We start from the raw sequence: 57,047 nt of genomic DNA, 5'->3' as shown, positions 1-57,047 counted from the left end.
CACGCCCCAGCCGTACTGCACGGTGAGGATCTGCGGCACCGCGTACATCGCGGCGAACAGCCCGGCGTAGCCGCCCACGCCGATTATCGCGGAGACCAGGAAGGTCCGGTCGGTGGCCAGTTCACGCGAGAGGAACCCGTCGGGCCGCTTGCCGATGTGCATCACGAGGCCCGCCACCGACAGCACGAGGAGCACCGCCAGCGCGACGACCAGCGGGGTGTCGAGGTCGAGGGAAGAGGCCTGGATGAGCAGGAGCAGCGAGGTCGCGCTGGTGCCCAGCAGGACGCCGCCCAGCACGTCGACTGCCTTGCCGTAGCCCGGGCGGGTGGCCGCGAGCTCCAGGCAGAAGGGGATCAGCAGCAGCGAGAGCGCCGGCAGCACCAGGGTGAGCCGCCAGTGCATCCAGTCCGTCACCATGCCGCCCATGAGGGTGGCGGTGGAGGAGAAGAGCGCCATGGACGCCCCGAAGATCCCCAGGATCTTCGTACGGTGTTCGGGCGCCGCCGCCGACGCGAGCGTGAGAGCGCTGGAGGTGATGGCGCCGGAGCCCGCCGCTTGGACGAACCGGCCGGCGACTAACGTGCCGAAGTTCGGGGCGACCAGGCACAGCACCGCGCCGACGGCCAGGAACATCGCTCCCGTGAGGAGGGTGTTGCGCACGCCCCACTTCTCGGAGAGCCGCCCGAAGAACGCGGTGCCCACGCCGAGCGCGAGGGCGTGCGCCGTCAGCACCCAGCCGGCGACGGCCGGACGGACCTCCATCGACATGGCGACATCGGGCAGCGCCACGCCCGCGGCCGTCACTCCGAAGATCACGGGACCGAAGAGAGCTCCGAGCCTGAGCCCGGTCAAACCCGCACCGGGTGCGCTTCGCGGCGGGGCCTGCACCGCGCTGTTGGTCGTCATCGAGAGTCTTCCCTTCCAGGATTCGTAAGGTGTGCCGAGTCGGCGACGTCGGGTGGTCGAGGGCTCTTCGCACACGGCGAGATGTCGTGGGTGAACCGGAAGAGGTTCTCCGGGTCGTACCGGGCCTTGGTCTCGGCCCAGCCGCGCGCAGTCGGTGGGCGCGCAGCGCCGCTCCGCCGGCCGGGCGGTCCCCGGTCCGGCGAGGAAGTCGAAATGGCTGCGGCCCGTTCCCCGTGCGCCATGCCGTCCACGAGGTGCTCCGGGTTTCCGCCGGGCGGCCCGAGCGCGGTCGGGCGGTACGCGGCGTCCCGGTGGCCGACCCCGCCCGGCGCCGCGGCCAGTCGGCCGAGCGCGCGGCCCCTGCGCCGGAGACTCGACCACGGTGTCCGTGCGGTCACTGCCGGGGCCTTCGAGGCGGAGCAGGTCGTCGGCCGCGTCCGGGCCCGGCTCGCGCGGCATGACGGAGCGTTCGTCGTACGGGACGGGGACCGCCAGGTCGTGTGACGCGCGAGGGGCCGCGGCCGGTCGCCTGGACCGCCGTCGGCAGTCCGGTCTCGGCCGCGAGGGCGACGGCCTTGCGCGCCTGCGTCGCGTCCCGTGCGCCGAGGGCCGTCGCGGGCCGGTGCCGCGAGACCCGGTCGGACCCGGCGGCATCGGCCGCGTATCCGTCGTCCCCGGGTACCGGCGCCGGACCGGAAAGGCGGCCGGCAAGCCTTTGCACGGTTGCCGGTCTGTCCATGCGTCAGCCCTCCCAAGCGGAGCCAGTCGGTTCGCTGATCACACTTCCAGCGCCGGCTCGGAGGGCCCATCCCCCTATTGAGGGGAGGTGGGCGTCAGCGGTGCGGACCCCTGGTTTCCGGCCGCCGGGGTCCGCACGCGCCGCAGGCGGACTACGCCGGCATGTCGCCCAGGACGCGGAGCATCTCGACCAGTTGGCTCATCCGCTGCTCGCCCAGCAGGTCCTGCACCCGCGCGTGCAGTTGCGCGGCCTCCTCGACCGCCTCGGCCAGACGCCGGCGGCCGGTTTCGGTGAGGGCGACGATGCGGCGCCTGCGGTTCGCCGGGTCCATCTCCTTGGTCACCAGACCGCGCGCCTCCAGGCGGTCCAGCAGGACGGTGAGTGTGGAGCGGTCGACTGCCGCCAGGGCGCCCAGCGCGGACTGGTCCAGGCTGCCGTGGTCGTCCAGGGCGAGCAGCACCGCGAACTGAGGACCCGTCAGGTCAGGCAGGCGCTGCTGCCACAGCGTCGTCCACGCCTGCCCGGCCCGGCGCAGCTGATGCGGCAGCGCCTCTTCCAGTTGCGGTCGTGGTCGGGGGCTTGTGTTCGTCATGACGACCAGTATATTCAGTACAAGGATATTCCGTACACGGAAGATTGCGGGAGGCAGGATGCGGCTGATCGTGGGAATGACCGGCGCCACCGGAGCGGTGCTGGGCGTGCGGCTGCTCACCGAGTTGCGCAAGAACGCGCAGGTCGAGACGCACTTGGTGCTCAGCCGCTGGGCGCGCGTCACGGTGGAGCTGGAGACCGGCCTGAGCGCCCGCGAGGTGGCCGCGCTGGCCGACGTCGCCTACTCGCCCGACGATCAGGGGGCGGCGATCTCCTCCGGCTCGTTCCCCGTCGACGGCATGGTGATCGTCCCGTGCAGCATGAAGACGCTGGCCGGCATCCGGGCCGGGTACGCCGAGGGGCTGATGGGCCGCGCCGCCGACGTGACGCTCAAGGAGCGGCGCCGCATGGTGCTGGTGCCGCGGGAGACCCCGCTCAGCGAGATCCATCTGGCGAACATGCTGGAGCTCTCCCGCATGGGCGTCTCGATCGTGCCTCCCATGCCCGCCTTCTACAACCGGCCGGAGTCGGTCGACGACATCGTCGACCACATCGTCGTACGAGTCCTCGACCAGTTCGGGCTCGAGGTCGCCGGCGCCCGGCGCTGGGACGGCTTTCCGCGGCCGCCGCAGCGGCGGGCGGCCCTCGCGGCCGACGTCCCCGCGTTACGCCACAACGGAGCGAAGCAGAGGAGCACCCGTCCATGACCAGCCCCACGACCGACCCCGCGACCAGGCCGGCTATCCGGTTCGGCGAGCTGCGCGGCTACCTCGACGCGCTGGAGGCCCTCGGCGACCTCCGCCGCGTCACGCGGCCGGTGAGCGCGGACCTGGAGGCCGCAGCGATCAGCCGTCTCTCCTGCGAACGGCAGTCGCCCGCCCCGCTGTTCGAGAATGTGGAGGGCGTCGCGCCGGGCTTCCGGCTGCTCGGGGCGCCCGCCGCGCTCAGCGCCGCCCCCGGCAAGCCGCTGGCCCGGGTCGCCCTGTCCGTCGGACTGCCCGCCGAGACCACCGCGGCCGAACTGGTCGACCACCTGGCCCGCACCCGCGACGCGCAGCCCGTGCCCCCTCGGCCGGTCGCGCGCGAGGACGCGCCCTGCAAGCAGAACGTGCTGCTGGGCGACGACGCCACCCTCGACCGCTTCCCGGTGCCCCGCGTCCACGAGTTCGACGGCGGCCCCTACGCCAACACCTGGGGGATCATCGTCGCCAGGACGCCGGACGGCCGGTGGACCAACTGGTCCATCGCCCGCATCATGCTGATCGACGGCAGGCACATGACCGGCCTGGTGATACCGGCGCAGCACATCGGCATGATCTGGCAGGAGTGGGTGAAGATCGGCGAGCCGATGCCGTACGCGCTCGTGCAGGGCGGCGACCCGGCCATCCCCTTCGTCGGGGGCGTTCCGCTGCCTCCGGGGGTCGACGAGGCCGGCTACATCGGGGCGCTGCACGGCGAGCCGGTCGACGTCGTGCGGTGCGAGACGGTGGACCTGGAGGTGCCCGCGGGCGCGGAGATCGTCGTCGAGGGGCACCTGTCCGTCGGCCGCGACGCGCGGGAGGGGCCGTTCGGCGAGTTCGCCGGATACGGCTCCACCGAGACGTCGATGCAGCCGGTGTACACGGTCGAGGCCATCACCCATCGCGACGATCCGATCTGGCCGCTGGTGGCCGAGGGCCGGCCGGTGGACGAGTTCCACACCGTGACGGGCGTCGGCCAGGCGGCCGAGGTCCTGGCGGAGCTGCGCGCCGCCGGACTTCCGGTCACCACCGCCTGGTCGCCGCTGCGCGCGGCCTCGCACTGGATGGTGGTCACCGTCCCGCCCGACTGGCGGGAGCAGCTGCCCGACGTCGACTCGGCCGAGCTCACGCACCGGATCGGCAAGGTGCTCTCCGAGTCCCACTCGGGTCGTGCCACGGCCGCCACCTTCGTCCTGGACGACGACATCGACCCGGCCGACGACACCGACCTGCTCTGGGCGCTGGCCACCCGGATCCACCCCCTGGACCGGGCGGACGCGTGGTACGGCTTCGTCCACCCGCTGCTGAACTGCTACACGCACGACGAGCGCGCCGCCCAGTCCGGCCCGATCGTCTTCCACGACGGGCTGCTGCCCGCCCCGGGCGAGGGCCGGCTCCCGCACAGTTCCTTCGCCCAGGCGTATCCGGAGCGGATCCGGCGCCGGGTTCTCGAGCACTGGGACGACTGACGCTCCACGCGGACGGGGCGGACCCCGGCGCGCGCGCCAACGGACAACGGCCCGCCGCCCGGACCGACGCGGTCTTGGCGAAGGGCCCTGCGAATCTGGATGGAGCACGTGAACACTGAGCAGCAGCACGAAGGGCTCGTGGCCCTCTTCCGCGGCACGGCAGCCCGGCCCGAGGACGGCGTCCGATGAGGACCGCCCTGGTCATAGGAGCCGGGCTGATCGGCACGTCCGTGGCCCTGACGCTCGCCGGGTGCGGCGTCACCGTCTATCTGGCCGACCACGACCCGGACCAGGCCCGGACGGCGGTGGCCCTCGGCGCCGGCAGCGACGAGCCGCCGCCCGGCCGCGTCGACCTCGCGCTCGTGGCCGTGCCGCCCGCGCACACCGCCTCCGTGCTGGCCGAGGCCATGCGCGCGGGTGTGGCGCGCGGGTATGTCGACGTCGCCAGCGTCAAGGGCGGGCCCCGGCGCGAGCTGGAGGATCTGGGCCTCGACCTCTGCTCGTACATCGGCATGCATCCGATGGCGGGCAAGGAGAGTTCGGGCCCGCTCGCGGCGAGCGCCGATCTCTTCGAGGGCCGGCCCTGGGTGCTCACCCCGATGCCGGACACCGACACCGAGGTGCTGAACCTCGCCCTCGAACTGGTCGCGCTCTGCCGCGCCGTGCCCGTGATCATGGACGCCGCCGCCCACGACCGGGCCGTCGCCCTTGTCTCGCACACCCCCCAGCTCATCTCCTCGATGGTCGCCGCACGGCTGGAGTCCGCGGACGAGACGGTGGTGCGCCTGTGCGGCCAGGGCATCCGCGACGTCACCCGGATCGCCGCCTCCGACCCCCTGATGTGGATCGAGATCCTCTCCGCCAACCCGGGCCCCGTCGCCGAGGTGCTTGCGGGGGTGGCGGCCGACCTGGAGGAGACAGTCGAATCGCTGCGAGCCCTGCAGTCCGCCGACGAGGCCAAGCGGCGCGGCGGCGCGGCGGGCATCGAGGACGTCCTGCGCCGGGGCAACGCGGGCCGGGTGCGGGTGCCGGGCAAGCACGGCGAGGCGCCCGCCTCCTATGAGACGGTGGCCGTCCTCATCAGCGACCAACCGGGCGAGCTGGCGCGGATCTTCGCGGACGCCGGACGGGCGGGGGTCAACATCGAGGACGTGCGCATCGACCACGCGACCGGCCAGCAGGCGGGCCTGGTACAGCTCATGGTGGCCCCCGCGGCGGCTCCCGCCCTGAGCACGGCCCTCAGCGAACGCGGCTGGTCGATCCGCCGCTGACGGGGCGGACGGGGCGGAGGCGGCGGACGGCGCCGCCGCCGCGCGGGCGTGCGGGAGCCCGCGGCCACCCTCAGCTGGGCCATGAAAGTGGCCCCTGACCAGCACATTTGGCTGATCATGGGCCTTGAGCGGCAGACGAGTCGGGCTGTACGCCGGGTTCTGTCGCTCGGTCGCCTCGCGGCGGCCGAGGAGACGGCCATCCATCTAGGACCGGCGTTGCCGCCGGTCTCGTGCGGTCTACCCGCGGACTCGGGCGGGCAGCCCTCGAACGTCCGCGCAGGGCCCCCTGTTACAGCGGCCCCTCTTGACCTTGCTCCAAGTGGGGTTTACCTAGCCGCCTGGGTCACCCCAGGCGCTGGTGGTCTCTTACACCACCGTTTCACCCTTACCGAGGCCCGTACGAGTACGGTCCCCGGCGGTCTGTTCTCTGTGGCACTGTCCCGCGGGTCACCCCGGGTGGGCGTTACCCACCACCTTGCCCTGTGGAGCCCGGACGTTCCTCGGGGAGATCCAGAAGATCTCCACGCGGCCGTCCGCCCGGCTCGTCTGCCGTGGCGACCATGCTACCTGGCGTGGGCGGACACGAACGCCCTGGAACCGGTCGCCCAGGCCGCCGCCAGGTCCGCCCCCGGCGGGAAGCGGCCGTTCAGTTCGAGGATCGCCATGCCGTGGGCGAAGGCCCAGGCCGCGCGGGCCGCGTCCGGGTCGCCGCCGACGACGCGGAAGAGAGGGGCCGCGGCCCGTTCCTCGACGCCCTCCGGCAGGGCCGCGCGGTCGAGCGGGCGGTCGGTGGCCAGGCGGTAGAGGTGGGGGTGTGCCAGCGCGTGGGCGCGGTAGGCGGCGGCGAGGGCGGCGAAGGAGCCGGGGGCCTCGGCCTCGGCCGCCTCCAGCACGTCGGCGGTCTCGCTCAGGGCCTGGGCGATCAGGGCGGTCTCGACGGAGGACTTGTCGGGGAAGTGCTTGTAGAGGGACGGGGCCTTGATGCCGACCCGCTCGGCGAGCCGGCGCATGGTGAGGGCGTCGGGGCCCTCCTCTTCGAGCAGTTCGCGGGCCGCGGCGATGATCTGCTGCGCACGGGTGGGGTCGACCACGCTGGAAGCCTTCCTTGGAGCGGAGTCCCTAGCCGAAGGAGCCGAAGGCGCGATCGTACGAGATGCGGGCCGGCGGGGTTGCAGCGCGGGCCGGCACACGGCTGACGATGCCGGCCGTCAGGGTCCGGCCCGTCGGAGTCTCCTTGACCTTGCCGCAGCGTCAGGGTTTCTACTGAGGCCATGAGGATCGGAGAGATCGCCGCACTCGCCGGCGTCACCCCCCGCACCGTCCGCCACTACCACCACCTCGGCCTGCTGCCCGAGCCCGAACGACTGCCCAACGGCTACCGCGACTACGGCCTCCAGCACGCCGTCGCCCTCGCCCGCGTCCGCCGGCTGACCGAGCTCGGGCTGGGCCTCGCCGAGGTGCGCGACGTGCTCGCCGACGACGCCGGGCGCGAGCTGGCCGAGGTGCTGGCCGAGCTCGACGACGACCTGGCACGGCAGCAGGCCGCCATCGCCGAGCGGCGCGCCCGGCTCGGCGAGCTCATCGAGCAGGCGCGCCAGGGGCGGCTGCCGGCCGAGGGACCCGTCTCGCCCGAGCTCGCCGGGCTCCTCGGGGCGCTCACCCCGAGCGACTCCCCGATGGCCGCCAAGGACCGGTCCCATCTGGCGCTGCTGGACACCGTGGTGGAGCCCGAGGACCGGGCGAAGCTCTTCTCGGCGCTCCAGCCGCTGGCCGAGGACCCCGAGTTCTCCCGTCGCGTACAGGGGCTGTACGAGCGCCTCGACGACCTCGCCGACGCGGATCCCGAGGACCCTCGGGTCGAGCCGCTGGGCGACGCCCTCGCCGCGTGCATGCCGCAGGAGCTGCTGGAGCTGATGGGCGACGGGGCGCAGGGGGCGGACAGCGCGTTCGGCGAGGCGTTCCTCGCCGACTTCGAGCCCGCGCAGGCGGCGGTGGTCCGCCGGATGCTCCAGTCCCTCACGGCGCGTGCGAGGGGGCTGAAGTGACGCGGACGCTGAACGTCGCCCGTCGGCTCCTCGTGCACGAGCTGCGCGCCGCGCACAGCCTCGCGCTATGGATGCTGCGGCGTCGCCACGGAGTGGGGGCGGGCGCGCTCGCGGTCGCGTACACCGGGCCGCAGACCGCGATGATGTGGGGCTTCGTCTTCGTGTCGGTCATCGAGACCATAGCGCTCGCGGTGCTGATCCCCTGGCCGCTGGCGCACGCGATCACCCTGGTCGTCGACGTCTATGGCGTGCTGCTTCTCGTCGCGATGCAGGCGGCCTGTGTGACGCGGCCTCATGTGGTCGGCGCGGACGGCTCGCTGCGGATTCGCTATGGCGCGCTGTTCGATCTGCGGATACGGCCCGAGGACATCGTGCACGCGCGCGTGGACCGCCGTTTCCCCGACGGGAGGCTCATACAGGCGCGCGAGGACGGCTCGCTGGATCTGATCGTCGCGGGGCAGACGACGGTGGCCGTGGAGCTGGCCGGGCCGGTGACGTACGTACGGCCGCTGGGCAGGACCGGCAGCGCGCACACGATCCGCTTCCACGCCGACGACCCCAAGGCACTGGTCGCCGCCCTCGCCCAGGCGCGCCTCGCACGGGAGCGGGAGTGGCAGGAGCGGGACGAGCCGGTCGCGTAGGGCCGGTCCTCGAAGTCGCGCCCTCCTCACGACCGCCCCCTCACGCGGGAGCGAACAGCACCCTCCCCCGCGCCGGGTCGGCCTGCGTGAGCCGGACCCTCAGCCGCTCCCCCAGCGGCAGTCGGCCGTCCTCGCTCTCGATCCTGGCCACGACCGCCGGCTCCTCCAGCTGGACCGTGCCGACCGTCGGCTCGTTCTCCTTCACGTCCACCACGACGGCGTCGAAGACCTCCCCGACCCGCTCCCTGAGCAGCGCCGCCTCGACGACGTCGACGCACCCGCGCTCCACCGCGTTGGCCCGGCGGGACCCCTCCGCCATCTCCTTGGGCAGCGCCTCCAGCGCGGCCGAGACCCACTCGGGCGGCTCCCGCCCGGCGACCGCGGCCACGCACAGCTCCCCCGCGTACCGGTCGACGAGCCGCCGCAGCGGCGCCGTGCAGTGCGTGTACTCGTCCGCCACCGCGCCGTGCACCGCCGGCGAGGGGATCTCCCCGCCGGCGAAGACGGTGTACCCGGCGCCCCGCAGCAGCGTCGTGCACTCCTGGAGGAACGCGGCATGGCGGGCGTCGCGCGGGTCGAGGGAGCGGACGACCTCCGCGTACGAGACGTGGTGCGGCCACTCGATCCGCAGCGCCTTCGCCGACCGCCGCAGCCGCGCCACGGCCCCGTCCGGCGCGGTGGGCAGGGTGCGCAGGACGCCGACTCCGGCCGCGATCATGATGTCGGCCGCGGACATGCCGGTGAGCAGGGAGATCTGGGCGTTCCAGCCGTCGGCGGGGAGCGGGGCGCGGTACTCCAGGAAGTACGCGCCGTCCCGCTGGACGATCTCCTGCTCGGGGACGTTGAGCGAGATCCCGCCGCGCTCGATCTCGCGCTGCTCGCGCAGCACCCCGATGACCTTGAGCAGCGCCACCGGCTCCTCCGCGGCGCCCGCGTCGATCTGGCGCTGCACTCCTTCGTAGTCCAGCTTGGCCCGGCTGCGCACCAGCGCCCTGCGTACGTCGACGTCGACCGTGCGGCCCTCCGCGTCCAGGTCGATACGCCACAGCAGCGCGGGCGCGGTCTGGTCGGGCAGCAGGCTGGCCGCGCCCTCGGAGAGCACCGGCGGATGCAGCGGAACCCTCTCGTCCGGGAAGTAGAGCGTCTGCACCCGCCGGTGCGCCTCGACGTCGAGCGCACCGCCGGGGGCGACGAAGGCGGCCACGTCGGCGATGGCGTAGTGCACCCGGAAGCCGCTGCCCCTGCGGGCGAGGTGCATCGCCTGGTCGAGGTCGACGGAGGTCGGCGGGTCGAGGGTGAAGAACGGGATGTCCGTGGCGTCGTGGTCGGGCAGCCGAGGGGCCCGCGCGGCGGACTCCGCCTCCGCGAGGACGGCGGGCGGGAAGGCGCCCGGGACGTCGAGCGTCGTACGCAGCTCACGCAGGGCGGCCCGCAGCGGCGCCTCGGCGGCGCCGGTCACATGGATATGGCGGCGTGGCATGGACCGAGCGTATGGCGGGGGCGTGGCCTTGGCACCCCGTACGCTGGCGCGGGGGCCGCACCCCCCGCGCCGTACGTTACGAAGGAGAACCGCCGTGCTCGTGCTGTTGCCGCCCTCCGAAGGAAAGGCCTCTTCGGGGCGCGGGGCGCCGCTGAAGCCGGAGTCGCTGTCGCTGCCGGGGCTCGCGGACGCCCGCGCCGCGGTGCTGGAGGAGCTGGTCGAGCTGTGCGCGGCCGACGAGCAGAAGGCGCAGGAGGTGCTCGGGCTGAGCGACGGCCTGCGCGGCGAGATCGCGAAGAACCTCGAGCTGCGGACCGCGGGCGCGCGGCCGGCCGGGGAGGTCTACACGGGCGTGCTGTACGACGCGCTGGGCCTCGCGACGCTGGAGGCGGACGCCCGGCGGCGGGCGCGGCAGTCGCTGCTGGTCTTCTCCGGGCTGTGGGGCGCGGTGCGGGTGAGCGACCGGATCCCCTCCTACCGCTGCTCGATGGGCGTGAGGCTGCCGGGGCTCGGGGCGCTGGGGACGCACTGGCGGGGCCCGATGGCGTCGGTCATGCCGGAGGCGGCGGGCGACGGTCTGGTGCTGGACCTGCGCTCGGCGGCGTACGCGGCGGCGTGGAAGCCGAAGGGCGAGGTGGCCGGGCGCACGGCGACGGTACGGGTGCTGCACGCTCCGACCCGGAAGGTCGTCAGCCACTTCAACAAGGCGACGAAGGGCCGTCTGGTGCGGGACCTGCTGACGACGGGCGCCAAGCCGGCGGGCCCCGCGGAGCTGGTGGAGACGCTGCGCGAGCTGGGGTACACGGTGGAGGCACAGGCTCCGGAGAAGGCGGGGAAGCCGTGGTCGCTGGATGTGCTGGTGACGCAGATCCACTAGGCGACCCGCAAGACCGCTCCACTGGGCCATCCGCAAGAGCGCTCCACTGGCGATCCGCCAGACCGCTCCATTGGGCGACCCGTAGGACCACTCCCGTTGCACCCTCTGCAACGTTCGTTGCGGCGGCTAAACCCCTTGGGCAGGATGGCCGTATGACCTCCATGCCCTCTGTCCTGGATCTCGCGCCCGTCGTCCCCGTGGTCGTCGTCGAGGACGCCGCGAACGCCGTGCCGCTCGCTCGGGCCCTGGTCGCGGGCGGGCTCCCGGTCATCGAGGTGACGCTGCGGACGCCGAGCGCTCTCGAGGCCATCCAGGCGATCGCCGACGAGGTGCCGGACGCCGTGGTCGGCGCCGGCACGGTGCTCTCGGCGGAGAGCGTTGACGAGTCCGTGGCGGCCGGTGCGCGGTTCCTGGTGAGCCCCGGGTGGACGGACGGGCTGCTGGAGGCCATGAAGGCCGCGGGCGTGCCCTTCCTGCCCGGGGTGTCGACGACGTCGGAGGTCGTGGCGCTGCTGGAGCGCGGGGTGCGCGAGATGAAGTTCTTCCCGGCGGAGGCGGCCGGCGGCACGGTGTACCTCCAGTCCCTCGCGGGGCCGCTGCCCCAGGCGAGGTTCTGCCCGACCGGCGGCATCTCGCTCGCCTCCGCGCCCTCCTATCTCGCGCTGCGGAACGTCGGCTGCGTGGGCGGGACGTGGATGCTGCCGGCGGACGCGGTCGCGGCCAAGGACTGGGCGCGCGTGGAGCGGCTGGCGGATCAGGCGGCGCGGCTCAGGCCCCGCCTGTGACCGCCGGGCCTGTGACCTCCGCGCCTGCGACCTTCCCGCCGCCCACGGACTCCGGCTCGGCGCACTGCTCGCCGTCGCCAGAGCCGTAGCCCTAGCCCTAGCCCTAGCCGTCGGCGTCCGCGTCGGCGGCCGGGTCCGCGTCGGTGTGGAACTCCAGGTCCACGTAGTCCCTCAACGGCCGGTAGCCCAGGCGCTGGTACAGGGCGTTGCTGGTGGGGTTGGCCAAGTCCGTGAAGAGCAGCACCTGTTCGGCGCCGGCGTCCAGGGCGTCGCGGCTGACGGCGGCGGTGACCGCGCCCGCGTATCCGCGTCCGCGCAGCTCGTACGGGGTGTAGACGGGCGAGACCCTCGACTGCCCGGCGATCAGTGGCGAACGGGAGGCCAGGGAGACCGGCCGCCCGTCCGTCTCCCAGAGGAAGAGGCAGCCGTCGTCGACGCGGCGTACGGCGTTGTCGGTCTGGTCGGCGCCTCGGGTGTCGCCGACGTCCGCGGCGAACGCCTTCAGCCAGTCGGCCGCGAGAGGCACGTCGTCCCGCGTGGCCCGGCGGGCGGCGCCGCCAGGGGCGGGGTGCGGGGGCGCCAGCGTGCCGAGGCGGAAGAGCCGCAGCCGCGTCTCGACGCGCCACCGGCCCTGGCCCGCCCAAGCGTCGGCGAAGGCCTGGCACACGCCGTCCTCCCCCTTCACCCCGGAGACGGGCGGTCCGGCGGTACGCAGCTCGCCCGCCAGCTCGCGGGCGAGGTCCGGGTGCATGGGCCCCAGGAGAGGAGCCTGCGGAGGCGTCTGGAGGAACACGCCCTCGACGGGCCCGCCTTCCCGCTCCTGCCACCACCCGAATCTGGCCGGCGCCTCGCCCCCGTAGGCGTACGGCCCGTGCTTGCGCAGGGTCTCGGCGATGGTGAGCAGGGCGGTGCAGCGGGCGGGGTCGCGCGTGAGGTGCGGGCGGGCGGTCGCGAGGAAGGACGCGAGGTCTGCGGTGAGGTGCCAGGGCATGGGCGATGGTCCAACGGGCGGGGCGGGCGGCGCACCTCGTTTTCGGGCCGTGCGCGCCCCCCGCCCTCCTCCGACTGGCTACGGATCTACGGATCTACGGACTAGCCCCGCAGATACGAGGTGTCGTTCAGCAGTCGCAGCGACGCGTTGCCGTCGCCGTAGTACGCCACCACCGACAGCGACGCGGCCGACAGCTCCATCCGGAACAAGGACTCCGGCGGCGCGCCCAGCGCCAGGCGGACCAGGGTCTTGACCGGGGTGACGTGGGTGACCAGGAGGACCGTGCGGCCCGCGTAGCGGGCGAGCAGCTTGTCCCGGGTCGCCGCGACGCGGCGGGCGACCGTCGCGAAGCTCTCCCCGCCGCCCGACGGGGCGACCTTCGGAGAGTCGAGCCAGGCCGTCAGGTCGTCGGGGTAGCGCTCGCGGACCTCCCCGAAGGTCAGGCCCTCCCATGCGCCGAAGTCCGCCTCGCGCAGGCCTTCCTCAATGCGGACGTCCAGGTTCAGACGGGCCGCCACGGCCTCCGCCGTCTCGCGGCAGCGCTTGAGCGGCGAGCTGACGATCTCCTCGATCGTGCCGCGCGCCGCCAGGGACGCGGCGACCGCCTCCGCCTGACGGCGGCCGATCGCCGACAGCTCGGGGTCGGTTCCGCCGCTGCCGGAGAATCGCTTCTCCGGGGTCAGCGCCGTCTCGCCGTGCCGCAGCAGCACGAATGTGGCCGGCGGGCCCATGTCGGCGGACGCGCCCCACCCCGCTGACGACGTCTCGGAGGACATCACCGGCTGGGCGTCGGACGACTCCTCGGGCCCGGTCGTACGGCCGCCGCCCGCCAGCGCCGCACGGGCCTTCGCCGCGCCCGCGGCCGCGTCGCCGACCACCCGCGCCGCCTCGGCGTCGCGCGCGTCGAGGTCGGCCGTGGAGCGCGAGGGCTCCCACTGCCTGCCCTTCTTGCCCGCGTCCATCGCCTCGTTGGCCAGCCGGTCCGCGTGCTTGTTCTTCTCGCGCGGGATCCACTCGTACGTCACCTGGGCGGGCGGGAAGACCCGGGCGGCCTCGGCCGCCAGCGGCTTCATGTCCGGGTGCTTGATCTTCCAGCGGCCCGACATCTGCTCGACGACGAGCTTGGAGTCCATCCGGACCCGGACCGACGCCTCGGGGTCGAGCGCCTTCGCGGCCTTCAGGCCGGCGATCAGGCCCTTGTACTCGGCGACGTTGTTGGTCGCCACGCCGATGTACTCGGCCGCCTCCGCGAGCGTCTCCCCCGTCCGGGCGTCCGACACGGCCGCGCCGTACCCCGCCGGACCCGGGTTCCCCCGGGAGCCGCCGTCGGCCTCGACGACGAACTCCCGCATTACAGACCCGACTCGGAGGTGCGGACCAGAATGCGGCGGCAGTTCTCGCAGCGCAGCACCGTGTCCGGGGAGGCCGCCTTGACCTCGTTGACCTCGGTGATGTTGAGCTCCAGCTGGCAGCCCTCGCAGCGCCGCTGGAAGAGACGGGCGGCGCCCACCCCGCCCTGCTGGACGCGCAGCTTCTCGTACAGCTTGAGCAGGTCCGCGGGGACGGAGCCGGCCACGACCTCGCGCTCCTTGGCCGCCGAAGCCGCATCGGCGTCGAGGGCCTCCTGCGCCGTGTCCCGGCGCGCGGTCGCGTCGTCGACCTTGGCCTGGACGGAGGAGACGCGGTCGGTCAGCTCGGCGACACGTTCCTGCGCGGACTCACGGCGCTCCATGACCTCCAGGACGACGTCCTCGAGGTCGCCCTGGCGCTTGGCGAGGGAGGTGATCTCCTTCTGGAGGTTCTCCAGGTCCTTCGGGGAGGAGACCGCCCCGGAGTCCAGCCGCTGCTGGTCGCGGACGGCGCGCTGGCGCACCTGGTCGACGTCCTGCTCCGCCTTGGTCTGCTCGCGGGCGGTGTCGCTCTCCTCCGTCTGCGCGGCAACCAGCAGGTCGCGCAGCTGCGTGAGGTCCTTCGAGAGCGACTCGATCTCGGCGTGCTCGGGCAGCGACTTCCGCTTGTGGGCGAGCTGCGACAGGCGTACGTCCAGGGCCTGGACGTCGAGAAGTCGGATCTGGTCGGCGGGCGCGGCGTTCAGTTGGGGGCTCCATTGGAAGAGTGGTGGGATGACCAGGGGTCGGTGACCGTCTTCGAGACATGGACCCGCAGGCCCCAGCCATGGCGGTCGGAGATCTCGTCGAGCTGGGTCGCCGCCAGCTCGCACCAGGGCCACTCGGTGGCCCAGTGCGCGGCGTCGACCAGGCCGAGCGGCGACTGCTGCGCGGCCTCCGACGCGGGGTGGTGGCGCAGGTCGGCGGTGAGGAAGGCGTCCACGCCGGACGCTCGCACGGCGTCGAAGAGGCTGTCGCCCGAGCCGCCGCTGACGGCGACCGTGCGCACGAGCGCGTCGAGGTCGCCGGCGACCCGGACGCCCTGCGCGGTGGCGGGCAGCCGCTTGGCGGCGCGCGCCGCGAACTCGCGCAGCGTCTCGGGGCGGTCGAGCTCGCAGACGCGGCCCAGTCCGTTCTCGGGCACGAGCGGGCCGACGACCCTCAGGTCGAGCGCGCCCGCGAGGGCGTCCGAGACGCCTGGGTCGGCGGTGTCGGCGTTGGTGTGCGCGACGTGCAGCGCGATGTCGTTCTTGATCAGGGTGTGCACGACCCGGCCCTTGAAGTGGCCGGCGGCGACCGTCGTCGTACCGCGCAGATAGAGCGGATGGTGGGTGACGATCAGGTCCGCGCCCAGCTCGACCGCCTCGTCGACGATCTGCTGGACGGGGTCGACGGCGAACAGGACACGGCCGACCTCGGCGCCGGGGTCTCCGCAGACCGTGCCGACGGCGTCCCACTCCTCGGCCCGCTCGGGGGGCCACAGGGCGTCGAGCGCGGCGATGACTTCAGACAGACGGGGCACGGAGCAAAGGCTACCTGGCCTCCGCGCCCCTGCGTCCTGGCCCGGTGGCCCGACTGTCTCCCGATGCCTTCCGACCCCGCCGGACCCGGTGGGAGCCGGGGGACCCGGGGACCCAGGGGGACCCCCGGGGGGACGCTCCCGCCCGCCGCTCGACGGGGTTCACGACCGGGTTCGCGACTGGGTTCGCGACCGGGTTCCTGGCGCTCAGGCTCAGCGGGAACGGGCCGGGCGCCGCGTCCGTGCGTGTGGCCGCGATCTTGGGCACCGCACCGGCGACTCCTTGCCGCCCTGCGCGACAACCTTCTGATCCACATAACTTAGGGGCGCCTCACCGCAGGCTCCGCCTCCCCGTCGAGCACAACCGCCTCCTCCCTCTCAGGCGAACCGCCGGTTGGCCACCCTTATGTGTGAAGACGCGGTTCACGTGTTGTTCGGCAGGAAGTGCGAACCTAGCTTCGTCGCCGGAGGTGACGAGCCGATGACAGTCTGTGCCATCGAAGCCGCCGCGGAAGACAGGGCGGAGGACGACGTCGTGGGAAGTTCGGGATTCACGATCTCCGCGGACGGCGCCTATGCGGCGCGGCTGGCGGGGGACGGTGAGGCTCTGTTCCCGGAACGGTGGACGCTGGACGGGCCGGAGCCCTACGCCGTGCCGCTGCCGCTCGGGCAGCCGGAGGAGCGGGACGCCGAGGTGCTGCCGTTCGTCGACGGGCGGGTGCTGATCCGGCGGCGGGTGGCGGGGCGGCACGCCTTCTCGCTGCTCTATCCGACCGGGCCGCAGACGGGCGAACTGTCGCTCGGCGGGATCGAGTCGGCCGAGCTGACGATGCTTCCGCCGTCGCCGGACGGGGTGAGCGCGTACGCCCTGACGCCCGGCCACGCGTCCACGGGCGTCTGGCTGGTGGCGGGCGGATCGTTCGGCCCCGAGCACGTCGCCGAGGTGCCGGGGCGGTGCTCGGGCGGGGTCTGGCTGGACGGCACGGGACGGATGCTCTCGCTGGACCAGCAGCTGGACGGCGGCCCGGTGAAGGCGGTGGCGGTCGATCTGGAGCGGGGCGGGGAGGTCTCGCCGCTGCTCCAGATCACCGAGGACAGCGACGACCGGCTGCTGCTCGCGGACCTCGACAGCGGTCTGCTGCTCGTACGGTCGAACGCGCCCGGCCACGACCGGCTCGGCTGGGGCGTGCTGGGCAGCCTGCTGCCCGTCCGCTTCCCCGACTGCCTGCGGCTCGCGGACTGCGCGGTGACGCCGTTCGCCGTGCAGCCCGGCCAGGTGCTGATGCCGGAGAACTGCGCGGTGGCGCTGCGGATCGACGGGGCCGCGGGAAGCTGGCTGGGCGTCTGGCGGCCCTCCGGCCGGAGGCTGCATCAGCTGCCCGCGCCCGAGGGCTGGTTGGCGGGAGCGGGGCTGTGGAGCAGGGAGGGCGTGCTGCGCCTGCCGTACGCGACGAGCGCGGCGCCGTGCGGGGTGGCGCTGGTCGACGGGCCGGAGGACGTGTGCGCGCCGAATGTGATCACGCAGCCGTCACAAGTCGCTTGCAAGCCGGTTCCCTTGCAGCAGGCCCCGCTCACTGGGCGTACAAGCCCTGGTTAAATGCGTCGGGCAGCGAAAACGATCACGACAGGATGAACTTCTCTCATGTCTGAAGCCCTCACCGACACGACTCAGACGCGCCCGCAGGAGGCGGCCGCGGAAGGGACGGAAGCAAGCGGCGCGGGGAAACACCGGGGGACCGCGGCGTCGGAGGACACTGCGGCGCCCGTGCACGGCCGCCACCGCCGCCCCGGGGACGACGGCGGGGCCTGACCCGCGGGCCGCCTCGACCGGTCGCCCCGATCGCCGAACGAGCGACCCATGCCCGTCCGGCGATCGACGACATGGGGGGGCGTAGGGGCCGGGGGCCCCGTGGGCGGTACGGGCGGCGGGCCCCGCAGGCGGTACTGGCGACGCGTCCAGCTGGCCGTACCGGCGAGAACCCCCGCCGTACAGGCGACGAGCCGCAGGCCAAACCGGCCACGCACACCCAGCCGTACAGGCGTCACACCCGAAGGCCCCTACCGGCGAGAACCCCCGCCGTACAGGCGACCAGCCGCAGGCCAAACCGGCCACGCATCACCAGCCGTACAGGCATCGCACCCCGTGCCCGTCAGGCGTCGCATCCCGCAGGCCGAGCAGGCGACGCACCCCAGCGCAGCCACCCTCAGCCACCCCCAGCCCGCCGCCCCGCCCCTCCCCCACCCCGCGTGCGCTACCCCCGCTTCAGTCCCAGCACCTCCGCCGCCGCGAACGTCTCGTTCGGCGGTCTGGTCGCGAAGTGCCCGGAGAGCAGGCCGTCCAGCTCCTCGTAGCTGAAGGCCTCCTTCGCGGTGTCGAACTTCGCGGCCACCCTCGGCCGGTCCACGATCGCCACCATCCCGCCGTGCACCACCATCAGCTGCCCGTTGATCCGCCCCGCCGCCGGCGAGGCCAGGTAGCCGACCAGCGGCGAGACGTGCTCCGGGGCGAGCGCGTCGAGCTCGCCGGCCGCGGGCTCCGCGAAGCCCGCGAAGACGTCCTCGGTCATACGGGTCCGAGCCCGCGGGCAGATCGCGTTCGCCGTGACGCCGTACTTCGCCATCGCCAGCGCCGTGGACGTGGTGAGGCCCACGATGCCGCCCTTGGCCGCCGCGTAGTTCGGCTGGCCGGCCGAGCCAGCCAGGAACGCCTCCGACGAGGTGTTGACGATGCGTCCGTAGACCGGCCCGCCCGTCGCCTTGGAGCGTTCGCGCCAGTGGACGGAGGCGAAGTGGGTGGTGTTGAAGTGGCCCTTGAGGTGGACCCGGATCACCGAGTCCCACTCGCTCTCGCTCATCGAGAAGACCATCCGGTCGCGCAGGATGCCCGCGTTGTTGACCAGGATGTCGAGCTTTCCGTACGTGCCGACCGCCAGGTCCACCAAGGCGCGGGCCGCCGCGAAGTCCGAGACGTCGCCGAGGTGGGCCACCGCCGCTCCACCCGCCGCGACGATCTCGGCGGCGACCTCCTGCGCGGGCGCCGCGGACGCCTCGCCGGAGCCGTCGCGGCCCGGCTGCCCGTAGTCGTTGACGACGACGGAGGCGCCGAGCCGGGCGAGTTCGAGCGCCTCGGCCCGCCCGAGGCCCCGGCCGGCGCCCGTGACGATCGCGCTCAGGCCCTCAAGGGGGAGTGACATACAGGTCCTCCAGGTCCTCTCAGCTCAGTTCTGCTCACTCAATTCAGCTCAGGTCAGTTCAGGTCAGGTCACCCGGCCGGTTCAGATCTCGATGCAGGTGCGCAGCGCCACGCCCGTGCGCATCTGGTCCAGCGCCTCGTTGATCTCGGCGAGCGGTACGCGGTGGGTGATCAGGGACTCCAGGTCGATCCGCCCGGCCCGCCACAGCGCGATGGCCCGTTCGTACGAGGCGAGCACGTCCCCGCCGCCGTACATCGACGGCAGGATCCGCTTCTCGTCGAAGAACAGCTCGAACATGTTGAGCTGGAGGAAGTCGTCCATCGCGCCCGCGCCGACGATGCACAGCGTGCCGCCGCGCCGGGTCGTCTCGTACGCCGTCCGCGCGGTCGCCGACTTGCCGACGACCTCGAAGACGTAGTCGAAGCCCTCGCCCGCGGTGACGCGCTGCTTCGCGTCGGCGAGCTCGTCGGGCGAGACGGCCTCCGTGGCGCCGAAGCTCAGCGCCGCCTCGCGGCGCGAGGCGACCGGGTCGACGGCGACGATCTGGGCGGCGCCCTTGAGCCGCGCGCCCTGGATCGCGGAGATGCCGACGCCGCCGCAGCCGATGACGGCGACCGACGAGCCGGCGGTCACGTCGGCGGTGTTGATCGCCGCGCCGAGCCCGGTGGTCACACCGCAGCCGATGAGCGCGGCGATGTCGAAGGGCACGTCGTCCGGAATCGGCACGGCGCAGCCCGCGTCGACGACGACCTCCTCGGCGAAGGTCCCGGTCCCGGCGAAGCCGAAGAGGTCGCCGCCGGGGCGCTTGAAGTTGGGGGTGCCCGCGTTCATGAAGCCGGCCAGACAGAGCTGAGTCTGGCCGCGCTTGCAGGCGGGGCAGCTGCCGCACGCGGGCAGCCAGCACAGCAGCACCCGGTCGCCCTGCGACAGACCGGCGACGCCGTCGCCGACGTCGAGGATCTCGCCCGCGCCCTCGTGGCCCGGGATGAAGGGAGCGGGCTGCGGGAGCACGCCGTTCATCGCGGAGACGTCCGAGTGGCACAGCCCGGTGGCCCGGACGCGGATCTTGACCTTGCCGGGGCCGAAGCCCACCGCCTCGACGTCGTCGAGTACTTCGAGCTTGTCCTGGCCTATCTCGTGCAGTACGGCTGCGCGCATGGTGCGGCTCCCTTCACGATGTTTCGACGAGGGTGACGAGGGTGTCGGCGAGCACCGGCGCGTCGTCCCTCTCGACGGCGGTGACCGACACCTGGACCTTGCTGACGTCCTGCTGCCACATCCGGATGCGCAGCGTCTCGCCGGGGAAGACCACGCCGGCGAAGCGTGTGGTGTACGAGCGGACCCTGGCCACGTCGCCGCCGAGCAGGGTGTCGACGACCGCCTTGAGCGTCATCCCGTACGAGCAGAGCCCGTGCAGGATCGGCCGGTCGAAGCCGGCGCGGGCGGCGAACTCGGGGTCGGCGTGCAGGGGGTTGAAGTCGCCGGAGAGCCGGTAGAGCAGCGCCTGGTCCTCGCGGACGGCCTTGTCGACGGTCTTGTCGGGTTCGCGGGCGGGGAGCTCCAGGCGCGCGGAGGGCCCGCGCTCGCCGCCGAAGCCGCCTTCGCCGCGTACGAAGATCTGGGCGTCGCTCGTCCACAGCGGTCCGTCCGCGTCGGCGGCCTCGGTGCGCAGGACGAGGACGGCGGCCTTGCCCTTGTCGTACACGGCCGCGACCTGGGAGGTCGAGGTCGCGCTGCCGCTGACCGGGATCGGCCGGTGCAGCACGACGGTCTGCCCTCCGTGCAGCACGGACGCGAGGTCGATGTCGAGCCCGGGCCCGGCGATCCCTCCGACGACGCCCTTGCCGCCGCCCGCGACGGTGGCGAAGCTCGGCAGCACGTGCAGCCTCGACTCGAGGGTGTAGCGCAGCTCGTCGGGGTCGGTGGCGGGGATGCCGGCGCCGATGCCGAGGTGGTAGAGCTGTACGTCCTTGGAGTCCCAGCTGATCTCGGCGCTGCGGGGTTCGGCGGCGAGAGCCTTGGCGGCATCAATGGGCATGGGGATGCTGCTCCTTGGGAAGTGAAAGACCCCGGCGCGGCCGTCCGCACCGTCGGCCGCACCGAGGTCGTACGGGACCGGCCCGCGCCCGTTCTAGAACGCGTTCTAGGGGCCGACGAGCACTATGTATAACGCAGGCCCTCACAGTTGTGAAGACTGCTGACACCATGTCAGATCGAGGTCGCCGCCCAGGACATTTGTCACTGCCGAGTCCGTACATCCGCATCTGCCGGGGGCCCTCCCCCGCTCCGTAGCGTGCTCCTCATGACGCAGACACCACACGGCGCGGAGACGGCGACGGAGACGGCAGCGGCGAGCTTCGCGGGCGCCGCCAAGAGCTTCGGCGCCGTACGAGCCGTCGACGGCGTCGACCTCGCCATAGCGCGCGGCGAGACCGTCGCCCTGCTCGGCCGCAACGGCGCGGGCAAGTCCACCGCCATCAGCCTGCTGCTCGGCCTGAACGACCCGGACGCGGGCGAGGTCCGCCTCTTCGGCGAGACCCCCGCGCGGGCCGTCGCCGCCGGCCGGGTCGGCGCGATGCTCCAGGACGGCCGCCCGATCCCCCGGGTGACCGTCCGCGAGCTGGTGTCGTTCGTGGCCCGCGCCTATCCGCGCCCGCTGCCCGTCGCCGAGGCGCTGGAGCTGGCCGGGCTCTCCGCCCTCGCCGACCGCCGCGCCGACCGGCTCTCCGGCGGCCAGATCCAGCGCGTCCGGTTCGCGGTCGCCCTGGCCGGCGACCCCGAGCTGATCGTCCTCGACGAGCCGACCGCGGCGCTGGACGTCGAGGCGCGGCAGGCCTTCTGGAAGTCGATGCGCGGCTATGCCTCGCGTGGCCGCACGGTCCTGTTCTCCACTCACTATCTGGAGGAGGCCGACGCGAACGCCGACCGGATCGTCGTCCTCGACCGCGGCCGGATCGCGGCCGACGGCAGCGGCGAGAGCGTCAAGCGCTCGGTCGGCGGCCATCTGGTGGCCTTCGACCTGGGCGGGCGGGGCACCGAGGGCCTGGACCGGCTCCCGGGAGTCGTGTCGGTCGAGATCCGCGGGGACCGGGCCCGGCTGCGCAGCGACGACGCGGACGCGACGGTGATCGCGCTCGCCGCGATGGACGCGATCCGGGGGCTGGAGGTCGCCCCGGCGTCGCTGGAGGAGGCGTTCCTCGCGCTGACGGGCGCGACCGGCGGACTGGAGTCGGCGCGATGACACAGCCGACGCCGGCCGAGACCCCCGCCGCCCCTTTCTCCCCCGCCTCCCTCTCCCCCTCCCCGTCTGGAGATCTCGCGATGACCGCCGCGTACGTGAAGCTGGAAGTCCGCCGCGCGCTGCGCGACACGGGATTCGTGGTCTTCGGCATCGGGATGCCGGTGCTGATGTACCTGCTCTTCACCAACCTCGGCGCGAACGCCTCCGAGTGGAAGACCGCCTCGATGGTCGGCATGGCGGCGTACGGAGCGCTGGGCGCGGCCCTCTCCACGGGGATGGGCGTCGCCGAGGACAAGAGCAGCGGCTGGCTGCGCCAGCTGCGGATCACTCCGATGAGCCCGCGCCAGGTGGTCGTGGGCCGGGCGGTCACCGGCTCGGTGGTGGTGCTGCCCGCGATCGTCGCGGTGCTGGCGGCGGGCGGCCTGGTCAACGGCGTCCGGCTGGACGTCTGGCAGTGGCCCGCCCTCGCGCTCCTGCTGTGGCTCGGCGCGCTCCCCTTCACCCTGCTCGGCCTCGGCAACGGCTACCGGCTCTCCGCCCAGACCACGGGCGTGGTGAACGTGGCCTGCAACCTGGGGCTGGCCGTCGTCGGCGGGCTCTGGTTCCCGGTGCAGCTGTTCCCCGGCTGGCTGCGCGCGCTGTCCGAGTACACCCCGGCGAACCGCTTCGCCGACCTCGGCTGGTCGGTCACGACTGGATCGGCGCCTGGACTGTTCACGGTGGCGGTGCTGACGGGATGGCTGCTTCTGTTCGGCTCGTACGCGATGATCTCGTACCGCCGTTCCGCGCGGACCGTGTGAGCGAAGGGAGAGCAGCGTTGAAGCTCAAGAAGCCCGGACGGCTCCCGGAGGAGATGGGCCCGCCCAACGGCTACAGCATGCTGCCGTGGCTGCTGATGGGCATGGGATCCTTCTCCAATCTGCTCCAGGGCGAGACCCCGAACCCCTGGATAGGCGGCATCGGCCTGCTGGCCTTCAACTCCCTCTACATAGGCGTGGTCTTCCGCGCCTTCGACAAGGACAAGCGGGAGGCGCCCGCCACACACCGGATGCTGATCGCGATGACCGCCGTGACCTGCGCGCTGGCGATCGTCTACGGGGGCAGCTGGCTGTTGTTCTTCCCCCTGCTGGGCCTTGCGGCCGGGTCGGTCCTGCGGGGCAGGCGCCTGGCCCAGGTGGTCTTCGCGCTGAGCGCGGCGGCGGGGACGATCGCGGGCGTACGGGACGGCTGGGGCGCGATCAACGTCGCGTACGGCACGTTCATCTCCGGCATGGTGACCGCGGCGATCCTGGCGCTCTCCGAGACGGTCCGCGAACTGCGCGCCACCCGCCAGGAATTGGCCCGCACGGCGGTGGAGAAGGAACGCCTGCGCTTCTCGCGCGATCTGCACGACCTGCTCGGCCACACGCTCTCGGTGATCGTGGTCAAGTCGGAGGCGGCCCGCCGCCTCGCCCCGCGCGACCTGGACGCGGCGCTCGCCCAGATCACCGACATCGAGTCGGTGGGCCGCCAGGCCCTGACGGAGATCCGCGAGGCGGTCACGGGCTACCGCGAGGCGAGCCTGGCCAACGAGCTGGACCGGGCGCGCTCGGCGCTGACGGCGGCGGGCATCGCCCCGGTGGTCCGCCAGTCGGGCCCCCCGCTGGAGCCGCAGACGGCGGCGCTGCTGGGCTGGGTGGTACGGGAGGCGGTGACCAACGCGGTACGCCACAGCGGGGCGTCGACGTGCGAGATCACCCTGGAGAGCACCCCGGAGAGGGCCCACCTGACGGTGACGGACGACGGCCACACTGCCCCGTCCCCTCTCCCCACCTCAGGCACGGGCTTGAAGGGCCTGACAGAACGCCTCTCCACGGCGGGCGGCTCCCTCCGCACGACCCGCACCCCGGACGGCGGCTTCCGGGTGAGCGCGGAACTGCCGGTGGACGGGGTGGAAGAGTCGGTTTCTGGAGAGACCGCTCTCCACACAGGAGGCTGAGAGCAGTCAGCCTTCCTTCCTGCTCAGGTAGTAGTAGTCCCGCGCATCAGGGTCAGAAGTAAGAAAGAAGAGAGCGAGCTTGTCGTCCCTGTCTCGGATGACACCAAGACTCCAGACCGCTTCTGCTGGAGGATCGGCCGTCCTGGCGACCGCTTCCGCACCGACTTCCGAAGTACCGGTAGAAGAGGGTTGTGATTTCCCCGGAGCTTCCGACGGCTTGACCCTGAGCTGCACGACCGAGCCGTTCCCTGCAGTGTTTCCGCCTCTGTATTCTCCAGGCCCATAGAGTTGCCACTTCCCCCGCGCGGTCATTCGCCACCCATCGTCGAAGCGAAACTCCTGACCGTCCAGGAGAGTTACTTCTACGACACCGTCTGCAAGGATCCTGACCGAGCTGCCACCCCACCCATGCCACTCCCCCATGACCTCGGACGCCTTCACGGTGGCCGGCGAAGGCGTCGGCTCACCTCGCCTGTCGATGGCACACGACGAGATCCCCACCACCAAGGCGACCGTGAGCAGCAGGGCGCTTAAAGCGCTTCCTCTATTGAGCTTCACTGAACCTCACCAAATAGACTCACCGAGGAGATTCGCCGCCTCGACACAATCTAACTGTGCCAGTGGCTCTCCTCGGTCAGGCCGGTGGGTGGCCAAGGACAGCATCGACTGCCCGGAGACCGCGACGCACCACGGACGCCGCAAGACGTGGACCTCAAGGGCAGTACTGCGAGCGCCCGCCCGTCGCTCGACTGGAAGTTCAGCGCCTCGCCTTCAGCAGATTAACTGCCGGACCACGCGACCCCGCCAACCTCACTGCGCTTGCACGCGACACTCGTCTGCCACCATGCTCCTTGGAAGAGGGCGTCGAACTCGTCGTGATCAAGGAACTCCTCGGCCACGCCCACATCGGTGTCACCGCCACCGTCTACGCCCACGTCCGACTGCGACGCCAACGCCAAGCCATCGATACCCTCGGCACATCACTGACTGGCCCGGCGACCACCAAGACCGTCAGTACCGATGGCGACGAACTACCGCGCTGCACCGTCCCCGTCCACTGACGTTGCCGTCAATCACTGCCGTCACACGTCCCTGAGGCCCCACCAGATCAAATCTGACGAGGCCTCATGTTCACTATCGGAACTTCAAGGAAGTCGACTTTCCGTTACGCCCCCCCCAAAAATCCGAGTGGTTCGAAATGCAGTAGATCCCCTATTTAGGAACCCAGGCCAAGCATTCACCATCAGATCTGGATTCAGTCCGAATTGCCCATCTCTTGAAGCGCCCCAAAGATCGCCCACCCCACAGCCTGCACGTTTTCACTGTAGAAGCCGTATCTATTGTGAAATGCTTCTTCCGACGAGCGATTCAGGAAGGCGAACGCCAAGGAGCCACACAATACCCGAAGATCGGGGTGGCTTAGCGTCACATCAATGCTTCCTCTCGACCGAAAGTCTACTTCTCGACCCCTCAGTTCGAGGAGCCCCTCCGAGGCTTCTCCGGCCACGACGGCAACTACTTTTGAAGAGTGGCTGCCGCCATAGAGATCGACAAGAACCCTTCTGACCAGCTCAAACTGAGCCGGAGTGAGCGTGATGACGTAGCCATCACCCGAACTCCTGAGGCCAACTCTTCGATACACGTGACCTCACCTTACTGAATTGAAGATGCTGTTGAACTCGTCCTGCGATTGATGGTAGGCGTGAACCATGTAGGAGTTTTGGACAATCGTCACACCTCTACCGCTGGAGTCCTTTCTGGTCTCATCCCGCCTGGCTGTTGTTCCTGACTTCCTCCGGTCGACATGCGTCATACCCAAATCGCGCTGACCGGTCAGATAGTTAGCCAAGCCATCTACATTGCCGCCGATTCCATTGATGGTGTGATCAGCCGCATCGCTGGCCGAGTTGCAACTCGGGCACATGCGCTGGATGTTGTAGTCAACTCCATCGGCAATATCGTTCCCGTAGGTGTCCTGAATTCTTGCATGCGCTGCGTCGTCGAGCCCTCCGCAGTTGTGAACGAGAACCGGAGTCTGACCCGCCAGCACATAATACGTGTGGATGTCGCTGACGGTCAGGTCGTGAGTGCGCTGCTGCTTCTTGAAGTGCCGCGTGGCCGCTACCTCGACCGTGCGCTTGCTGCTGGTCAGCAGCTTGGTACCGGGCTGGATGTCGCCAGCGTTGATCCACTTCTTCTGGTCGACCGACCAGAAGGGGTGGGTGTCGGTGGCGATGATGGCCGCTTGTTTGCCGCCGCTCTCCACCGTGAGTTCCGTGAAGTCCTTGTCATCCTCGGTGAGGATGGTGTCGATGACTTCCTTGGACTTCGCCTCTCCGGTATCAGGATCTGTGGCGACTACCTTGTCGCCTTCCTTGATGTCCTCGATGTCCTTGGCGCTGCCATCGGCTAGGAGAACCTTGGTGCCAGGCAGGAAGCTGTGACAGTCCGACGACTTCTTGGCCCTCTTGGCACCTCCCTTGACGAACTTGAAAATCTTGAGAGGTTTGAGGAACGGAATGTCTGTTGCTGCCTCTCCGCAGCCAGTCCAACTTCCCCCGAAGCATTCACCCGCAGGTTCGGGGTCGGGAAGGATCAGCGTGACGAGGACTGGTGCGATGTGCCTTGTGTAGAAATTGTCCGGAGTCTTTTTCGGGAGGAACCGCATGGAACTTTCCGGATGCTTCGGGATGCCCTTCGACTGTGCTCGCCAGGACGAAGTGACAACCTTGATCATCGAGCCGGCGTAGAAGTACTCGTTGCGATAGCTCCAGCCGCGATAGCTGTCGAGGAACCAGGCTCCTGAGTGCGGCGGTAGATCTCTTTGGTTGTTGGTCCACTCAGTGCCATGCACGGTTTGCTTTTTGAGGTCGTTGTAGTCCGCACCCCCCGCCGGCCCATCAGGACGCAATCCACTCGGATCCGAGAACGCCACAGGGTTGTTGTTCGCGTAGCTGTAGCCGTGAGTCTGCTGCGGGTCGGCCAGGTCCAGGATCGGGTCGACGCTGATGAAGCGGCCGATAGCCGGGTCGTATTCGCGAGCGCCGAGATGCGTGAGGCCGGTGTCAGTGTCCTTGGTGCCGCCGACGAAGCCCTTGTCGCCCGCCCAGCCCTCGGGCTGCGCTCCTCTGGGCGCCCCGAAGATCGTGGACTTGCGGCGCGTCACGGCCTGGGCGGCATCAGCAGTGATCTGCGTGGTGCTCGTGCCGTGGTGGTCGTTGAGCAGGAACGTCAGCTTGCCACCCGTCCGCATAGCGATCGTCTGACCGCCTGCGGAGTAGTAGCGAGTTCCCGTGACCGTCCCGGACTTGTCCAGGAGCAGTTCGTTGCCGCCGGGCAGGTAGAGGGTCGTGCCCGTCGAGTCTCGGCGGATGAGCCGCTCGCCTGCCGTGTCGTACAGATACTCGGTCGTGTCCGTGACCTTGGTGACCGACTTGAGACGGCCTTCGTCGTCCCATGCGAACTTCTGTGCGTCGGCGTTGCCGATCTTCCGGGTCTCGGTGTTGCCGGCCGAGTCATAGGCATAGCTCTCGGTGCGCGGCTCAGGGCCGGTCTGGGTGACCGAGGGAAGGTTGTGCTTGCCCTTCGCGGGGTCGGCATAGGTACGGACGGTGTCGGCGGCAGGGCCGGAGGACGTCTTGTGCTGGGTCTCGGTCTTGCGGTTGCCGACCGCGTCGTAGGTGTAGCTCGTCCAGTACGGGTCCTCCCCGCCGATCACCGAGTCCGACGGCGTCGACGCGCACTGCTGGCCCGTGTCGGTCCAGGCCTCGGTGATCCGTCGCAGTCCGTCGAGGCTGAAGCACTGGGTGTCGGTGATGCGGGTCGCGTCCTGGCCGTAGGCCGTGGCGATCCGGGTGATATTGCCCGCGGGGTCGTAGGTGTAGCCGGTGTCCTCGACGCGCTGCGGCCCGACCTCCCGGTCGGTGTAGGCCCGCGTCAGATTGTTGGTGTGGTCGTCGTACTCACGAGCCACGGACAGGGTCTGGGCGAACTGGCCGAACTTCTGGATGGCGGGGCGGCCGTAGTGGTCGTAGGTGCTCGCGGAGAGCAGAGGGTCCGTGCCGGCGCCGACGGTGCTCAGCAGCCCGTGCACCGGGGTGTACGTGTTGCCGACCCGCTCCGCGGGCAGCCCGCCCATCGCGGGATGCTGCGTCCGCAGTACCTGGCCGGTGTTGGCGTTGTAGCCGGTGGTCCACTTGTACGTGCCCGCGAGCTTGCCCTCGCCGGCCGGGACGGTCACCTGAGAAGCCAGCGGCTGGTACAGGCTGTTGTACGCCGTGACCGCCGTCTCGTACGCCTTGCCGTCGACGTATCGCGTGGACTTGGACGGCTGTCCCTTGGCTACGGTGTCGTACTCCCACGTGGCGAGTGTGGTGTCCGCCTTCTTGAGCGCTGTCCGGCGGCCCAGTGCGTCGTAGTCGGTGTGAAGGGCGATCTTCCGGGCGTCGACGGTCTCGGTGACCCGGTCGCCGGCGTCGTAGACGGAGGTCGAGCTGCCCTTGTCGGGGTCGGTGCTCGTGACCTGGCGCCCACGGACGTCGTATCCGTAGGTCCACTTGGCGCCGGACGGGTCGGTCACCTCCTGCAAGCGGCCGTGCTTGTCGAACGCGTAGTGCGTCGTCTGCGCGTTCTTGCGGTCCGCATCGGTGTACTGCAGGAGTCTGACCGTGCGGCCACGCGCATCGGTGACCGTGGTGGTGGCCGTCGCGCCCTTCGGCGGGACGACCGTGGTGGTGTCACCCGCGTAGGTCGTCGTGGTGCGCTTCGTCTCGTCGGTGAACTTCTTGGCGATGACGGCCGTCGGGCGGCCGGCGCCGTCGTAGAGCGTCTCGGAGTGCGCGGGGTACTTGGTCTCCTGCCCGGTGACGAGAACCGGTTCGGCCGCGCCGTCTGCGAAGTAGGTTCCCGAGGTGCGCGTGGCCAGCCCTCGGGTGTCGTAGAACGTCTCCGAGACGAGACGCCCAGCCCGGTCCGGCGACTGCTCCTGGCTCTGCCGGGGGCGGAGCAGTCCGTCGAAGAACGCGTAGGTGCTCTTGTACTCCGAGTCGTGGGTGAGGGTCTTGGTGGTGACGACGTTGACGTCGTCCCTGCGGATCGCATAGTCGAAGGCGAAGCTCGGCGCATCGGGGTACGTGGCAGCCGAGCGATTCGGCGTCCACGCCTTGGCGACCCGCCCCAGCGCGTCATAGGCGGTCGTGGTGACCTTGCCGTTCGCGTCGGTGATCGTGAGGGGCTGGCCCCGCAGCGGATCCAGCACCGTTGTCGTCGCATGCTTGAGCGGATTGGCCACGACGACCGTCGTCGGTACCTCGCCGATCGCGGGGGTGAATTCCGTGGTGCTGACCTTGCCGTACGCATCGGCTTCGGCGAGCTGGCGGCCGTACTGGTCGAAGCAGAGCTGGTTCTTCGGCAGCCCGCATGTGCTGGGCGTGGACGCGACGACGTCATAGCCGTCGCCCTTGCCGTTGACGCGATCGGTCTTGGTGACGTCGCCCTTGGCCGGCGCCGCGCCCAGCGCGAGTCCGTCGTAGTAGGTGCGCACGTCGTCGATCACGTCACCCGGGCGGCTGACCTGGGCGTCGCAGAGCGCGGCCACGGTCTCGGACCGGGAGGGCTTGTTCAACAGCCACTTGGCCTTGTTGCGTGCGTACGCGACGGTGGTGCACTGCTCGTCGCCGGTCTTGGCTGTGTCACCGTGCTCAGAGACGCTGGTGGCCATGCCGTACTCGTCGAAGTCCCGAACGGTCTTGGTCGTGCGGGTGCCGCCGGTGACGGTGGTACGCGTCTCTTCCGCTTCGGTGCCGGTGAGGTAGGCCTCGAGGTCGGGCAGGCCGGCTCGGGAGCGGCTGGCGGTCTTGGCCGAGCGCCACGGCGTATAGGAGGTGGCGGACACGAGAGCGCCGCCGTCTCCGTTGTACGTGGCGCTCTCCCGCTGGACACCGGCGAACTGCTCGCGGTCCGTGACGGAGACGCCTGCGGAATTCTTGACTCCAGCGCCGTCGATACCGCGGAAGTACCGTGCTTCGGTCAGGATCCGCGCGTCGCTCCCGGCGCCCTTGCGGGTCTGCACACGCTCGTAGCCGCGGGAGATCGAGTAGGCGCGGTCGGAGGCTTTGGCGAACTCGTCCGTGCTCTTGGACCACTCGGCGCCGCCGAGGTACTCGTACTCGGTGACGGTGTCAGGGGTCTCCTTGAGGTTGTCGCCCTCGCTGACCCGCTGGACTGCATAGGAGTTGAACCAGTCCTGCTTGGCGTTCTCTCCCTCGAATGCCCACTTCACCGGGTAGCAGCGCGTGGTGTTGGAGTCGTCGGTCGGCGGCAGGGAGCTCGCCGTGCAGTCAGGGTCCTTGTAGTCGACGGCGATGGTGCCACCGGTCTCGGTGGTGATCTGATACAGCCGCAGCCGTACGAAGGGAGCCAGCCCGTCACCGAGCTTGTCGACGCGGTTGGGCTTCTGCTGGCCGGCGAAGGTCACCGACGGCAGGCTGCTGCTTCCGCCGGCCTTGCCGGTGCGCGTGATGGACTCCAGCCACATCGGGGTGGAGATGCCGTCGCCGGAGGCGGGAAAGCCCTGCTTGAGGGTCCAGGAGTCGACGTCCTTGTGCGCGCCGCCGGTCAGGACCTTGGTGGTGATGGTCGTCAGGCGCTTACGGGACCAGAAGGTGGGCGAGTATCTGTCCTTGCACTCGACGCCCTCCTTGCAGTACTGGTCGAAGGGGACGTCGGGCCACTTCTTGGCGTTGGCCTCGTCGAACGTGCCGCAGTCGGCCAGGCACCTCTCGTCGACGCCGAAGTGGACCTGGCCCATGGCCTTGCCCGTGTAGAGACTGCCCTCACGCAGGCCGTAGTCGATGTGGTCGAGGTAGCCGTCACGGACGTAGCCGGTCGCGGTGGACTTGCCCGTGGTCTCGGAGACGTTGCGGCCGTAGTGGTTCTTGTCGGTCTTCCAGTAGTACGCCATCGCGTTGCCGCGTACGTCGACGACGTAGTCCAGCTGCCAGCGCCAGGCCTGCTCGCACCAGGCCGAGGCGAAGGAGGTGTTGTGGCACGGCTCGCCGGACTGGTTGCCGAAGACGGGGGCGGTCCAGGCGGAGTTGGTGACCGGGTCGTCGTCCGCGGAGCCGTTGTCGCTCCAGCCGGGGAGCTTGTTCAGCCCGAAGAAGTACTGGGTGCCGTCGGACGTGGTGACCTTCCAGTGCTCGCCCGAGCCGCCCTGGCCGCCCGAACCGGCCGTGCCCTTGTCCCCGTTGTCGGCGCCGGTGAGCTTCTCGACCTTCTCGCCGCCGTCCTGTGCCGGATGCCAGCCCTTCTCGCTGTCGTGAACGAGTTCCGTGGACTTGCCGCCGAGGTTGAGGACCGCGTTGTCGTTGTACCAGCAGAGGTCGCCGACCTTCGTCTTGTTGACGCCGTCTGCCTTGTCGTCGTTGCACGGCTTGTAGCGGCGCTCGATGTAGCCCGGCTCCCAGGACCAGCCGTCGCCGATCCACGAGGGCTGGTTGTTCGACGCCGCGGTACGGCCGTCGACGCTCTGAGAGTTGTAGGCGAGCCCGATGGTGGGCTGCAGGCCGCCGGGCACGGCGGGGACACCGATGGGGTACGACCAGTTGAACGCGCCGGTCGCGCCGCCAGAACTCCATGAACCTGACGGCTGCAGCGAGGTGGCCTTGTAGTTGCCGGTCGGACCGGCTGCCTCCGCTGTGGCGGCGAGCACCGTCGCGCCGGGCGCCGCCGCGCTGCGCTTGGCGGTCGCGGGGCTTCCCGCGATGCTCACGGCAGCGGAGAGTTTCGCGGCCTTGGTGTCGTTGTTCGTGGTGAGCGGCTTGCCTGTCCGGCAGGCGGGCTTGTCAGGGGTGGTCAGCGCGCACTCAGGAAGCTCCACCAGACGCAGCCGAGCAGCCCAGTCGCCGCCGAAGGCGCCGCGGAACGCGGAGTAGTCGACCTGGACCCGGACTTGACCGGTTCCGGCGCCGGAATCGGCCCGCCCGACCGAGAGGAGCAGCCCGTCGACGCCCGCCTTGTGGGCCGCGGCACGGTCGGCGACCGCGACCTTCACCTTGGTCGGAGCCTGTGCGGCGGCTTGCGGCTTCCCCGGCGCCGCAGCGATCGCGACGGGCAGCGAACCAGCCTTGCTCGGCGCCTTCTTGGCTGCCGAGTCGCGCAGGTCGACGGTGGTCGAGCCAGGAGCGGGCCAGGCGACCTTCGGAGCCTTCCAGGCATGGGCCGCTGCCGCGTCAGCCCGCTTGGTTCCGCCGAGAGCGGCTTCCTTCACTGGCACGACGGCCGGCTGCTTCATAGCAGGAGGCGCCGCTTTGGAACTCGCCTCCGCCACGACAACCGGTACCGCCGGCAGTGCTCCTGCCATGACCGAGGCAGCCAGAACGATATGAGCTGACGTCCTCCCGCACGGAGTCGTCGGACACCTGGGCCCTGCCGGACGGCTCCTTCTCCGTGAAGCGCTACGGCACGCCCGTACGGATGCTGCGGGACGGCGCATGGGTCCCGACAGACCCGACTCTCGCCTTCGCGGCGGACGGATCCGTCACGCCCAAGGCGACCACCGTCGCGGTGTCCTTCTCCGGCGGCGGCAACAGTCCGCTCCTATCGGGAGTCAAGGACGGCCGGACGCTGACCTTGAACTGGCCCAGAGCTCTGCCCAAGCCGACTCTGAACGAGAACGTGGCCACGTACGCCGATGTGCTGCCCGGCGTCGACCTACGGCTGAAGGCTGAGGTCGAGGGCTTCTCGCAGCTGCTGGTCGTGGGGTCCGCCGAGGCTGCGAAGCACCCGGAACTGGCGAGTCTCAAGTACAAGTTGGACACCGTCGGGCTGAACGTGTCCACGGACGCGGAGACCGGCAGCGTCACCGCGGTGAATCCTGCTGGGGAGACGGTGTTCACCAGCCCGACCCCGCTGATGTGGGACTCCACCACGGTCGCCTCGGGCCCCGCCTCCAAGGCGGCCAGGACGGCTCAGGCGGGCAACGCAGGCGACGCGGGCGAGGGGGAGACGCCCGGCGACGCCTTCGAGCCGGCTCCTGGCGCACAGGACGCGCAGATGCCGGCCACGGTGAGCGGCGACGTCCTGGAGATCAAGCCCGACCAGGCCCTGTTGACCGGGTCGGACACCAGGTACCCGGTGTACATCGACCCCTCCTGGGCCTGGGGGAAGAGGCAGAACTGGACCCGGGTCTACAAGAAGTACCCGAACACGTCCTTCTGGAACACGAAGGAAGTCGTCCGGGTCGGCTACGAGAACGAGACGAACGGGTTGTCCCGGTCGTTCTTCCAGCTCGACACCAGCAACATCAAGGGCACACAGGTCAAGTCCTCCACCTTCCGGATCAAGAACACCTGGTCCTGGTCGTGCCAGGACCGGCCGGTCCAGCTGTGGCACGTCGGCTCCATCTCGTCCAAGACGACGTGGAACAAGCAGCCCTCCAAGCTCGGCGGGCGCCCGCTGGCCACGGTCGACGACGCCAAGGGATGGAGCAAGGACTGCGCGGCCGGCAACCTGGAGTTCGACGCCACGGCCAAGGTCCGTGAGGCCGCCTCCAAGAAGTGGTCCAGCCTCAACCTCGGCCTGTTCGCCGAGAACGAGAGCGACACCTTCGGCTGGAAGAAGTTCGACGCCAAGACCGCCGTCCTGGAGACGAAGTACAACAACCCGCCGAAGACGCCCAGCAGGCTCGGCACCAACCCCAGGACCTCGTGTGCGAGCGGCGGGCTGATCGGCAACGCCCGGATCAGCGTCCACGCCACCATCGACGACAAGGACGCCGGCAACCTCACAGCCGAGTTCCAGGTCTTCAAGTCCGGCGCCGACACCCCTGCCGTGACTCAGTCCATCCCGGCGGCCAAGGGCAAGGTCTCCACCCTCGTCGTCCCCGACGCCGACCTGCCGACCGGCGGCTACACCTGGAGGGTACGAGCCAAGGACGGCGACGGCGCCTACTCGAGCTGGTCGACGACCTGCACGTTCACGGTCGACCGCACCCGGCCGAGCAAGCCTCCCGTGATCGCTTCCACGGACGGAAAGTACCCGCCGGGCGACAACGGCTGGCCGCAGAACACCGGGAAGGCCAGAGAGACCGGTGCGTTCACGTTCGCGCCCAACGGCGTCGCCGACGTGGACCACTACACCTGGTGGACCGACTACGACCCGGGCGTGAACAGCGCCAAGCCCGGCGTCCCGGTCACGGTGAGACCCCCGGGGTACGGTCCGCACTTCGTCTACGCCTTCAGCACGGACAAGGCGGGCAATCGGTCGGACACGGCCAGCTACCTCTACTACGCCGGAAGGTCACAGGAACGGGACGGTCCGACGGACCTGAACGGCGACGCCAACAGCGACATCTGGAGCGTCGACTCGAACGGCACTCTGCTCACCTACGCGGGTCAGGGCAACGGCGAGTTCACGGCCGCCACCAACGGCGGCAACTCCTTCGCCGACGGCGTGGTCGCCTCCCGCGGCGACTGGGGCGTCGACGGGTACAACGACCTCGTCGCGCTCGAGTACAAGGACACCGAACAGAAGAAGAAGCTCAGGACCTATCCCAACGACGGAAGCGGCGTGGTCAGCGACGACTACACCGAGCTCACCGTCGCCTGCCCCGTCAAGGACCCGGACGCGGGCTGCGACTTCGGCGACGAGTGGACCGGCGACGATCACTGGCACAACGCCGAGCAGATCGTCGCAGCCGGCGACCTCAACGGCGACACCCAGCCCGACCTGCTGGTGAAGCAGGGCAAGCAGCTCTGGGCGTACTACGGCAACCGCGCGGACCACACGCTGGACGCCATCCGCGAACCCGTCCTGGTCGGCGGCGGTGACTGGGACAAGTTCACCGTCATCGTCCCCGGCGATCTCAACGGCGACAAGATCCCGGACCTCTGGCTGCGCGACAACTCCACGGGCGACGTCCTGCGCACCTACGGCGACAAGGGCCCTGACGGCCGGGTCGATCCCACTACCTGGGGAAACGCAGCCTCACGAGTGAAGATCGGCAGTGGGTTCTCCTCCGCCTCGTACCCGGCGCTGGGTTCGGTCGGCGACATCACAGGAGACGGCATCGCCGACCTGTGGGGCCGCAAGACGGACAACACCATGGTCGGCTGGAAGGGCCAGGTGTCCGGTACGACGTTCTCCTACTCCGCCCCGTTCACCATCGACGGCATCGCGGGCGGCTCCCGGATCCCGGCCGGCACCACCCTCACCGGGGGCAAGTCGTTCGTCTCCCGCTCGGCCAAGCTCACCATGCAGGAGGACGGCGACCTCGTCATCACCTCCAACGCCGGCAAGCCGTTGTGGTCGACGAAGACGGCAGGGAACGTCGGCGCAAAGGCCGTCATGCAGAGCGACGGCAACCTGGTGGTCTACAAGGCCGACGGCGCCACCAAGCTGTGGGAGTCCAAGACCTCCGCGGCTGAGGGCTACGCCCTGCTGCAGGACCGCGGAAACCTCGTCGTCTACAACGTACGGGGTCAGTCCCAGTGGAGCAGCGGCACCGCCGTCCGACGGGACTACAACGGAGACGGCCGCAGCGACCTGGCCGGCTGGTACGACCACGAGAACGGCAGCGACAAGCTGCACACCTTCATGACCAGCTCCGACGGCGGCTTCACAGCACCCCTGGCGTCATGGGGCGCGCCCAAGGACACCTGGTACACGCAGAACATGAAGTACACCACCGGTGACTACAACGGCGACGGCCACGGCGACGTCGCCGTCGTCTACGGATACGAAACCGGCAAGGTCGAGCTGATCACCTTCCTCGGCAAGGTCGACGGCGGCTTCAGCGCGCCGTTCGCCTCCTGGCGCGTCGAGCCGGGTCACTGGACGTTCGACAACATGACCCCGCGCAGCGGCGACTTCAACGGCGACGGACGCGACGATGTGGCGGTCTGGTACGACTTCGACAACGGACGCGACGAGATCATCACCTTCACGGCCAATACGAAGGGCGGGTTCAACAAGCCGTTCTCCGGCTGGGCCGGTGACGAAAAACGGTGGCGGGCGGATCTGAGCAAGTTCGTCATCGGCGACTTCAACGGCGACGGGCGTGACGACTTCGCTGTCCTCCAGGACTACGGGACCTCCGATCAGGTAAAGCTGATCAATTTCACCGCCAAGCCCGACGGCCGATTCAACAGCCCGCAGGAGGCATGGTCGAGCCCCTCCTGGGGCGACTGGAATCAGACCGGCGTCCACGCCGGCGACTTCAACGGCGACGGACGCGACGACGTCGCGGCCTGGTACAGCTACACCGACGGCAGCAACGGAATTTTCACCTTCGTCAGCCTCGGCAATAGCAACGGCTCATTCCAGCCGCCAGTCCCAGCCTGGAAGAAGGGCCCGGGTCATTTCAACTACGACCTGATGAAACTGGTCGCGGGCGACTACAACGGCGACGGACGCGACGACCTGGCTGCTCTCTACAGCTACAAGGACAACAGCGTGAAGTTCTGGACCTGGACCGCGAAGGCCGACGGAACCTTCAACGAGCCGTTCGCCAGCTGGCGGGGCGGCACCACTGGCTGGACCTTCAGCCGGCTGCATCTCCCGGGCCACCACTACTAAGGCACGGAGACCCGCTGCCCGCCCCTGTCGGCCCTCCGCCGCAGGGGTGGGTGAGCTTCGGGCACCCGGGGCCCCTGTCCCCGGTCCGGTCTATTCGTCCTTGACTGGGATGCGGGTGTCGATATTTCGGATGACGACAGTGTCTACCTCCGGCTTGACGTCGAAGTAGTCAGATATCTCGGTCGTGGTGAGAACCGGCGGCACCACGCCGTCCGGGTTCTCCTCGACTACCTTGAGGACGAGCTCGTTCGGCGGCGGGTTGATTCCCGCGTTGTCGCGCTCTAGGCGCAGTCTGAAGCCAGTCGTCGGGCAGGAGAGCTGTCCTGTGACAGTGACTCGCCGCCTGCCACCGCTGTGCAAGGTCGCCACAGCCGTGAAGTTCTGGTCTGTCAGCTTGCATTGAAGCGGGGTCTCTTCTGTGGCGCTCATGGGCGCTCCCTAAGTGAGCTAGGTGCTGGGCTCATTCACTGGGCTCATTCCGTTGCGTGGGCAACCATTCGAGCCTTCCCATCCCGGCCGATCGCCGTGATCGTAGACGTGATGGATCGCATGTCACTTCCCTGGCAGGTTTATCCATCAACTTCGGAATACCGTCTAAGCGGTCAAGGGCAGGGGCCCTTGAGGGTCTGTTTCCCACACCAATTCCAGTGTGTGCCGGTGTCCCTCTCCATGCCACTCGCAACCCGACTGGCCCCGGAAACCCCGCCGTCGGTCCGTCGCAGGGCGGTGGGGTATCCCGGGCCATACCCTTGGCCTGTGGATGAGATGCCCCGAGACCGCCGCCCCGCCAAGTCCGTTCGCGTCCTCCTCGCCGAGGATCAAGGGATGATGCGCGGCGCCCTCGCGCTGCTGCTCGGGATGGAGCCGGACATCGAGGTCGTCTCTCAGGTCGGGCGTGGGGACGAGATCGTCGCCGCCGCGCTCAACTCGCGGCCCGACGTGGCACTCCTCGATATCGAGCTGCCCGGGTGCAGCGGGCTCGACGCCGCCGCCGAGCTGCGGGAGGAGGTTCCCGACTGCCGGGTGCTGATCCTCACCACCTTCGGGCGGCCCGGGTATCTGCGGCGGGCCATGGAGGCGGGGGCAGCGGGGTTCCTCGTCAAGGACGGGCCCGTGGAGGAGCTGGCCGAGGCGATTCGGCGGGTGCTGACCGGGGAGACCGTCATCGATCCCGCGCTGGCCGCCGCCGCGCTGAGCGCTGGGCCGAGTCCGCTCACCGGCCGGGAGCGGGATGTGCTGAACGCCGCCGTGGACGGCGCCACCGTTTCCGACATCGCGTCCGCGCTGCACCTGTCGGAGTCGACCGTACGGAACTACCTGTCGTCCGCCATCGGCAAGACGGGCGCCCGCAACCGCATGGAGGCGGTGCGGGCGGCCCGGCAGCAGGGCTGGCTGTGAGTCAGGCGTCCGTGCGGCGCGGGAGCCAGAGCAGCATCAGGACCGCCGCCGCCAGCAGGACGCCCGTCCCCGTGCGGAACGCCAGCGCGTAGCCCGACGTCAGCGCCTCCGGGCCGGCGCCGCCCGCCGTGCGGGAGGCCGCGACCGTGGAGAGGATCGCGAGGCCCAGCGCGCCGCCCATCGTGCGTGAGGTGTTGATCACGCCCGAGACCAGGCCCGCGTCGCCGGGGGCCGCGCCGGAGGTGGCGAGGGAGGCGAGCGGGGTGGCGGCGAGGCCGACGCCGGCCATCATCAGGATTCCGGGGCCGAGGATCGCCGTGAGAAACGTTCCTTCTGCCGTCATCGTGGACTGCCAGCCGAAGCCGGTCGCGGCGACCAGCGCGCCGAGGACGGCGACGTTCCTGGCCCCGGCGCGGGCCATCATCGGCGGCGCGAGCTTCGAGCCGAGGATGACGCTCGCGGAGGAGGGGATCAGCGCGAGGCCCGCCTCCAACGGCGTGTAGTCCAGCACGTTCTGGGCGTACACCGTCATGAAGAACCACATGGAGAAGGAGGCCGAGCCGCAGACCAGCATCGCCACGTTCGCCGCCGAGACAGCCCGGGTGCGGAACACCTTCAGCGGCATCAGCGGGACCGCGGTCCTCGACTCCACCGCCACGAACAGGCCGAGCAGCGCGAGCCCGGCGAACAGCGGCAGCAGCGTGGCGGACGCGGCCCAGCCGGACTCCTCGGTCTGCACGATGCCGTACGCCACGGCCGCGAGGCCGCCCGTGACCAGCACCGCGCCCGGCAGGTCGAGCCGGCCGCGGTCGCCCGCGCGGCTCTCGACGAGCCAGAGCGCCGCGCCGATCAGCACGAGCGCGCCCACCGGCACATTGATCAGCAGCACCCAGCGCCAGGAGAGCAGGTCGGTCAGGACGCCGCCGACCAGTCCGCCGGCCGCGCCGCCCGCCGCGCCCACCGCCGACCAGGTGCCGATCGCCCGGGTCCGCGCGGGCCCCGGCGGCACGGCGGCCGTCACGATGGTGAGCGTCGCCGGGGCGAGCACGGCGGCGCCCAGCCCCTGCACCGCGCGGGCGGCGAGCAGTTGCCAGCCCTCCTGGGCGAGTCCGCCGGCGACGGACGCGGCGGTGAAGAGCCCGAGGCCGACGAGGAACATCCGCTTGCGGCCGAAGATGTCCGCGGCCCGGCCGCCGAGGAGCATGAAGCCGGCGAACGCGATCGAGTACGCGTTGAGCACCCATTGCAGACCGATCGTGGTGAGCCCGAGGTCGGCGCGCATCGAGGGCAGCGCGACGTTGACGACGGACACGTCCAGCACGACCAGGAACTGGCCCGCGCAGGCGGCGAGGAGGACCGCCCAGGTCCGTGAAGTCCGTTGCGCACGCGCGGTGGAGGCGGGGTCGGTGGTGGATATCGCGGGCTGTTCGGTGTCTTCGGCGTCAGGGGCGTGAACCATGACGGTCATGGTCTCAGCCGCCGATCAGTCCGTACATCCAGATTTCGATGTACGGCAGCCCGCCCGGACCTACCCCCTTGGTCCTAGGACCTCGGGGCCTAGGACCGCCGCAGCACGGTCACCACAGCCGCCCCGCCGAGCCCGATGTTGTGCGCGAGACCCACCCGCGCGCCCGACACCTGCCGGGGGCCCGCCTCGCCCCTCAGCTGCCACACCAGCTCGGCCGCCTGGGCAAGTCCGGTCGCGCCCAGCGGATGGCCCTTGGAGATCAGGCCGCCGGACGGGTTGACCACCCATCGGCCGCCGTACGTCGTCGCCCCGCCCTCCACGAGCTTGCCGGACTCGCCGTCCGCGCACATGCCGAGCGCCTCATAGGTGAGCAGCTCGTTGATCGAGAAGCAGTCGTGGAGCTCGACGACGTCGACGTCCTCGATGCCGAGGCCCGACCCCTCGTACGCCTGGCGCGCCGCCGCCCGCGACATGGGCCTGCCGACCACGTCGACGCAGGAGCCGGAGGCGAAGGACTCCTCGGTGTCGGTGGCCATCGCCTGCCCGGCGATCTCCACGGCCTTGTCGTGCAGCCCGTGCTCGACGACGAACCGCTCGGAGACCACGACGGCCGCCGCCGCGCCGTCGGAGGTCGGCGAGCACTGGAGCTTGGTCAGCGGCCGGTGGATCGACTTCGCGGCGAGGATCTCGTCGACCGAGTAGACGTCCTGGAACTGGGCGTTGGGGTTGTCGGCCGAGTGCCGGTGGTTCTTGGCGGCCACGGCGGCGAGCTGCGCCTCGGTGGTGCCGTACCGCTCCATGTGCTCGCGGGCGGCGTTGCCGAAGATCTGGGCGGTGGGCGGGGACGCCTCGAAGCCGTGGGCGGCGGCCATCACGCCGTAGTGGCGCGCGACCGGCGAGGTCCTCAGGTCGCCGCCACCGGAGGCGCCGCCCGAGCCGCCGCCCGAGGCACCGCTGCCCGAGCCCCCGCCTGCTGAACCCCCGCCCAGGGATCCACGGGCCATCTTCTCGAAGCCCAGGGCGAGCACGCAGTCGCAGATCCCGCCCTGGACCAGCTGCCGGGCCATCATCAGCGCGGTGGCGCCGGTCGCGCAGTTGTTGTTGACGTTGTAGACGGGAATGCCGGTCAGACCGAGTTCGTACACCGCGCGCTGGCCGGCCGTGGAGGGCTGGAAGCAGTAGCCGACGGGCGCCTGCTGCACCAGGTCGTAGGAGACTCCGGCGTCGGCGAGCGCCCGGCCGCCCGCCTCCTTCGCCATGTCCCAGTACTGCCAGTCGCGGGTCTGAGGCTTCTCGAACTTCGTCATGCCGACGCCGACGATGTACGCCTTCATGTCCGTACCCCTTCCGTCTCGTTCAGTCTCGCGGGAGGCCGAGGATGCGCTCGGCGACGACGTTGAGCTGGACCTGGGTGGTGCCTCCGGCGATGGTGAGGCAGCGCGAGAGGAGCAGCTCGTGCACGGCCCGCTCCCCCGCCCCCTCGCGCAGCGCGCCCTCGGGGCCCAGCAGTTCCAGGGCTAGCTCGGCGGTCTTCTGCTGGTGGGCGGTCTGGACGAGCTTGCGTACGGATGCGCCCGCGCCGGGTTCGAGCCCGGACACCTGCCGCATCGTCGTCCGCAGGCCGATGCAGCCCAGCGCGTGCGCCTCGGCGGCCAGCGCGCCGATGCGGGCGCGGTGGGCGGCGTCCAGGCCGGGGGCCTGGGCGAGCAGCGCCTCCAGGCCGGCGCCGAAGGACATCTGGTCGGCCATGTGGACGCGTTCGTTGCCGAGGGTGTTGCGGGCGACTCGCCAGCCGTCGTTCACCTGGCCGACGACCGCGTCCGCGGGCAGGTGAGCGCCGTCGAAGTACACCTCGTTGAAGAGCGAGTCGCCGGTGATCTCCTTGAGCGGGCGGACGTCGACGCCTTCGGTGTGCTTCATGTCGACGACGAAGTAGGTGAGCCCCTTGTGCTTGGGGGCGGCGGGGTCGGTGCGGGCCAGCAGGATGCCGTAGTCGGCCTGCTGGGCCGCGCTCGTCCAGACCTTCTGGCCGGTGACGCGCCAGCCGCCGTCGTCGGTCCGCTCGGCCCTGGTGCGCAGGGACGCGAGGTCGGAGCCCGCGCCGGGCTCGGAGAAGAGCTGGCACCAGAGCAGATCGCCGCGGAGCGTGGGCGGCAGGAAGCGCTCCTTCTGCTCCTCGTCGCCGTACGCGAGGAGCGACGGGATCACCCAGGTCGCGATGGACAGCGGGCTGAGGACGATCCGGGCGCGCGCCAGCTCCTGCTCGACGGCGAGCTGCTGGACGGGTCCGGCGCCGAGGCCGTACGGCGGCGGAAGGTGCGGGGCCGCGTATCCGGAGGGGGCGAGGGCGCGGCGGGCGGCTGCGGGGTCCAGGCCACGGGCGGGCTCGATCGCCGCACGCGCCCGCTCCCGGTGGGCCCTCGCCTCGGCGGGCAGCTCCAGCCTGAGCACGCGCCGGGCGCCGGCGGCCGCGAGGTCGGCGGCCCGCAGCCGGTGGGCGTCTGACGGCCCGAGGAGCTGGCGGGCGACGAGGGCGCGGCGCAGATACAGATGCGCGTCGTGCTCCCAGGTGAAGCCGATGCCGCCGAGGACCTGGATGCAGTCCTTGGCGCAGGAGTAGGCGGCGTCCAGGGCGGCGCCCGCGGCGAGCGCGGCCGTCAGCGAACGGGCCGCCCCTTCCGAGCCCTGGCCGACCTGGCCGACCGGGCCGCCCGATCCAACCGGGTCGCCCGGGCCGTCCACCACCGCGTCCGCCCCGGCCGCCGCATCCGTCTCGCCCATCGCACGGGCCGCGTCCCAGGCCAGCGCCCGCGCCTGCTCGACGCGGACGAGCATGTCCGCGCACAGGTGCTTGACCCCCTGGAACTGCCCGATGGGCCGCCCGAACTGCTCGCGCACCCTGGCGTGCTCCGCGGCCGTCTCCAGGCACCAGGCCGCCGCCCCGCACGCCTCGGCCGCGAAGAGGACGGAGGCCAGGTCCCGTACGAGCACGGTGTCGAGGGCGAGGACCCGCTCGTACGGTACGAGCACGTCGCGGGCGACGACTTCGGCCGTCGGCCGGGTCGGGTCGGCGCTGGCGTGCGCCCGTACGGCGAGCGCCCGCGCGTCGACGACGACCCAGACCGTGCCGCCGTCCACGGCCTCAGACGCCTCAGGTGCCTTAGGCACCTCAGCCCCCACCGCCTCCGCCGCCACCTCCGCGGCGAGCAGCAGCAGATCGGCCTGCGCCCCGGCGAGCACGGGCGGCGCGGCCCCCTCCAGCCGGTAGCCGCCCGGCGCCGGGCGCGCGGTGAGCGTTCCCGTGCCCAGCGCCACGGCCCCGATCCGCGCCCCGGTCGCGAGTTCGGCCGCAAGGTCGGCCCGTCCCGCGCGCCGCAGCGCCTCCGCCGCGAGCACGCTCGGCAGATACGGCCCGGGAAGCGCGGCCCGGCCCGCCTCCTCCAGCACGACGGCCAGATCGAGCAGCGTCCCGCCGCCTCCGTACTCCTCGGGCAGATGGACCCCGAGCAGTCCCAGCTCCGCGGCGCCGACCCAGTACGCGGGCCGTCCGTCGCCGCCAGGGTCGCCGTCGAGCAGCTTGCGCACCTCCTCGGGCGGCACGGCTCGCGCGAGCCAGCCGCGGACGGCCTGGGCCAGCTCCCGCTGCTCCCGGGTCATCCCGATGCCCGCGCCCACGCCCACGCCCACGCCCACGCCCGCAGTCGTGCCCACACCCGCACTCGCCCTCGTGCTCCGGCCCGTGCTCGCCCCTGTGCCCATGCCGATGGCCATGGACGGCAGACTAGAACACGTTTCAATCTGACGGTAGGTCAGATGCAGGGGTTCCGTCGGACTCCCGTACGGCCGTACGGCACCATGGGCGGGCCGGGCGCCCGCGCCGGACGCCCGTACGACCTGGAGGAACCGCCCATGGCCGCCGCCGCCCCCCAGCAGGAGACCCTCGACGCCTTCGAGGCCGCCAAGGGCTTCATGCCCGTGGACGAGGGCCTCGCCCTGTACGCGGCCGCCGTGGAGGCGGGCGCGCTCGGGCTGCCCCTGCTGGAGGTGGGCACCTACTGCGGCCGCTCGACGATCCTGCTCGCCGACGCCGCCCGGGCGACGGGCACGACCGCGGTGACCGTGGACCACCACCGGGGCAGCGAGGAGCAGCAGCCGGGCTGGGAGTACCACGACCCGACCGTGGTGGACCCCGAGGTCGGCCGGATGGACACCCTGCCGACCTTCCGCCGCACCCTGCACCAGGCGGGCCTCGAGGAGCACGTCGTCGCCGTCGTCGGCCGGTCCCCGCAGGTCGCGAAGGTCTGGGGCACGCCGCTCGGCCTGGTCTTCGTCGACGGCGGCCACACCGACGAGCACGCGAACGGCGACTACGAGGGCTGGGCCCCGCACCTCGCCGAGGGCGGTCTGCTCGTCGTCCACGACGTCTTCCCCGACCCGGCGGACGGCGGCCAGGCGCCGTACCGCGTCTACCTGCGGGCACTGGCGTCCGGCGCGTTCACAGAGGTCTCCTCGTGTGACTCGCTGCGCGTCCTGCGCCGTACTGCGCCGGGTCTCTGAACCGTCCGGCTAGCATCGCGAGCGTGTCGTACGACGAGAACCAGCCCTCCGCCCCGAAGCGCCGCCCCCTGCGCGGCAACATCGCCATCGCCCTCGCGGCGCTGGCGCCGACAGCTCTGGCGGGGTGGCTCCTCTGGCAGGCGATGAGCGGCCCGGGGGACAGCGAGCCGCCGAAGGTGCTCCCGCTGCCGAGCGAGCCGGTCACGGCCGGCAAGGGGGGATCGACGGCCTCGGGCGCGTCCTCCCCCGCCGCGTCGGCGACCCCCGCGCCGACGTCGGCTTCGCCGTCCAGCGGGAAGAGCGAGGGCGCCGGACCGCTCGCGGGCAAGGTCGTGGTCGTCGACCCCGGGCACAACCGCGGCAATTTCCAGCACACGAGCGAGATCAACGAGCTCGTCGACATCGGAACCAATCACAAGGAATGCGACACAACCGGCACCTCCACCAATGCCGGCTACACCGAGGCCGAATTCACCTTCGATGTTTCACAACGTCTTCGCACTCTGCTGGAGAAGCAGGGCGCAACGGTCCAATTCACCCACAACAACGACCGGCCTTTCGGGCCCTGTGTGGATGAAAGGGCGCAAATCGGCAATAAAGCAAAAGCCGATGCGGTCGTCTCCGTCCACGCCGACGGCTCGGACGTCGGCCACCGCGGTTTCCATGTGATCCTCCCCGCTCTGGTCAAAGGGGGTGCGGCGGACACCGCCGCCATCGTCGGTCCCTCCCGCGACCTCGGCGAGCGCATTGCCGGAAAGTTCCTGGCTGCGACCGGCAGCGCACCGTCCAACTACGTAGGCAGCGGTACGGGATTGGACGTACGAAAGGATCTGGGCGGGCTGAACCTGTCCACAGTTCCCAAGGTGTTCATCGAATGCGGCAATATGCGTGACCCCAAGGACGCCGCGTTGCTTACCAGCTCGGGCTGGCGGCAGAAGGCGGCCCAGGGATTGGCAGACGGCATCACGAGCTACCTCAAGGGGTAACGGATACCCGGCAGACGCCCGGATCCGTCAGACGATAGATTCACCCCTACGATGGGGAGTCACCCCCGAGCTCCGCGCCGTGCAGCCGCCTGACCGGCGGCAGCGACGACCGCCCCGATGAGACGACCGACGAAGGACTTTTTACGTGAACATCCGCTCCCTCACTCGAGGCGATGGCGTGGTGATCGGAGCAGCGGTGGTGCTGTTCATCGCCTCGTTCCTCGACACGTTCGACTGCTCCGGCAGCAACTGCGACGACGCCCCGACGGCCTGGGACAACGGCCAGCTCCTGCTGGGCCTCTACTTGGCCGGCATCATCGGCGCGGGCCTGATCGTCATCGCGCGCAGCATGCCGCAGCCGGTCAAGGTCATCGGCCTCGACCTCGGCCAGCTCGGCGTCGCCCTGACGCTCTTCACCGCGTGGAGCGGGCTCGGCGCGATCTTCGACCCGGGCGGCTCGCTGAACGCCGAAGGCTTCAGCCCCGACTCGGGCACCGGCCTGATCCTCGGCTTCATCGCCGCCCTCGCGCTGGCCGCCGGCGCGGTCTGCAGCCAGCTCGTCCCCGCGTTCAAGGCTCCGCTCATCGGCGCTCCGCGTCCCGCGGCCCCGCAGCCGTACGGCGCGCAGCCCGGCGTCGCGGGCGGCGGCTACGGCTACCCGGGCGGGCAGCAGCAGCCCTTCAGCCCGCAGCCGGGGCAGCAGCAGCCGTACGGCGCCTCGGCGCAGCCCGGCCAGCAGCAGCCCGCTCCGGCGGCGCCGCAGAGCGCGGGCGGCGCCTCGGACTTCACGCCGTTCTGGTTCGCGGTGCCGGTGGCCCGTCCGCTGTACGGCGAGGACGGCTCGCCGTCGCCGATCGCCGAACTCGCGCCCGGTACCTGGTACCTGGCGGTCGAGCAGCGCGGCGCCGGCCTGGTGGCCCAGACGCAGGACGGCCGTCGCGGCGTGCTGCAGGACACCACGGGTATCCAGCGCGGCTGATCCACGCACCTCGCATCGCGGCCCCTCGCCCTTCCGGGCGGGGGGCCGTTGCCGTGTCCCGGGGATTGTCGGGTCGCCCCCGTGCCCGGCGGCCACCGCCGCCGCTCTTCCCGACGGAGGGACCGCTGACGTACCCTGACGCACCGTCAGATACGCACGGGCTCACCGGCGGAGAGGGCTGGCTGGCATGCGACTGGGACTCACGCTCGGCTACTGGGGTCGCGGCCCCGACCCCGGCCATCTCGAACTCGCCCGCGAGGCCGAGCGGTTGGGCTACGACTCGGTGTGGACCGCCGAGGCCTGGGGGTCGGACGCGTTCACCCCGCTCGCCTGGATCGCCGCGCGCACCTCCCGGATCCGGCTCGGCACCGGCGTCGCGCAGATGGCCGCCCGCACCCCGACCGCCACCGCGATGCACGCGCTCACGCTGGACCACCTCTCCGGCGGCCGGATGATGCTCGGGCTGGGGCTGTCGGGGCCGCAGGTGGTGGAGGGCTGGTACGGCCGGCCGTTCCCCAGCAGCCCGCTGACGGCGACCCGGGAGTACGTGGAGGTGATCCGCCAAGTCCTGCGCCGCGAGGGGCCCGTCGAGCTGGCGGGCCGGTTCCACTCCCATCCGTACGCAGGGGCGGACGGCAGCGGCCTCGGCAAGGCGCTGAAGCCCATCACGCACCCGCTGCGCGCCGACCTCCCCCTTCTGCTGGGGGCCGAGGGGCCCAAGAACATCGCACAGACGACCAAGATCGCGGACGGCTGGCTGCCGCTGTACTGGTCGCCGATGCGCACGGACGTGTACGCGGCCTCGCTCGCCGACCTCCCGAAGGACTTCGTCATCGCGCCGATGGCCCGCGCCAAGGTCTGCGACGACGTAGCGGAAGGGTTGCTTCCGGTGAAGGCGATGCTCGGCTTCTACATCGGGGGCATGGGCCACGCGGCCCGCAACTTCCACGCCGACCTGATGGCGCGCATGGGGTTCGAGGGCGAGGCCCGCCGGATCCAGGCGCTCTTCGCCGAGGGCCGCAAGGAGGAGGCGGTGCTCGCGGTCCCCGACGCGTTCGCCGACGAGATCTCCCTGGTCGGGCCGCGCGAGCGGATCGCGGAGCGGCTGGAGTCCTGGCGGAGGGGCCCGGTCACCGATCTGCTGGTGACCGCGCCCGACGTGCGGACGCTGCGCGTGCTGGCCGAGCTGAACGCGTAGCGCTACTGGGTGAGCTGGGACAGCGGCGGCACCTTGTCGGTGACCTCCGCGCCGGCGCTCTGGCCCGCCTCCTTCACGTCCTTGATGACCGACTCGAAGCTGCCGACGTCGGCCGCGCTCACCTCGCCGTCGCGCAGCTTGGCGCCGAAGTTCTTCAGGGACTCGATGCCGACGACCAGCGGGGCCACGGCCTTGGACAGCAGCTCGTCGCCCTGCGCGTTGGCCACGGCGGCCTTGAGCCTGTTGTACGCGAACGCGCCCGCGAGTCCCGCCTTGACCAGGGCGAACGTCCGGCCCTCCGCGCCCTTGGCGAACTTGCCGTCCCGGTAGGGCTTCACGATCCACTGGTACGTCGCTCCGGCGGCGAGGCTCGCGTTGGCGACGAACCGGGTCTTCGCGAACTTCTGCGCCTCCGTCGAAGCGGTCGGCGACGCCGTCGACGCCGGGTCCCCGCCGCTGTCGTCTCCGCACCCGGTGGCGCCGACCAGCAGGGCGCAGGCGAGCACGAGGGCGACGACCGCGCGGCGTATCGGAGCGGAAGCGGGCATGGCGGACCTCCTTGGGCTGTCAGCGTCAGCCTCTCGCCGGGTGCGCCGGGCGACCACTCGGGCAGAGCCGAACGGGTTTTCACATGCTCACATGTTTCACACGCTCACAACCGGCAACCCGATGGCTATGGCTACTCGTCATCGCAATGGAACGAATCAGGCCGCGACGGTCATCGTCATCGTCGCGGACGTCATGGCCGTCGTCATCGGCCTCTGGATCCTGATGTACCTGCTGGACGCCAACCGGGCCAACGACCTGGTGGGCTTCGTCCAGGACACGGCACGCTGGCTGGCGGGCTGGTCCTACGACCTGTTCACGTTCGACGCGGCGTGGGCGCGGGTGGTGGCGGGGTACGGGCTGGCGGCGGTCGTGTACCTCTTCGTGGGGCACGCGGTGGCGGGACGCCTGAGGAGGCACTAGGCGCCACCGCCCCTCGGGGCTCCGCCCCGCGCCTCAATCGCCGGCGGGGCTGAAAGTCCAGCCCGTCCGGCGATTGAGGACAGGCCCGCGGGGCGTCCCCGGCACCCCGGCACGAGGCACAGCCCCGATCGCCGCCCCCCTCGGGGCTCCGCCCCGAACCCCGCGCCTCAAGCGCCGGCGAGGCTGAAATGGCCTCCCCCTCGAACACCGGCGGGGCCGAAAATCCAGCCCGTCCGGCGATTGAGGACACCGGCCGCGGGGGGTCAGCCGCAGCACTCCCCCGTCATCCCCCTCGGCAGGCGTTCCCCGCCGAAGACCGCCACCGTCGCCTCGTCGCCGCCGAGGGCCGCGACGGCCAGGAGGAGGGAGCCCGCCGTCCAGGTGGTCAGCTCCTCCGGCCAGAACGCGCGGTTGCCCTCGAAGACGTACCCCGTCCAGTACAGGCCGTCCTCGGCGCGCAGGTGCTGGATGGACTGGAGGATCTCCAGCGCGCGGTCGGACTCGCCCATCGCCCAGAGCGCCAGGGCCAGTTCGCAGCTCTCGCCGCCCGTCACCCACGGGTTGGGCAGCACGCACCGTACGCCGAGGCCGGGCACGACGAAGTCGTCCCAGCGGTCCTCTATGCGGGACTTGGCCTCCACGCCCGTCAGCGCGCCGCCGAGGATGGGGTAGTACCAGTCCATGGAGTAGTGGTTCTTGTCCAGGAAGCGCTCGGGGTGCCTGCGGATCGCGTGGGCGAGCGCGCCCGCCGCGAGCTCCCAGTCGGGCTGCGGCTCCTCGCGTTCCTCCGCGATCGCCAGGGCGCAGCGCAGCGCCTGGTGGATCGAGGAGCTCCCGGTCAGCAGCGCGTCGTCGACCGGTGTGCCGTCCGGCTCGCGCTTCCAGCCGATCTGGCCGCCGGGCTGCTGGAGCCCCAGCACGAACTCGATCGCCGCGTAGACCGCGGGCCACGACCGGTCGAGGAAGGCGTCGTCGCCGGTGGCGAGGTAGTGGTGCCAGACGCCGACGGCGATGTACGCGCAGAAGTTGGACTCCCGCCCGCGGTCGGTGGGCCGGTCCGCCTCGCCGTCGTGGTAGGCGGCGTACCAGGACCCGTCGCCGTTCTGGTGCCGCAGCAGCCAGTCGTACGCACGGGCCGCCGCCTCGTGCTCGCCGGCCGCGTCGAGCGCCATCGCGGCCTCGGTGTGGTCCCACGGGTCGAGGTGGTGGCCGCGGAACCACGGGATCGCGCCGTCCTCGCGCTGCGCGGCGAGGATTCCGGCGACGGTCGCGGCGGCCTGCTCGGCGGTCAGGACCCCGGGCAGGACGAGGTGCTCGGTACGGCCCTGGCCGCGCCTGGACAGGGTCACTTGACCGCCGCCGCGGACTCGGACCGCTCCTCGCCCAGCGAGGGGGTGTGCGGCTTGGTCGCGTACGCCACGAAGCTCTTGCCGACGACCGGGTTGAGCGCCTGCTCGGCGAGCCGGGTGAGCAGCGGCTTCTTCATGATGTCCCAGACCAGCAGCTTGTGGTACGCCCGTACCGGCAGTGCCTTGTCGTTGTCGACTCCGAACGCGCACTTGAGCCACCAGTAAGGGCTGTGCAGGGCGTGCGCATGGTGGGTGCCGTACGGCTTGAGGCCGGCTTCCCGCATTCTGCCGAGCAGCTCGTCGGCCTTGTAGATGCGGATGTGGCCGCCCTCGACCTCGTGGTAGGCGTCGCTGAGCGCCCAGCAGATCTTCTCGGGGCCGTACCGCGGGACGGTGACGGCGATCCGGCCGCCCGGCCTGAGGACCCGCACCATCTCGGCGAGCACTCCCTTGTCGTCCGGGATGTGCTCCATGACCTCGGAGATGATCACGACGTCGAAGGACTCGTCGGGGAAGGGGAGGTTGAGCGCGTCGCCCTCCATGGCGGTGGCGCTCGCCCCCTCGGGGGCCTCCCCCGCCTCCTTCATCGCGGCGAACCACTTGGCGACCTCGCGGATCTCCTCACCGTTCTGGTCGAGGGCCACGACCTGGGCGCCGCGCCGGTAGCACTCGAACGCGTGCCGGCCTGCGCCGCAGCCCAGGTCGAGCACGCGATCGCCGGGGGCGAGCGGGAAGCGGGTGAAGTCGACGGTCAGCACGGGGGTCTGCCTTCCTGGACGGTCAGGGGGTGAGGGGAGGTGCGGCGGGCGGTTCTGGGCGAGCGGGGCGCCGCCGGGTCCGTGCGGCGGGGGCCGCGCGGTTCAAGGGGTGCGTACGGACGTGGCGCGCGACGACGCCTCGATCGCCGCGCGGTAGTGCTCGGCGGTGCCGATGGCCGCCTGTCGCCAGGTGAAGCGGGCCAGCACCCGCTCCCGGCCCGCCGCGCCGAGCCGCGTGCGCAGCGCGGGGTCGGCGAGAAGCCGGCCGAGCGCGGCGGCGAGCGCCCCGGCGTCGCCCGGCGGCACGGCCAGACAGGTCTCCCCGTCCGGGCCCGCGACCTCGGGGATCGCGCCGCCGGTGGTGGCGACCAGCGGGGTGCCGGTGGCCATCGCCTCGGCGGCGGGCAGCGAGAAGCCCTCGTACAGCGAGGGGACGCAGGCGATCTGCGCGCCGCGCACCAGGTCGACGAGCTCGGCGTCGGTGATGCCCTTGACGAACTCGACGGCGTCGTTCAGGCCGTACCGCTCGATGAGCTGCGCGACCGGCCCGTCCTCGGCGCGCTTGCCGACGACGACGAGGTGGGCCTCGGGGTTCTCCGTACGGACCTTGGCCAGCGCCTCGACGAGGTGGACCAGGCCCTTGAGCGGGACGTCCGCGCTGGAGGTGGTGACGATCCGGCCGGGGACCTCGGGGATCGCCGGGTCCGGCGAGAACAGGTCGGTGTCGGCGCCGATGTGCACGACGTGGACGCGGTCCGCGCGGACGCCGAGATGGTCGACGATCTCCTGCTGCGAGGAGCCGGAGACGGTGAGCACGGACGGCAGCCGGCGCGCGACGCGCTTCTGCATACGGGTGAAGCCGTACCAGCGGCGCACGGAGGCGCGGCGCTTCCAGTCTTGCGCGGCGGCCAGGTCCAGCTGCCGGTCGACGGTGATGGGGTGGTGGATGGTGGTGACCAGGGGCGCGCCGAGGCCGCCGAGGAGTCCGTAGCCGAGCGTCTGGTTGTCGTGGACGACGTCGAACGCGCCGCGGCGGGCGCGCAGATGACGGCGGGCGCGCAGCGAGAAGGTCAGCGGCTCGGGGAAGCCGCCGGTCCACATGGTGGCGACCTCGAGGGCGTCTATCCAGTCGCGGTACTCGTCGCGTCGGGGCGTGCGGAAGGGGTCCGGGCTGCGGTACAGGTCCAGGCTGGGCAGCTCGGTCAGCACGACGCCCTCGTCGAGCACGGGATAGGGCTGGGCGCCGATCACCTCGACGGTGTGCCCGAGGCGGGCGAGCTCACGCGACAGATGCCGTACGTAGACGCCCTGGCCGCCGCAGAACGGGTTCCCTTTGTACGTGAGGAGGGCGATGCGCAGCGGGTCGTCGCCGCTCGCGGACGCGCCCCCGCGGGGCCTGGCCTCTATGGCCTCAGCGGTCACTCACGGCCCCCTTCATCACTGCGTTTCGCCGGAGCGTAGCTGCTCGCGCTAATCTAGAACAAGTTTCAGACTTGATGGTTCACGGAGCTTCGAATCTACCGGCAGGTAGTGCAGCTGTGAGGGCCGGATCAGGTGATTCGCGCCACGACACGGGCCCTGCGATGCTGGGCGGTCCGGACTCGCCGATGGAACGGGACATATGAGAGCGGAAGCCAAGTCGCCGGCCCCGGCGTCGCCGCCCCTGACAGAGCGCCAGGAGGCGCGCCGCCGTCGGATCCTGCACGCCAGCGCGCAGCTGGCCAGCCGGGGCGGCTTCGACGCGGTGCAGATGCGCGAGGTCGCCGAGTCCTCGAGCGTCGCGCTCGGCACGCTCTACCGCTACTTCCCGTCCAAGGTCCATCTGCTCGTGGCCACCATGCAGGACCAGCTCCAGCACATGCACACGACGCTGCGCAAACGCCCGCCGGGCGGGGACAGCGCCGCCGAGCGGGTGGCCGAGACGCTGATGCGGGCCTTCCGGGCGCTCCAGCGCGAGCCGCAGCTCGCCGACGCCATGGTGCGGGCGCTGACCTTCGCGGACCGCAGCGTCAGTCCCGAGGTGGACACGGTCTCGCGGCAGACGACGGCGATCATCCTCGACGCGATGGGTCTGGAGGACCCGACGCCCGAGCAGCTCTCCGCGGTCCGCGTCATCGAGCACACCTGGCACTCGGCGCTGATCACCTGGCTGTCGGGGCGCGCCTCGATCGCCCAGGTGAAGATCGACATCGAGACGGTGTGCCGGCTGATCGATCTGACCACCGAGGCGCCGGCACCCGACCCCGCGGCGCCCGCGAAGAGACGCGCCCGCGCCTAGCCGCGACCGGGCCCGCGAGGCCGCCGGCACCACCAGCAGCACCACGGGCACCACCACCGGCGCCGGCACCAGCGGCGCCGACCGGGCCGGCGCGGCCGTGCGCTCAGGGGCCTGGGCCTTCCCGGACGGGGCCTGGGCCTTCCCGGACACGGCCGCGCGCGCGAGCGCTACGACTTCTTGTTCTTCGCCAGGTCCGCCGCGAACGCCTTCGCGCACTCCGCGCTCTCGGAGGTGGCGGCGAAGGAGATCATGACGAAGGACGAGCTCATGTTGTGGTAGCTCGCCTGCAGCCGCCAGCCGCTCTTCTTGAGCCCCTTGACGGTCGACTGCTTCTCCTTGTGGGCGCTGGACTCGGTCCAGCCCGCCTTCTCCAGCTCGGCGACCATGGCGCCGTAGCCCTTCTCGGGGTCGGCCGCACCCTTGCCGTCGCTCTGCCAGACGACCATGCAGTCCGCCAGCGCGCCCTTGCCCTTCTCGGACTTGCGCGCGGTCAGGCCCGCGGTGCTCGCCGCGGCGGCGATCTCCTTGTCCACGGCGTCGCCGTTCAACGGGCCCTGCTCCTGGGCCGGCTGAGACGCAGAGGACGCTGAGGCCGCGGGCGAGTCCTTGCCCTGGTCGCCCTTCGCGTCGCCTTCGCTGCCGCAACCCGCCGCCAGCACAACCACCCCGGCGGCCGCGGCCGCCCACCTCACCCTGCGCACTGAACTCCTCAGTCGACCGGCGCGCGGGCCTCGTGCCCGCGCAGTCCGGCGAGAAGTCTCGCATGATCGTTCGCAGCGGCTACTCCTCGGGCGGGAACACCGGCTCCCCGCCCGCCACCAGGGTGATGGCGATCGCCTCGACCGGGCAGTTCTCGGCCGCCGCGAGGATCTCCTCGCTGGCGTCGAGGTCGGCGTCCTGGGGGTGCGACTGACGGGCCGAGTCCAGCCGGAAGCCGTCCGGGGCATGGCCCACGCACATTCCGGAGCCGATGCACACGCTCCGGTCCACTTCGACGTGCCAGCGGTCGCCCATCAGCTGTCCCCGTATCCGGCCGGAAGGTGGATCATCTTGTGCTCCAGATACGCGTCGTATCCCTCGGGCCCGAACTCCCGTCCCATGCCCGAGTTCTTGTACCCGCCGAACGGCCCGAGCATATCGAGGCTGAAGGTGTTGACGTTGTACGTGCCCGTCCTGACACGCCGTGCGAAGTCGATTCCGCGCTCGACGTCCAAGGTCCAGACACTGCCGCTGAGTCCGTAGTCGGAGTCGTTCGCGATCGCGACCGCCTCGTCCTCGTCCGCGTACGGCAGCAGACAGATGACGGGCCCGAAGATCTCCTCGCGGGCGACGCGCATGGAGTTGTCGACCCCGCCGAAGAGGGTCGGCTCGACGTACCAGCCGCGCTCCAGGCCGGACGGGCGGCCGCCTCCGGCGAGGATCTTCGCCCCCTCCTCCTGGCCGATCCGGATGTAGTCGAGGGAGCGCTGCTGCTGACGCCTGGCCACCAGCGGGCCGACCTGGGTGGCCGCGTCCAGCGGGTCGCCGACGACCAGCGCGCCGGCCGCGGCGGCGAAGGCCTCGGCGATCTCGTCGTACCGGCCGCGCGGCGCGAGGATGCGGGTCTGGGCCACACACGCCTGGCCGTTGTTCATCCACGCGGCGGGGACGATCCCGGCGACCGCCGACTCCAGGTCGGCGTCCGGCAGGATCACGGCGGCGGACTTCCCGCCGAGCTCCAGCGTGAGGCGGGAGAGGTTGCGCGAGGCGACCTCCATGACCCGCTTGCCCGCGGCGACGGACCCGGTGAAGGAGACCTTGTCGACGCCCGGGTGCCCGACGAGGTACTCGCTGACCTCGCGGTCCGCCGGGAGGATCGACAGAACGCCCTCGGGCAGGCCGGCCTCCCGGGCGATCTCGCCGAGGATGTAGGAGTCCAGCGGCGTCTCGGGCGACGGCTTGAGTACGGCGGTGCAGCCGGCCAGCAGCGCGGGGCCGAGCTTGGCGGCGGCGGTGAACTGAGGGACGTTCCACGGCACGACGGCCGCGACGACGCCGACGGGCTCACGGCGTACGAGGATCGGCCCCAGCACCCCCGAGCGCCGCTCCTCGTGGGCGCAGCCGCGGGCGACCGTGATCGCCGCGTCCCAGACCATCATCGCGCCGAGTGCCTGGGCGAGGACGCTCCAGGAGTACGGAGAGCCGTTCTGGGAGCTGATGGAGCGCGCGATCTCCTCGTGCCGTACGGCTATCGCGTCCTTGATCCGGCTGACGACCGCGATCCGCTCGTCCAGCGTCATTCGGGGCCAGGGGCCCTCGTCGAAGGCCTTGCGGGCGGCGGCGACCGCCCGGTCGACGTCCGCGCGGGAGGCGTGCGGGACGCGGCCGATGACCTGCTCGGTGTGCGGCGAGACGACCTCGATCGTCGCGTCGCCCAGCGGATCGGCCAACTCCCCGCCGATGAACAGCTTTCCGTGTTCCACAAGCTCCGTCATGGCTGCTGCCTCCTGCGGGCGCGGTGCGGGCCGGACTGTTTCTGACACTGTTTCAGAACTGATATCAGTTCTAGTTATAGTGAGCAATGGCCTTGTCGCCGAAGAGAGATGAGAGCGCCATGCCCCAGGTGACCGAGCACGGCGGAGGCGTCTGGTCCATCGAGGTCCCCATCCCGGACAACCCCCTCGGTCACACGCTGGTCCATCTCGTCGACACCGATCGCGGCCCCGTCCTCGTCGACGCCGGCTGGGACGACCCGGCCTCCTGGGACACGCTCGTCGCCGGTCTCGGCGCGCTCGGCACGGCGATCGGCGACGTCCACGGCGTGGTCGTCACCCACCACCACCCCGACCACCACGGCCTGTCCGGCCAGGTCCGCGAGGCGTCCGGGGCGTGGATCGCGATGCACGCCGCCGACACCGCGGTCGTACGCCGTACCCGCGAGGCCGAGCCCGGCCTCTGGCTCGCGTACCTGGCGGACAAGCTCACGCGCGCGGGCGCGCCCGACGAGCACACCGCGCCGCTGCGCGCCGCCCGCGCCTCGGGCCGTATGCGCACGCTGCCCGGACTGCGGGCCGCCCTGCCCGACCGGGAGATAGTCCCCGGCGAGCTCCTCGACCTCGCGGGCCGCAGGCTGCGCGCCATCTGGACGCCCGGCCACACGCCCGGCCACGTCTGCCTCCATCTGGAGGAGGACCACCCGGCGAACCGGCCCGGCAACGGCCGCCTCTTCTCCGGCGACCATCTGCTGCCCGAGATCACCCCGCACATCGGGCTCTACGAGGACCCCGACGACGCCACGGTCGCCGACCCGCTCGGCGACTACCTCGACTCGCTGGAGCGCATCGGCCGGCTCGCCCCCGCCGAGGTGCTCCCGGCGCACCAGCACGCGTTCACGGACGCGGCGGGCCGGGTGCGCGAGCTGCTCGCCCACCACGAGGAGCGCCTCGCGGACCTGCTGACTCTGCTGGCCGAGCCGCTCACGGCATGGCAGGCGGCGGAGCGGATGGAGTGGAACAGGCCCTGGGAGCAGATTCCGTACGGTTCGCGGAACATCGCGGTCTCGGAGGCGGAGGCGCATCTGCGACGACTGGTGAAGCTGGGCCGGGCGGAGGTGCGGACGGGGAGCATTCCGACGACGTACATCGCGGCGGGGTAGGGGGTGTCGGGGGGGGTGGGCGGGGGCGTCGCCGCGGCAGCGTGGGCGGGGGCGGGGGGCTTCCTCGTCGGGAGGCGTGAGCGGAGGTCCTCCTCGTCGGGGAGGCGGGGTCCGGGGCCGCCGACCCGGCGGCGTGGGCGCGGGTCGCCGTCGGGAGAGGCATAGGCGGGGGCCGTCGTCGCGGAAGCGCGGGCCAGGGCCGTGCGCACGGGGGCACGGGCCGGAGTCATGCGCGGGGAGGCGCGGGCCGGGGCCGTTGGCGTCGCAGCGGCAGCAGACCGTGGGCGAGGAGACGCAGCCGCGGCTGCGTGCGCGAGGCACCGTCGCGGCCCAGCGCCCCAGCGGACCGTGGGCGCTCGCGGCGCTCCTCGCGGGGGGGGCTGCCGCGTGGCCGAGGGACCCCCTCGTCGGGGAGGCGGGGCGGGGCCGTTCGCGGCGCAGCGGCAGCGGACCGTGGGCGAGAGGGCGCCGTCGCGGCGCAGCGCCCAGCGGGCCATGGGCGACCGCAGTGCTCCTCGCGGGGGTCTGCCGCCTGGGCCGACCGGCCCGATATCGCGCAAGTGACCGGCCGGTAGAGTGTGCGAGTCGTCATCATGCCCGTACGGGGGGAAGCCGGTGCGAATCCGGCACTGACCCCGCAACCGTGAGCCGCCGTCCCCGGCGGCGAGTCGGAATGCCCCGTACGCGGTCGTGACCGGCTCGCGCCGCCGGCAGTCCGCCGGCGGCCGGCACCGTCGAGGTATACGGAGCCGGAGCTCTGGCTGCCCCTGCGCGCCTGTGCCCGGATCCCGCAGGAGAGGGCACCAGCCGCCATGACCACCGTTCGCCGCAGCGCCGTAGCGCTCACCGCCTCCGCCGTGCTCGGCATGGCCATCGCCTCGGCCGCCGCGCCGAGCGCGATCGCGGCCCCGTCCCCGACGCCCCCGCCGAAGGCGGCCCTGCCGTCCGGCCTGTACGGCACGGGCGACCCGACGTACGACGGCGTCTGGCGGCAGTCGCTGGCGCTGCTCGCCCAGGACACGGCGGGCGTCAAGCCGGCCGC

Annotated in this window: 46 protein-coding genes, 1 other RNA gene, 1 pseudogene and 1 riboswitch (2 of these 49 only partly in view); of the genes and pseudogenes, 22 read left to right on the top strand and 26 right to left on the bottom strand. The window is 71.3% G+C overall.

The annotated features are described in order from the left end of the window. Both bagJ and bagL read right to left on the bottom strand, forming a co-directional pair. Positions 1-906 carry the 5' portion of a bagremycin/ferroverdin transporter BagJ/FevB gene (bagJ, locus tag AB0M39_RS03060; RefSeq protein ID WP_365359494.1) on the bottom strand. Its footprint begins 453 nt before the window's first position, so the window shows 906 of its 1,359 coding nt (coding positions 1-906); it begins with the start codon at positions 904-906; the stop codon falls past the left edge of the window. Positions 907-1,796: 890 nt separating this feature from the next. Then, on the bottom strand, positions 1,797-2,237 hold the full coding sequence (gene bagL / locus AB0M39_RS03055; RefSeq protein ID WP_365359492.1) for a MarR family transcriptional regulator BagL/FevM: 441 nt from the start codon (positions 2,235-2,237) through the stop codon (positions 1,797-1,799). Between the two features lie 58 nt (positions 2,238-2,295). Here bagL and bagM point away from each other — a divergent pair, with 58 nt between their 5' ends. The 3 genes from bagM (at position 2,296) to AB0M39_RS03040 (ending at position 5,716) form a co-directional block, all read left to right on the top strand. After that, the gene (gene bagM, locus AB0M39_RS03050; protein WP_365359490.1) at positions 2,296-2,943 is read left to right on the top strand and encodes a bagremycin/ferroverdin biosynthesis UbiX family decarboxylase BagM/FevK; all 648 of its coding nucleotides are present in this window, start codon (positions 2,296-2,298) and stop codon (positions 2,941-2,943) included. Then, complete coding sequence (gene bagN / locus AB0M39_RS03045; RefSeq protein WP_365359488.1) at positions 2,940-4,445, top strand: bagremycin/ferroverdin biosynthesis UbiD family decarboxylase BagN/FevL; 1,506 nt, start codon at positions 2,940-2,942, stop codon at positions 4,443-4,445. The genes bagM and bagN overlap by 4 nt, the downstream gene beginning before the upstream one ends. Positions 4,446-4,630: 185 nt before the next feature. Next, positions 4,631-5,716, top strand: coding sequence for a prephenate dehydrogenase (locus AB0M39_RS03040; RefSeq protein ID WP_365359486.1), 1,086 nt, complete (start codon positions 4,631-4,633; stop codon positions 5,714-5,716). A gap of 132 nt (positions 5,717-5,848) precedes the next feature. On the opposite strand, the gene rnpB is transcribed toward AB0M39_RS03040, so the two are convergent. Both rnpB and AB0M39_RS03030 read right to left on the bottom strand, forming a co-directional pair. Beyond that, an RNA gene (gene rnpB, locus AB0M39_RS03035) (RNase P RNA component class A) lies at positions 5,849-6,261 on the bottom strand. 18 nt (positions 6,262-6,279) lie between these two features. Further along, positions 6,280-6,807, bottom strand: coding sequence for a helix-turn-helix domain-containing protein (locus AB0M39_RS03030; protein WP_365359484.1), 528 nt, complete (start codon positions 6,805-6,807; stop codon positions 6,280-6,282). Positions 6,808-6,987: 180 nt separating this feature from the next. On the opposite strand from AB0M39_RS03030, the gene AB0M39_RS03025 reads away from it, so the two are divergent. Together AB0M39_RS03025 and AB0M39_RS03020 are read left to right on the top strand one after the other, a co-directional pair. After that, positions 6,988-7,761 carry a MerR family transcriptional regulator gene (locus AB0M39_RS03025; RefSeq protein WP_365359482.1) on the top strand — a complete coding sequence of 258 codons (774 nt, stop codon included), beginning with the start codon at positions 6,988-6,990 and terminating at the stop codon, positions 7,759-7,761. After that, positions 7,758-8,402 carry a hypothetical protein gene (locus AB0M39_RS03020; protein ID WP_365359480.1) on the top strand — a complete coding sequence of 215 codons (645 nt, stop codon included), beginning with the start codon at positions 7,758-7,760 and terminating at the stop codon, positions 8,400-8,402. The genes AB0M39_RS03025 and AB0M39_RS03020 overlap by 4 nt, the downstream gene beginning before the upstream one ends. Before the next feature lie 40 nt (positions 8,403-8,442). Here the strand turns inward: AB0M39_RS03020 and AB0M39_RS03015 are convergent, their stop codons facing one another. Continuing rightward, complete coding sequence (locus tag AB0M39_RS03015) at positions 8,443-9,882, bottom strand: RNB domain-containing ribonuclease (RefSeq protein WP_365359478.1); 1,440 nt, start codon at positions 9,880-9,882, stop codon at positions 8,443-8,445. Between the two features lie 94 nt (positions 9,883-9,976). Here AB0M39_RS03015 and yaaA point away from each other — a divergent pair, with 94 nt between their 5' ends. Together yaaA and eda are read left to right on the top strand one after the other, a co-directional pair. After that, on the top strand, positions 9,977-10,759 hold the full coding sequence (yaaA, locus tag AB0M39_RS03010) for a peroxide stress protein YaaA (protein ID WP_365359476.1): 783 nt from the start codon (positions 9,977-9,979) through the stop codon (positions 10,757-10,759). 152 nt (positions 10,760-10,911) lie between these two features. Beyond that, positions 10,912-11,544 (top strand): bifunctional 4-hydroxy-2-oxoglutarate aldolase/2-dehydro-3-deoxy-phosphogluconate aldolase, encoded by a 633-nt coding sequence (eda, locus tag AB0M39_RS03005; RefSeq protein ID WP_365359474.1) that lies wholly within the window; start codon positions 10,912-10,914, stop codon positions 11,542-11,544. Positions 11,545-11,647: 103 nt separating this feature from the next. Here the strand turns inward: eda and AB0M39_RS03000 are convergent, their stop codons facing one another. The 4 genes from AB0M39_RS03000 to AB0M39_RS02985 form a co-directional block, all read right to left on the bottom strand. After that, complete coding sequence (locus AB0M39_RS03000; protein ID WP_365359472.1) at positions 11,648-12,535, bottom strand: GNAT family N-acetyltransferase; 888 nt, start codon at positions 12,533-12,535, stop codon at positions 11,648-11,650. A gap of 101 nt (positions 12,536-12,636) precedes the next feature. After that, entirely contained in the window at positions 12,637-13,887 is a 1,251-nt protein-coding gene (locus AB0M39_RS02995) for a bifunctional RNase H/acid phosphatase (RefSeq protein ID WP_365359470.1), read from the bottom strand. Then, on the bottom strand, positions 13,887-14,630 hold the full coding sequence (locus AB0M39_RS02990; RefSeq protein WP_365359765.1) for a C4-type zinc ribbon domain-containing protein: 744 nt from the start codon (positions 14,628-14,630) through the stop codon (positions 13,887-13,889). The genes AB0M39_RS02995 and AB0M39_RS02990 overlap by 1 nt, the downstream gene beginning before the upstream one ends. After that, complete coding sequence (locus tag AB0M39_RS02985; RefSeq protein ID WP_365359468.1) at positions 14,627-15,445, bottom strand: Nif3-like dinuclear metal center hexameric protein; 819 nt, start codon at positions 15,443-15,445, stop codon at positions 14,627-14,629. Before AB0M39_RS02985 ends, AB0M39_RS02990 begins: the two co-directional genes overlap by 4 nt. A 478-nt stretch (positions 15,446-15,923) precedes the next feature. Between AB0M39_RS02985 and AB0M39_RS02980 the strand changes: the two genes are divergently transcribed. After that, positions 15,924-17,039: a hypothetical protein gene (locus AB0M39_RS02980; protein ID WP_365359466.1), complete on the top strand. Its 1,116-nt coding sequence runs from the start codon at positions 15,924-15,926 to the stop codon at positions 17,037-17,039. A gap of 655 nt (positions 17,040-17,694) precedes the next feature. On the opposite strand, the gene AB0M39_RS02975 is transcribed toward AB0M39_RS02980, so the two are convergent. From AB0M39_RS02975 to AB0M39_RS02965, 3 genes are all read right to left on the bottom strand, one after another. Continuing rightward, positions 17,695-18,636 carry a 3-oxoacyl-ACP reductase gene (locus AB0M39_RS02975; RefSeq protein WP_365359464.1) on the bottom strand — a complete coding sequence of 314 codons (942 nt, stop codon included), beginning with the start codon at positions 18,634-18,636 and terminating at the stop codon, positions 17,695-17,697. Positions 18,637-18,717: 81 nt separating this feature from the next. Then, a complete protein-coding gene (locus AB0M39_RS02970; RefSeq protein ID WP_365359462.1) occupies positions 18,718-19,794 on the bottom strand; it encodes a Zn-dependent alcohol dehydrogenase in 1,077 nt (358 codons plus the stop codon). A gap of 13 nt (positions 19,795-19,807) precedes the next feature. Then, positions 19,808-20,674, bottom strand: a complete 867-nt coding sequence (locus AB0M39_RS02965) for a MaoC/PaaZ C-terminal domain-containing protein (RefSeq protein ID WP_365359460.1) — start codon at positions 20,672-20,674, stop codon at positions 19,808-19,810. Positions 20,675-20,938: 264 nt separating this feature from the next. On the opposite strand from AB0M39_RS02965, the gene AB0M39_RS02960 reads away from it, so the two are divergent. From AB0M39_RS02960 to AB0M39_RS02950, 3 genes are all read left to right on the top strand, one after another. Beyond that, a complete protein-coding gene (locus AB0M39_RS02960) occupies positions 20,939-21,877 on the top strand; it encodes an ABC transporter ATP-binding protein (protein ID WP_365359458.1) in 939 nt (312 codons plus the stop codon). Between the two features lie 80 nt (positions 21,878-21,957). Then, complete coding sequence (locus AB0M39_RS02955) at positions 21,958-22,677, top strand: ABC transporter permease (RefSeq protein ID WP_365359763.1); 720 nt, start codon at positions 21,958-21,960, stop codon at positions 22,675-22,677. Continuing rightward, positions 22,614-23,855, top strand: a complete 1,242-nt coding sequence (locus tag AB0M39_RS02950) for a sensor histidine kinase (RefSeq protein WP_365359456.1) — start codon at positions 22,614-22,616, stop codon at positions 23,853-23,855. The genes AB0M39_RS02955 and AB0M39_RS02950 overlap by 64 nt, the downstream gene beginning before the upstream one ends. Positions 23,856-23,861: 6 nt before the next feature. Here AB0M39_RS02950 and AB0M39_RS02945 read toward each other — a convergent pair whose 3' ends face one another. Then, on the bottom strand, positions 23,862-24,413 hold the full coding sequence (locus tag AB0M39_RS02945; protein WP_365359453.1) for a hypothetical protein: 552 nt from the start codon (positions 24,411-24,413) through the stop codon (positions 23,862-23,864). A 293-nt stretch (positions 24,414-24,706) separates the two neighbouring features. Here AB0M39_RS02945 and AB0M39_RS02940 point away from each other — a divergent pair. Continuing rightward, positions 24,707-24,916, top strand: a pseudogene (locus AB0M39_RS02940) (site-specific integrase); the annotation flags it as partial. A 194-nt stretch (positions 24,917-25,110) separates the two neighbouring features. On the opposite strand, the gene AB0M39_RS02935 reads toward AB0M39_RS02940, so the two are convergent. Both AB0M39_RS02935 and AB0M39_RS02930 read right to left on the bottom strand, forming a co-directional pair. Beyond that, positions 25,111-25,497, bottom strand: coding sequence for a hypothetical protein (locus tag AB0M39_RS02935; protein WP_365359450.1), 387 nt, complete (start codon positions 25,495-25,497; stop codon positions 25,111-25,113). 6 nt (positions 25,498-25,503) lie between these two features. After that, a complete protein-coding gene (locus AB0M39_RS02930) occupies positions 25,504-32,130 on the bottom strand; it encodes a polymorphic toxin-type HINT domain-containing protein (RefSeq protein ID WP_365359448.1) in 6,627 nt (2,208 codons plus the stop codon). 173 nt (positions 32,131-32,303) lie between these two features. On the opposite strand from AB0M39_RS02930, the gene AB0M39_RS02925 reads away from it, so the two are divergent. Then, positions 32,304-36,431, top strand: coding sequence for an FG-GAP-like repeat-containing protein (locus AB0M39_RS02925; RefSeq protein WP_365359446.1), 4,128 nt, complete (start codon positions 32,304-32,306; stop codon positions 36,429-36,431). A gap of 90 nt (positions 36,432-36,521) precedes the next feature. Here AB0M39_RS02925 and AB0M39_RS02920 read toward each other — a convergent pair whose 3' ends face one another. After that, on the bottom strand, positions 36,522-36,860 hold the full coding sequence (locus AB0M39_RS02920) for a hypothetical protein (protein WP_365359444.1): 339 nt from the start codon (positions 36,858-36,860) through the stop codon (positions 36,522-36,524). Positions 36,861-37,196: 336 nt separating this feature from the next. On the opposite strand from AB0M39_RS02920, the gene AB0M39_RS02915 reads away from it, so the two are divergent. After that, a complete protein-coding gene (locus AB0M39_RS02915) occupies positions 37,197-37,829 on the top strand; it encodes a response regulator transcription factor (RefSeq protein ID WP_365359761.1) in 633 nt (210 codons plus the stop codon). 1 nt (position 37,830) lies between these two features. Here the strand turns inward: AB0M39_RS02915 and AB0M39_RS02910 are convergent, their stop codons facing one another. The 3 genes from AB0M39_RS02910 to AB0M39_RS02900 form a co-directional block, all read right to left on the bottom strand. After that, positions 37,831-39,297, bottom strand: a complete 1,467-nt coding sequence (locus AB0M39_RS02910) for an MFS transporter (RefSeq protein ID WP_365359442.1) — start codon at positions 39,295-39,297, stop codon at positions 37,831-37,833. A gap of 89 nt (positions 39,298-39,386) precedes the next feature. After that, on the bottom strand, positions 39,387-40,631 hold the full coding sequence (locus tag AB0M39_RS02905) for a lipid-transfer protein (protein ID WP_365359440.1): 1,245 nt from the start codon (positions 40,629-40,631) through the stop codon (positions 39,387-39,389). Between the two features lie 22 nt (positions 40,632-40,653). Then, positions 40,654-42,954: an acyl-CoA dehydrogenase gene (locus AB0M39_RS02900; RefSeq protein WP_365359759.1), complete on the bottom strand. Its 2,301-nt coding sequence runs from the start codon at positions 42,952-42,954 to the stop codon at positions 40,654-40,656. A gap of 252 nt (positions 42,955-43,206) precedes the next feature. Here AB0M39_RS02900 and AB0M39_RS02895 point away from each other — a divergent pair, with 252 nt between their 5' ends. From AB0M39_RS02895 to AB0M39_RS02880, 4 genes are all read left to right on the top strand, one after another. Further along, entirely contained in the window at positions 43,207-43,854 is a 648-nt protein-coding gene (locus AB0M39_RS02895; protein ID WP_365359756.1) for a class I SAM-dependent methyltransferase, read from the top strand. A gap of 23 nt (positions 43,855-43,877) precedes the next feature. Then, the gene (locus tag AB0M39_RS02890; protein WP_365359438.1) at positions 43,878-44,840 is read left to right on the top strand and encodes an N-acetylmuramoyl-L-alanine amidase; all 963 of its coding nucleotides are present in this window, start codon (positions 43,878-43,880) and stop codon (positions 44,838-44,840) included. Between the two features lie 145 nt (positions 44,841-44,985). Continuing rightward, positions 44,986-45,819 (top strand): hypothetical protein, encoded by an 834-nt coding sequence (locus AB0M39_RS02885; protein ID WP_365359436.1) that lies wholly within the window; start codon positions 44,986-44,988, stop codon positions 45,817-45,819. Positions 45,820-46,006: 187 nt separating this feature from the next. After that, positions 46,007-47,017, top strand: coding sequence for an LLM class F420-dependent oxidoreductase (locus AB0M39_RS02880; RefSeq protein WP_365359434.1), 1,011 nt, complete (start codon positions 46,007-46,009; stop codon positions 47,015-47,017). Positions 47,018-47,019: 2 nt separating this feature from the next. Here the strand turns inward: AB0M39_RS02880 and AB0M39_RS02875 are convergent, their stop codons facing one another. After that, positions 47,020-47,565 carry a hypothetical protein gene (locus AB0M39_RS02875; protein WP_365359432.1) on the bottom strand — a complete coding sequence of 182 codons (546 nt, stop codon included), beginning with the start codon at positions 47,563-47,565 and terminating at the stop codon, positions 47,020-47,022. A gap of 127 nt (positions 47,566-47,692) precedes the next feature. On the opposite strand from AB0M39_RS02875, the gene AB0M39_RS02870 reads away from it, so the two are divergent. Beyond that, on the top strand, positions 47,693-47,986 hold the full coding sequence (locus AB0M39_RS02870; RefSeq protein ID WP_365359430.1) for a hypothetical protein: 294 nt from the start codon (positions 47,693-47,695) through the stop codon (positions 47,984-47,986). Positions 47,987-48,249: 263 nt separating this feature from the next. On the opposite strand, the gene AB0M39_RS02865 is transcribed toward AB0M39_RS02870, so the two are convergent. The 3 genes from AB0M39_RS02865 to AB0M39_RS02855 form a co-directional block, all read right to left on the bottom strand. Continuing rightward, positions 48,250-49,335 carry a prenyltransferase gene (locus AB0M39_RS02865; RefSeq protein ID WP_365359428.1) on the bottom strand — a complete coding sequence of 362 codons (1,086 nt, stop codon included), beginning with the start codon at positions 49,333-49,335 and terminating at the stop codon, positions 48,250-48,252. Next, positions 49,332-50,093, bottom strand: a complete 762-nt coding sequence (locus AB0M39_RS02860) for a class I SAM-dependent methyltransferase (RefSeq protein ID WP_365359425.1) — start codon at positions 50,091-50,093, stop codon at positions 49,332-49,334. The genes AB0M39_RS02865 and AB0M39_RS02860 overlap by 4 nt, the downstream gene beginning before the upstream one ends. 102 nt (positions 50,094-50,195) lie before the next feature. Beyond that, entirely contained in the window at positions 50,196-51,515 is a 1,320-nt protein-coding gene (locus AB0M39_RS02855) for a glycosyltransferase family 4 protein (RefSeq protein WP_365359422.1), read from the bottom strand. Positions 51,516-51,714: 199 nt separating this feature from the next. Between AB0M39_RS02855 and AB0M39_RS02850 the strand changes: the two genes are divergently transcribed. Further along, on the top strand, positions 51,715-52,371 hold the full coding sequence (locus tag AB0M39_RS02850; protein ID WP_365359420.1) for a TetR family transcriptional regulator: 657 nt from the start codon (positions 51,715-51,717) through the stop codon (positions 52,369-52,371). Between the two features lie 167 nt (positions 52,372-52,538). Here the strand turns inward: AB0M39_RS02850 and AB0M39_RS02845 are convergent, their stop codons facing one another. The 3 genes from AB0M39_RS02845 to AB0M39_RS02835 all read right to left on the bottom strand — a co-directional run bounded on the left by AB0M39_RS02845 (position 52,539) and on the right by AB0M39_RS02835 (position 54,845). Then, positions 52,539-53,072, bottom strand: coding sequence for a hypothetical protein (locus tag AB0M39_RS02845; protein WP_365359418.1), 534 nt, complete (start codon positions 53,070-53,072; stop codon positions 52,539-52,541). A 79-nt stretch (positions 53,073-53,151) separates the two neighbouring features. After that, positions 53,152-53,385 (bottom strand): ferredoxin, encoded by a 234-nt coding sequence (locus AB0M39_RS02840; protein ID WP_365359416.1) that lies wholly within the window; start codon positions 53,383-53,385, stop codon positions 53,152-53,154. Beyond that, a complete protein-coding gene (locus tag AB0M39_RS02835; RefSeq protein ID WP_365359414.1) occupies positions 53,385-54,845 on the bottom strand; it encodes an aldehyde dehydrogenase in 1,461 nt (486 codons plus the stop codon). Before AB0M39_RS02835 ends, AB0M39_RS02840 begins: the two co-directional genes overlap by 1 nt. A gap of 119 nt (positions 54,846-54,964) precedes the next feature. Here AB0M39_RS02835 and AB0M39_RS02830 point away from each other — a divergent pair, with 119 nt between their 5' ends. Together AB0M39_RS02830 and AB0M39_RS02825 are read left to right on the top strand one after the other, a co-directional pair. Next, positions 54,965-56,005: an MBL fold metallo-hydrolase gene (locus AB0M39_RS02830; protein WP_365359412.1), complete on the top strand. Its 1,041-nt coding sequence runs from the start codon at positions 54,965-54,967 to the stop codon at positions 56,003-56,005. A gap of 605 nt (positions 56,006-56,610) precedes the next feature. Next, positions 56,611-56,684: riboswitch (cobalamin riboswitch) on the top strand. 133 nt (positions 56,685-56,817) lie between these two features. Further along, positions 56,818-57,047: the beginning of a prenyltransferase/squalene oxidase repeat-containing protein gene (locus tag AB0M39_RS02825; protein ID WP_365359410.1), read on the top strand. 1,030 nt of this gene lie beyond the right edge of the window; the window shows 230 of its 1,260 coding nt (coding positions 1-230); it begins with the start codon at positions 56,818-56,820; the stop codon falls past the right edge of the window.

Source organism: Streptomyces sp. NPDC051907 (genome assembly GCF_040681075.1).
Lineage (GTDB): Bacteria > Actinomycetota > Actinomycetes > Streptomycetales > Streptomycetaceae > Streptomyces.
Note: the sequence above shows the minus strand (reverse complement) of the source record. Positions and strands in the feature narration are given on the sequence as shown.

Coding starts and splice junctions, on each gene's coding strand:
- bagL (WP_365359492.1), bottom strand. CDS start 2,237: ATGACGAACACAAGCCCCCGACCACGACCGCAACTGGAAGAGGCGCTG.
- bagM (WP_365359490.1), top strand. CDS start 2,296: ATGCGGCTGATCGTGGGAATGACCGGCGCCACCGGAGCGGTGCTGGGC.
- bagN (WP_365359488.1), top strand. CDS start 2,940: ATGACCAGCCCCACGACCGACCCCGCGACCAGGCCGGCTATCCGGTTC.
- AB0M39_RS03040 (WP_365359486.1), top strand. CDS start 4,631: ATGAGGACCGCCCTGGTCATAGGAGCCGGGCTGATCGGCACGTCCGTG.
- AB0M39_RS03025 (WP_365359482.1), top strand. CDS start 6,988: ATGAGGATCGGAGAGATCGCCGCACTCGCCGGCGTCACCCCCCGCACC.
- AB0M39_RS03015 (WP_365359478.1), bottom strand. CDS start 9,882: ATGCCACGCCGCCATATCCATGTGACCGGCGCCGCCGAGGCGCCGCTG.
- eda (WP_365359474.1), top strand. CDS start 10,912: ATGACCTCCATGCCCTCTGTCCTGGATCTCGCGCCCGTCGTCCCCGTG.
- AB0M39_RS03000 (WP_365359472.1), bottom strand. CDS start 12,535: ATGCCCTGGCACCTCACCGCAGACCTCGCGTCCTTCCTCGCGACCGCC.
- AB0M39_RS02995 (WP_365359470.1), bottom strand. CDS start 13,887: ATGCGGGAGTTCGTCGTCGAGGCCGACGGCGGCTCCCGGGGGAACCCG.
- AB0M39_RS02980 (WP_365359466.1), top strand. CDS start 15,924: ATGACAGTCTGTGCCATCGAAGCCGCCGCGGAAGACAGGGCGGAGGAC.
- AB0M39_RS02975 (WP_365359464.1), bottom strand. CDS start 18,636: ATGTCACTCCCCCTTGAGGGCCTGAGCGCGATCGTCACGGGCGCCGGC.
- AB0M39_RS02970 (WP_365359462.1), bottom strand. CDS start 19,794: ATGCGCGCAGCCGTACTGCACGAGATAGGCCAGGACAAGCTCGAAGTA.
- AB0M39_RS02965 (WP_365359460.1), bottom strand. CDS start 20,674: ATGCCCATTGATGCCGCCAAGGCTCTCGCCGCCGAACCCCGCAGCGCC.
- AB0M39_RS02960 (WP_365359458.1), top strand. CDS start 20,939: ATGACGCAGACACCACACGGCGCGGAGACGGCGACGGAGACGGCAGCG.
- AB0M39_RS02955 (WP_365359763.1), top strand. CDS start 21,958: ATGACCGCCGCGTACGTGAAGCTGGAAGTCCGCCGCGCGCTGCGCGAC.
- AB0M39_RS02950 (WP_365359456.1), top strand. CDS start 22,614: ATGGCTGCTTCTGTTCGGCTCGTACGCGATGATCTCGTACCGCCGTTC.
- AB0M39_RS02920 (WP_365359444.1), bottom strand. CDS start 36,860: ATGAGCGCCACAGAAGAGACCCCGCTTCAATGCAAGCTGACAGACCAG.
- AB0M39_RS02915 (WP_365359761.1), top strand. CDS start 37,197: ATGCCCCGAGACCGCCGCCCCGCCAAGTCCGTTCGCGTCCTCCTCGCC.
- AB0M39_RS02910 (WP_365359442.1), bottom strand. CDS start 39,297: ATGACCGTCATGGTTCACGCCCCTGACGCCGAAGACACCGAACAGCCC.
- AB0M39_RS02905 (WP_365359440.1), bottom strand. CDS start 40,631: ATGAAGGCGTACATCGTCGGCGTCGGCATGACGAAGTTCGAGAAGCCT.
- AB0M39_RS02900 (WP_365359759.1), bottom strand. CDS start 42,954: ATGACCCGGGAGCAGCGGGAGCTGGCCCAGGCCGTCCGCGGCTGGCTC.
- AB0M39_RS02895 (WP_365359756.1), top strand. CDS start 43,207: ATGGCCGCCGCCGCCCCCCAGCAGGAGACCCTCGACGCCTTCGAGGCC.
- AB0M39_RS02880 (WP_365359434.1), top strand. CDS start 46,007: ATGCGACTGGGACTCACGCTCGGCTACTGGGGTCGCGGCCCCGACCCC.
- AB0M39_RS02875 (WP_365359432.1), bottom strand. CDS start 47,565: ATGCCCGCTTCCGCTCCGATACGCCGCGCGGTCGTCGCCCTCGTGCTC.
- AB0M39_RS02870 (WP_365359430.1), top strand. CDS start 47,693: ATGGCTACTCGTCATCGCAATGGAACGAATCAGGCCGCGACGGTCATC.
- AB0M39_RS02850 (WP_365359420.1), top strand. CDS start 51,715: ATGAGAGCGGAAGCCAAGTCGCCGGCCCCGGCGTCGCCGCCCCTGACA.
- AB0M39_RS02840 (WP_365359416.1), bottom strand. CDS start 53,385: ATGGGCGACCGCTGGCACGTCGAAGTGGACCGGAGCGTGTGCATCGGC.
- AB0M39_RS02835 (WP_365359414.1), bottom strand. CDS start 54,845: ATGACGGAGCTTGTGGAACACGGAAAGCTGTTCATCGGCGGGGAGTTG.
- AB0M39_RS02830 (WP_365359412.1), top strand. CDS start 54,965: ATGCCCCAGGTGACCGAGCACGGCGGAGGCGTCTGGTCCATCGAGGTC.